Annotated in this window: 58 protein-coding genes and 1 pseudogene (2 of these 59 cut by a window edge); 32 read left to right on the forward strand and 27 right to left on the reverse strand. The window is 61.1% G+C overall.

What is annotated here, in order from left to right; genetic code table 11:
* The 4 genes from phnN to phnF all read right to left on the reverse strand — a co-directional run.
* Positions 1-129, reverse strand: partial view of a phosphonate metabolism protein/1,5-bisphosphokinase (PRPP-forming) PhnN gene (gene phnN / locus A9J21_RS21005; RefSeq protein ID WP_066739096.1) — the 5' portion only. Its footprint begins 438 nt before the window's first position; the window shows 129 of its 567 coding nt (coding positions 1-129); it begins with the start codon at positions 127-129; the stop codon falls past the left edge of the window.
* 1 nt (position 130) lies between these two features.
* Entirely contained in the window at positions 131-880 is a 750-nt protein-coding gene (locus tag A9J21_RS21010) for a DUF1045 domain-containing protein (protein ID WP_066739097.1), read from the reverse strand.
* Entirely contained in the window at positions 877-2,079 is a 1,203-nt protein-coding gene (locus tag A9J21_RS21015; protein ID WP_066739156.1) for an alpha-D-ribose 1-methylphosphonate 5-triphosphate diphosphatase, read from the reverse strand. The genes A9J21_RS21010 and A9J21_RS21015 overlap by 4 nt, the downstream gene beginning before the upstream one ends.
* Positions 2,080-2,207: 128 nt before the next feature.
* Positions 2,208-2,942 (reverse strand): phosphonate metabolism transcriptional regulator PhnF, encoded by a 735-nt coding sequence (gene phnF, locus A9J21_RS21020; RefSeq protein ID WP_066739098.1) that lies wholly within the window; start codon positions 2,940-2,942, stop codon positions 2,208-2,210.
* A gap of 183 nt (positions 2,943-3,125) precedes the next feature.
* Between phnF and phnG the strand changes: the two genes are divergently transcribed.
* The 8 genes from phnG to A9J21_RS21060 all read left to right on the forward strand — a co-directional run bounded on the left by phnG (position 3,126) and on the right by A9J21_RS21060 (position 9,797).
* The gene (gene phnG, locus A9J21_RS21025) at positions 3,126-3,614 is read left to right on the forward strand and encodes a phosphonate C-P lyase system protein PhnG (RefSeq protein ID WP_082926545.1); all 489 of its coding nucleotides are present in this window, start codon (positions 3,126-3,128) and stop codon (positions 3,612-3,614) included.
* Position 3,615: 1 nt separating this feature from the next.
* The gene (phnH, locus tag A9J21_RS21030; protein ID WP_066739099.1) at positions 3,616-4,251 is read left to right on the forward strand and encodes a phosphonate C-P lyase system protein PhnH; all 636 of its coding nucleotides are present in this window, start codon (positions 3,616-3,618) and stop codon (positions 4,249-4,251) included.
* A gap of 1 nt (position 4,252) precedes the next feature.
* On the forward strand, positions 4,253-5,392 hold the full coding sequence (locus A9J21_RS21035) for a carbon-phosphorus lyase complex subunit PhnI (protein ID WP_066739100.1): 1,140 nt from the start codon (positions 4,253-4,255) through the stop codon (positions 5,390-5,392).
* Positions 5,389-6,291: an alpha-D-ribose 1-methylphosphonate 5-phosphate C-P-lyase PhnJ gene (locus tag A9J21_RS21040; protein WP_066739101.1), complete on the forward strand. Its 903-nt coding sequence runs from the start codon at positions 5,389-5,391 to the stop codon at positions 6,289-6,291. Before A9J21_RS21035 ends, A9J21_RS21040 begins: the two co-directional genes overlap by 4 nt.
* Entirely contained in the window at positions 6,288-7,064 is a 777-nt protein-coding gene (gene phnK / locus A9J21_RS21045; protein WP_066739102.1) for a phosphonate C-P lyase system protein PhnK, read from the forward strand. Before A9J21_RS21040 ends, phnK begins: the two co-directional genes overlap by 4 nt.
* A 2-nt stretch (positions 7,065-7,066) precedes the next feature.
* Positions 7,067-7,795, forward strand: a complete 729-nt coding sequence (phnL, locus tag A9J21_RS21050; RefSeq protein ID WP_066739103.1) for a phosphonate C-P lyase system protein PhnL — start codon at positions 7,067-7,069, stop codon at positions 7,793-7,795.
* 61 nt (positions 7,796-7,856) lie between these two features.
* Complete coding sequence (locus A9J21_RS21055; protein WP_066739104.1) at positions 7,857-9,065, forward strand: alpha-D-ribose 1-methylphosphonate 5-triphosphate diphosphatase; 1,209 nt, start codon at positions 7,857-7,859, stop codon at positions 9,063-9,065.
* 213 nt (positions 9,066-9,278) lie between these two features.
* On the forward strand, positions 9,279-9,797 hold the full coding sequence (locus A9J21_RS21060) for a hypothetical protein (RefSeq protein WP_066739158.1): 519 nt from the start codon (positions 9,279-9,281) through the stop codon (positions 9,795-9,797).
* A gap of 29 nt (positions 9,798-9,826) precedes the next feature.
* Here A9J21_RS21060 and A9J21_RS21065 read toward each other — a convergent pair whose 3' ends face one another.
* Positions 9,827-10,432, reverse strand: a complete 606-nt coding sequence (locus A9J21_RS21065) for a peroxidase-related enzyme (protein WP_066739105.1) — start codon at positions 10,430-10,432, stop codon at positions 9,827-9,829.
* A gap of 94 nt (positions 10,433-10,526) precedes the next feature.
* Positions 10,527-12,296 carry a lipid A export permease/ATP-binding protein MsbA gene (gene msbA, locus A9J21_RS21070; RefSeq protein WP_066739106.1) on the reverse strand — a complete coding sequence of 590 codons (1,770 nt, stop codon included), beginning with the start codon at positions 12,294-12,296 and terminating at the stop codon, positions 10,527-10,529.
* Between the two features lie 89 nt (positions 12,297-12,385).
* Here msbA and A9J21_RS21075 point away from each other — a divergent pair, with 89 nt between their 5' ends.
* Entirely contained in the window at positions 12,386-13,156 is a 771-nt protein-coding gene (locus tag A9J21_RS21075; RefSeq protein ID WP_066739107.1) for a glycosyltransferase family 2 protein, read from the forward strand.
* On the opposite strand, the gene A9J21_RS21080 is transcribed toward A9J21_RS21075, so the two are convergent.
* Both A9J21_RS21080 and dnaE read right to left on the reverse strand, forming a co-directional pair.
* A complete protein-coding gene (locus A9J21_RS21080; RefSeq protein WP_066739108.1) occupies positions 13,101-14,327 on the reverse strand; it encodes a glycosyltransferase in 1,227 nt (408 codons plus the stop codon). The genes A9J21_RS21075 and A9J21_RS21080 overlap by 56 nt on opposite strands.
* Positions 14,328-14,343: 16 nt before the next feature.
* Entirely contained in the window at positions 14,344-17,847 is a 3,504-nt protein-coding gene (gene dnaE, locus A9J21_RS21085; protein WP_066739109.1) for a DNA polymerase III subunit alpha, read from the reverse strand.
* 219 nt (positions 17,848-18,066) lie between these two features.
* On the opposite strand from dnaE, the gene A9J21_RS21090 reads away from it, so the two are divergent.
* A complete protein-coding gene (locus A9J21_RS21090; RefSeq protein ID WP_066739110.1) occupies positions 18,067-18,921 on the forward strand; it encodes a sulfurtransferase in 855 nt (284 codons plus the stop codon).
* 12 nt (positions 18,922-18,933) lie between these two features.
* Here the strand turns inward: A9J21_RS21090 and A9J21_RS21095 are convergent, their stop codons facing one another.
* The 5 genes from A9J21_RS21095 to rpsP form a co-directional block, all read right to left on the reverse strand.
* Positions 18,934-19,614, reverse strand: a complete 681-nt coding sequence (locus tag A9J21_RS21095; RefSeq protein ID WP_066739111.1) for a CoA pyrophosphatase — start codon at positions 19,612-19,614, stop codon at positions 18,934-18,936.
* 147 nt (positions 19,615-19,761) lie between these two features.
* Positions 19,762-20,157 (reverse strand): 50S ribosomal protein L19, encoded by a 396-nt coding sequence (gene rplS, locus A9J21_RS21100; RefSeq protein WP_066739159.1) that lies wholly within the window; start codon positions 20,155-20,157, stop codon positions 19,762-19,764.
* Positions 20,158-20,225: 68 nt separating this feature from the next.
* A complete protein-coding gene (gene trmD, locus A9J21_RS21105) occupies positions 20,226-21,008 on the reverse strand; it encodes a tRNA (guanosine(37)-N1)-methyltransferase TrmD (protein ID WP_066739112.1) in 783 nt (260 codons plus the stop codon).
* 31 nt (positions 21,009-21,039) lie between these two features.
* Entirely contained in the window at positions 21,040-21,708 is a 669-nt protein-coding gene (gene rimM, locus A9J21_RS21110) for a ribosome maturation factor RimM (protein WP_066739113.1), read from the reverse strand.
* Between the two features lie 58 nt (positions 21,709-21,766).
* Positions 21,767-22,024, reverse strand: coding sequence for a 30S ribosomal protein S16 (rpsP, locus tag A9J21_RS21115; protein ID WP_066739114.1), 258 nt, complete (start codon positions 22,022-22,024; stop codon positions 21,767-21,769).
* A 174-nt stretch (positions 22,025-22,198) separates the two neighbouring features.
* Here rpsP and A9J21_RS21120 point away from each other — a divergent pair, with 174 nt between their 5' ends.
* From A9J21_RS21120 to A9J21_RS21130, 4 genes are all read left to right on the forward strand, one after another.
* A complete protein-coding gene (locus A9J21_RS21120; protein WP_066739115.1) occupies positions 22,199-23,347 on the forward strand; it encodes a sorbosone dehydrogenase family protein in 1,149 nt (382 codons plus the stop codon).
* A gap of 186 nt (positions 23,348-23,533) precedes the next feature.
* Complete coding sequence (locus A9J21_RS21125) at positions 23,534-23,947, forward strand: hypothetical protein (protein WP_066739116.1); 414 nt, start codon at positions 23,534-23,536, stop codon at positions 23,945-23,947.
* Between the two features lie 233 nt (positions 23,948-24,180).
* Positions 24,181-24,330 carry a hypothetical protein gene (locus A9J21_RS32035; RefSeq protein WP_197497540.1) on the forward strand — a complete coding sequence of 50 codons (150 nt, stop codon included), beginning with the start codon at positions 24,181-24,183 and terminating at the stop codon, positions 24,328-24,330.
* A 67-nt stretch (positions 24,331-24,397) separates the two neighbouring features.
* Complete coding sequence (locus tag A9J21_RS21130) at positions 24,398-24,901, forward strand: TM2 domain-containing protein (RefSeq protein ID WP_066739117.1); 504 nt, start codon at positions 24,398-24,400, stop codon at positions 24,899-24,901.
* Positions 24,902-25,245: 344 nt separating this feature from the next.
* Here A9J21_RS21130 and A9J21_RS21135 read toward each other — a convergent pair.
* Positions 25,246-26,115 (reverse strand): annotated as a pseudogene (locus A9J21_RS21135) (PA0069 family radical SAM protein); the annotation flags it as partial.
* A gap of 192 nt (positions 26,116-26,307) precedes the next feature.
* On the opposite strand from A9J21_RS21135, the gene A9J21_RS21140 reads away from it, so the two are divergent.
* Together A9J21_RS21140 and A9J21_RS21145 are read left to right on the forward strand one after the other, a co-directional pair.
* Positions 26,308-27,393, forward strand: a complete 1,086-nt coding sequence (locus tag A9J21_RS21140) for a PA0069 family radical SAM protein (RefSeq protein ID WP_082926539.1) — start codon at positions 26,308-26,310, stop codon at positions 27,391-27,393.
* 426 nt (positions 27,394-27,819) lie between these two features.
* Entirely contained in the window at positions 27,820-28,191 is a 372-nt protein-coding gene (locus A9J21_RS21145) for a hypothetical protein (RefSeq protein WP_231906995.1), read from the forward strand.
* A 684-nt stretch (positions 28,192-28,875) separates the two neighbouring features.
* On the opposite strand, the gene A9J21_RS21150 is transcribed toward A9J21_RS21145, so the two are convergent.
* Entirely contained in the window at positions 28,876-29,445 is a 570-nt protein-coding gene (locus A9J21_RS21150) for a hypothetical protein (protein ID WP_156546052.1), read from the reverse strand.
* Positions 29,446-30,078: 633 nt separating this feature from the next.
* Here A9J21_RS21150 and A9J21_RS31675 point away from each other — a divergent pair.
* Positions 30,079-30,294, forward strand: a complete 216-nt coding sequence (locus tag A9J21_RS31675; RefSeq protein ID WP_156546054.1) for a hypothetical protein — start codon at positions 30,079-30,081, stop codon at positions 30,292-30,294.
* Between the two features lie 313 nt (positions 30,295-30,607).
* A complete protein-coding gene (locus tag A9J21_RS21155) occupies positions 30,608-30,760 on the forward strand; it encodes a hypothetical protein (protein ID WP_197497543.1) in 153 nt (50 codons plus the stop codon).
* 43 nt (positions 30,761-30,803) lie between these two features.
* Here A9J21_RS21155 and A9J21_RS31680 read toward each other — a convergent pair whose 3' ends face one another.
* The 3 genes from A9J21_RS31680 to A9J21_RS21165 form a co-directional block, all read right to left on the reverse strand.
* Positions 30,804-31,394 carry a DUF6988 family protein gene (locus A9J21_RS31680; RefSeq protein ID WP_404851402.1) on the reverse strand — a complete coding sequence of 197 codons (591 nt, stop codon included), beginning with the start codon at positions 31,392-31,394 and terminating at the stop codon, positions 30,804-30,806.
* Between the two features lie 933 nt (positions 31,395-32,327).
* Positions 32,328-32,855: a hypothetical protein gene (locus A9J21_RS21160; protein WP_231906996.1), complete on the reverse strand. Its 528-nt coding sequence runs from the start codon at positions 32,853-32,855 to the stop codon at positions 32,328-32,330.
* 353 nt (positions 32,856-33,208) lie between these two features.
* Positions 33,209-34,087: a hypothetical protein gene (locus A9J21_RS21165; protein ID WP_231906997.1), complete on the reverse strand. Its 879-nt coding sequence runs from the start codon at positions 34,085-34,087 to the stop codon at positions 33,209-33,211.
* A gap of 376 nt (positions 34,088-34,463) precedes the next feature.
* Between A9J21_RS21165 and A9J21_RS21170 the strand changes: the two genes are divergently transcribed.
* Together A9J21_RS21170 and A9J21_RS21175 are read left to right on the forward strand one after the other, a co-directional pair.
* On the forward strand, positions 34,464-34,766 hold the full coding sequence (locus A9J21_RS21170) for a hypothetical protein (protein WP_066739121.1): 303 nt from the start codon (positions 34,464-34,466) through the stop codon (positions 34,764-34,766).
* A 422-nt stretch (positions 34,767-35,188) separates the two neighbouring features.
* A complete protein-coding gene (locus tag A9J21_RS21175) occupies positions 35,189-36,067 on the forward strand; it encodes a DNA adenine methylase (protein ID WP_231906998.1) in 879 nt (292 codons plus the stop codon).
* 64 nt (positions 36,068-36,131) lie between these two features.
* On the opposite strand, the gene A9J21_RS21180 is transcribed toward A9J21_RS21175, so the two are convergent.
* A complete protein-coding gene (locus A9J21_RS21180) occupies positions 36,132-37,322 on the reverse strand; it encodes a hypothetical protein (RefSeq protein ID WP_066739122.1) in 1,191 nt (396 codons plus the stop codon).
* A gap of 306 nt (positions 37,323-37,628) precedes the next feature.
* Between A9J21_RS21180 and A9J21_RS31690 the strand changes: the two genes are divergently transcribed.
* Complete coding sequence (locus A9J21_RS31690; protein ID WP_156546060.1) at positions 37,629-38,141, forward strand: hypothetical protein; 513 nt, start codon at positions 37,629-37,631, stop codon at positions 38,139-38,141.
* Positions 38,142-38,446: 305 nt separating this feature from the next.
* A complete protein-coding gene (locus tag A9J21_RS32040) occupies positions 38,447-39,307 on the forward strand; it encodes a hypothetical protein (RefSeq protein ID WP_197497541.1) in 861 nt (286 codons plus the stop codon).
* Positions 39,308-39,432: 125 nt separating this feature from the next.
* Here the strand turns inward: A9J21_RS32040 and A9J21_RS21190 are convergent, their stop codons facing one another.
* The 3 genes from A9J21_RS21190 to A9J21_RS21200 all read right to left on the reverse strand — a co-directional run bounded on the left by A9J21_RS21190 (position 39,433) and on the right by A9J21_RS21200 (position 41,292).
* Positions 39,433-39,876 carry an HU family DNA-binding protein gene (locus A9J21_RS21190; protein ID WP_066739123.1) on the reverse strand — a complete coding sequence of 148 codons (444 nt, stop codon included), beginning with the start codon at positions 39,874-39,876 and terminating at the stop codon, positions 39,433-39,435.
* 185 nt (positions 39,877-40,061) lie between these two features.
* The gene (locus A9J21_RS31695; protein WP_156546062.1) at positions 40,062-40,412 is read right to left on the reverse strand and encodes a hypothetical protein; all 351 of its coding nucleotides are present in this window, start codon (positions 40,410-40,412) and stop codon (positions 40,062-40,064) included.
* Between the two features lie 451 nt (positions 40,413-40,863).
* Entirely contained in the window at positions 40,864-41,292 is a 429-nt protein-coding gene (locus A9J21_RS21200) for a hypothetical protein (RefSeq protein ID WP_066739125.1), read from the reverse strand.
* 206 nt (positions 41,293-41,498) lie between these two features.
* Between A9J21_RS21200 and A9J21_RS21205 the strand changes: the two genes are divergently transcribed.
* The gene (locus A9J21_RS21205) at positions 41,499-42,944 is read left to right on the forward strand and encodes a hypothetical protein (RefSeq protein ID WP_156546064.1); all 1,446 of its coding nucleotides are present in this window, start codon (positions 41,499-41,501) and stop codon (positions 42,942-42,944) included.
* Positions 42,945-43,098: 154 nt separating this feature from the next.
* Here A9J21_RS21205 and A9J21_RS32720 read toward each other — a convergent pair whose 3' ends face one another.
* Together A9J21_RS32720 and A9J21_RS21215 are read right to left on the reverse strand one after the other, a co-directional pair.
* On the reverse strand, positions 43,099-43,482 hold the full coding sequence (locus tag A9J21_RS32720) for a DUF4124 domain-containing protein (protein ID WP_082926541.1): 384 nt from the start codon (positions 43,480-43,482) through the stop codon (positions 43,099-43,101).
* Complete coding sequence (locus A9J21_RS21215; protein WP_231906999.1) at positions 43,479-44,036, reverse strand: DUF2726 domain-containing protein; 558 nt, start codon at positions 44,034-44,036, stop codon at positions 43,479-43,481. The genes A9J21_RS32720 and A9J21_RS21215 overlap by 4 nt, the downstream gene beginning before the upstream one ends.
* Before the next feature lie 688 nt (positions 44,037-44,724).
* Between A9J21_RS21215 and A9J21_RS21220 the strand changes: the two genes are divergently transcribed.
* Positions 44,725-45,444: a pentapeptide repeat-containing protein gene (locus A9J21_RS21220; protein ID WP_066739128.1), complete on the forward strand. Its 720-nt coding sequence runs from the start codon at positions 44,725-44,727 to the stop codon at positions 45,442-45,444.
* 573 nt (positions 45,445-46,017) lie between these two features.
* On the opposite strand, the gene A9J21_RS21225 is transcribed toward A9J21_RS21220, so the two are convergent.
* Both A9J21_RS21225 and A9J21_RS21230 read right to left on the reverse strand, forming a co-directional pair.
* The gene (locus A9J21_RS21225) at positions 46,018-46,521 is read right to left on the reverse strand and encodes an HPP family protein (RefSeq protein ID WP_066739129.1); all 504 of its coding nucleotides are present in this window, start codon (positions 46,519-46,521) and stop codon (positions 46,018-46,020) included.
* A gap of 5 nt (positions 46,522-46,526) precedes the next feature.
* Positions 46,527-47,726, reverse strand: a complete 1,200-nt coding sequence (locus tag A9J21_RS21230; protein WP_066739130.1) for an NAD-dependent formate dehydrogenase — start codon at positions 47,724-47,726, stop codon at positions 46,527-46,529.
* Between the two features lie 296 nt (positions 47,727-48,022).
* Here A9J21_RS21230 and A9J21_RS21235 point away from each other — a divergent pair, with 296 nt between their 5' ends.
* The 4 genes from A9J21_RS21235 to A9J21_RS21245 all read left to right on the forward strand — a co-directional run bounded on the left by A9J21_RS21235 (position 48,023) and on the right by A9J21_RS21245 (position 51,356).
* Complete coding sequence (locus A9J21_RS21235; RefSeq protein ID WP_066739131.1) at positions 48,023-49,087, forward strand: aromatic ring-hydroxylating dioxygenase subunit alpha; 1,065 nt, start codon at positions 48,023-48,025, stop codon at positions 49,085-49,087.
* 14 nt (positions 49,088-49,101) lie between these two features.
* Positions 49,102-49,272, forward strand: coding sequence for a rubredoxin (locus A9J21_RS31110; protein WP_082926542.1), 171 nt, complete (start codon positions 49,102-49,104; stop codon positions 49,270-49,272).
* Positions 49,269-50,474, forward strand: a complete 1,206-nt coding sequence (locus A9J21_RS21240; RefSeq protein WP_066739132.1) for an NAD(P)/FAD-dependent oxidoreductase — start codon at positions 49,269-49,271, stop codon at positions 50,472-50,474. The genes A9J21_RS31110 and A9J21_RS21240 overlap by 4 nt, the downstream gene beginning before the upstream one ends.
* 111 nt (positions 50,475-50,585) lie before the next feature.
* Positions 50,586-51,356: a ferredoxin reductase gene (locus A9J21_RS21245; protein ID WP_066739133.1), complete on the forward strand. Its 771-nt coding sequence runs from the start codon at positions 50,586-50,588 to the stop codon at positions 51,354-51,356.
* Between the two features lie 355 nt (positions 51,357-51,711).
* On the opposite strand, the gene A9J21_RS21250 is transcribed toward A9J21_RS21245, so the two are convergent.
* Positions 51,712-52,620: a LysR family transcriptional regulator gene (locus tag A9J21_RS21250; RefSeq protein WP_066739134.1), complete on the reverse strand. Its 909-nt coding sequence runs from the start codon at positions 52,618-52,620 to the stop codon at positions 51,712-51,714.
* A 447-nt stretch (positions 52,621-53,067) separates the two neighbouring features.
* On the opposite strand from A9J21_RS21250, the gene A9J21_RS21255 reads away from it, so the two are divergent.
* From A9J21_RS21255 to A9J21_RS21270, 4 genes are all read left to right on the forward strand, one after another.
* Positions 53,068-54,006, forward strand: coding sequence for a LysR family transcriptional regulator (locus tag A9J21_RS21255; protein ID WP_231907000.1), 939 nt, complete (start codon positions 53,068-53,070; stop codon positions 54,004-54,006).
* 269 nt (positions 54,007-54,275) lie between these two features.
* Entirely contained in the window at positions 54,276-55,070 is a 795-nt protein-coding gene (locus A9J21_RS21260) for a hypothetical protein (protein WP_156546066.1), read from the forward strand.
* The gene (locus A9J21_RS21265; RefSeq protein WP_156546068.1) at positions 55,021-55,563 is read left to right on the forward strand and encodes a hypothetical protein; all 543 of its coding nucleotides are present in this window, start codon (positions 55,021-55,023) and stop codon (positions 55,561-55,563) included. The genes A9J21_RS21260 and A9J21_RS21265 overlap by 50 nt, the downstream gene beginning before the upstream one ends.
* A 171-nt stretch (positions 55,564-55,734) precedes the next feature.
* A protein-coding gene (locus A9J21_RS21270) for a TonB-dependent siderophore receptor (protein ID WP_066739138.1) crosses the window boundary here: on the forward strand, positions 55,735-56,357 show its 5' portion. 1,411 nt of this gene lie beyond the right edge of the window; only the first 623 of its 2,034 coding nucleotides appear in the window; it begins with the start codon at positions 55,735-55,737; the stop codon falls past the right edge of the window.

The raw sequence follows: 56,357 nt of genomic DNA on the forward strand, positions 1-56,357 counted from the left end.
CGCGATCACTACGGGGTCGGCTGGCTTCAGCCGTTCACGCAGCGCGCGCAGCAGCGAATCCTTGCCGCTGCCGGATGGGCCCATCACATAGAACAGGCCGCTGCCGTCGGTTTCAGTTCGGATATTCATGCTAGCCAAGCCAGGCTGCGCCGACACCGTCCACAGTGGTGCCGTCGAAGCAATAGTGACGCGCGGCGATAAAATCGGCGCCCGCCTCCGGTTGCACGTACACGCTCACGCCATCCACGTGCAGCGGTTGCTCCAGCAGCCGGCCGCCAGCAGCCGACAGCATGTCGAAGGCCGCCGCTTCGTCGGCCGCACCGAGCATGCCGGTCAGCGTGATATGGAAGGCGAACGTGTCGAATACATAGGGGTAGCCCCATGTGTCGAGATGCTGCCGTTGCGCCGGACTCAGGCGGGCAGGATCGCGGCGGGCGATCTCGGCCTCGGTCGGTGGCGCGCGGAAACGATCGAAATCGGTGACGCAGGCATCGGCCAGCGCGTGCATCCGGCGGCCACCCGGCCCGTCGGCATCGTCAAGACACCATGCCAGGAAGCCACGCAGCGCACGCAGCGTCAGCGGTGCATCAAACGGCTCGCGCGCTGCCGCGAATGCGCGCATGGCGCCATCGAGCATGGCCGCATCCGTGCCATCGGCCAGCCGGAACGGCGGCTTCAGCGTGGCATGCAGCGCATAGTGCGCGGGTGCCTTGACCCATGCGTCGGGCCGCTGCGCGATGCCTTGCGGCAGCGGCAGGGCAACGCCTGTATCGGCATCGCGGCCCAGCCACTGGCCGCCGAAGCCGCGAAACGGCTCGGCCGGCGCCAGGTAGATCGCGTAGCGATGGGCGGATCGGGTAGGTCGGGTCGCCTGGCTCATGCGGCCAGGCTGCCTTCGTCAGCCAGGTCGATCAGCGGCAGCGCCACGGCGGCGTGACGCAGTTCGCCGTTGACGATCGTGCCGCACACGCGCGGCAGACCCGGCAGGCTGTCGTCGATCAGCACCGCGTCGGCACGCATGCCCGGCATCAGCGCGCCGCGGTCGCGCAGGCCGGCGGCGCGTGCCGGATTGCGCGACACCAGGTGCCAGGCCTCGGGCAGGCTGCAGACGCCCAGCTGCACGAGCTTGAACGCAGCCTGCAGCGGTGCGGGATAGTAATAGTCCGATGCCAGCACGGTACACAGGCCGGCGGCAATCATTTCGGTGGCATTGGGCGCGCCGGTGTGGCTCTGGCCCCGCAGCACATTGGGGGCGCCGAACACGGTTTCGTCGCCAATCTGGCGCGCGTGCTTCGCCACTTCCACCGTCAGCGGGAATTCGGCGATGGCGCAGCCCTGGCGATGGTAGTGCTGGCGCGTCGCCAGATCGGGATCGTCATGCGACGCCACCGGCAGGCCAGCCTCGCGTGCGGCGGCAATCAGGCGCGATACGGCGGCCGGCACGTCCTGCGCGTGGCGGCTGGCAGTGCGCAGGCGGTTGCGGAACGTCTCCATGTCGCATTCGGCACGCTCGGCGTACTGCGCCAGCTTGCGCTCGTCGTTCATGCGGCGCGCCATGGTCGGCAGGTGATCGTTGATGGCCAGCAGGCTCACGCGGCCATCGGCCATCCATTGCAGGGCTGTCTCCACGCCGGCCAGGTGATAGGCCTCGAAGCGCAGATGCACCTTGTGCGAGGCGCCCAGCACCGGCGCCAGCTGCGACAGCGCCTCGAACATGCGCACGGCGTAGGCTTCGCCGCGCAGGCCACCTTCCCAGGACAACGTCACGCCGTGGAATTCGGTGGTGATGCCGTGCGCCAGCAGCTGGCGGTCCACATCGAGCAGCGCCGGGCCATAAGGAAAGCTGACACCGGGACGCGGCATCACCGAGCGCTCGAACGCATCGCCATGGATATCGACGATGCCGGGCAGCACCAGCAGGTCTCCGGCGTCGATGCAGGGGCCGCTGCCGCCTGCCTGTTGTGCAATGTTGCCTTGCTCGAAGCCCAGCGTGGCGGGGGCGATGGTGCCGGCACCCAGCACGCGGCGGCCGGTGATGCCGCGCAGCGGGAGCGAATAGGTTTGGGTTGTCGTTTGCATGATGGGCATTACGGGTTCACCACCAAGTTAGCGCCGGCACATGACATACATATGTCTAGACCAATGCGATTGAATCACCAGGCTGCACCATGAGGCTGACTGTGCCGCCAGGGCACGCAGCCCGTCTGTCAGTCGTTGTCGGACACCGTAAGCTGCACCCAGTCGCCAGCAAACCGCGTCATGCTGTACTGCACGGGCACGCCGTCGATATCGACGTTGAGCGCCTCCACCTGCAGCACGGGGCGCGTCTTGGGCTGGTTCAGCAGCCGCGCCACCGGGGCACTGGGCATGGCCGCCGTGATGCGCGACCACTTTCGCGTGTAGTCGGCAATGCCGAACTTCACCAGCGCGCGCGATATGGATTGCGTGTCGCGCACGGCATCCTCCAGCCCCGGAAAGCGCTTCGGATCGAAATAGTGCTCGGCCACGTCGATGGTGCGCGCTTCCGCCTTGCCCACCATCTGGATATGAAGGATGTCGGCAGTGCGCGCCAGGCCCAGGTGCTTGGCAATCTCGGGCGCGCGCAGCGTCTGGCTGTCCACGATCTCCAGATGCCCGCGCATGCCCTGCGCGGCCAGGTTCTGCGAAAAGCGCGTACGGCGGCCGATCGCGTAATCGATGGCATGTTCCTGCACGAAGGTGCCCCGGCCCTGCTCGATGCGCACCAGGCCGCTCAGCTCCAGTTCGCCCATCGCGCGGCGGATGGTGTGCCGGTTCACGGCAAAGCGCGTTGCCAGTTCCGGCTCCGGCGGCAATTGCTCGCCGGGGCCATAGAGTTTGTTGCGGATGTCCTCCGCCAGCGCCTCGCCAATCTGGCGCCACACCGCCACGCCGGAACCCCGTTCCACTTCCCGATCAGACATCTTTCGCTCTGCCCTGTGTCATCAAGCCTTAATGGTTGCCGTGCGATTGTGCCCTAGTCCCGGCGCGCCGGTGGCGTGTCCGAGCAAGTCCCCCACCCGTCATGAAACGTTCATGTGGCTGTGGTCTAGTATCGCCGTGTTGTGTTAGTTTACATCTAAACGTATAGACGTATAGGGGTGATCATGCAAAATGAAACCGCCAACCAGGCCAATGCGGCACGTGCCGCGTGGCTGAGGGTGCTGGCGCTGGCCCAGCCGGACGCGCTCGATGCGGCCTACACGCGGCTGCAGGAAGCGGCCGCCCTGCCCGGCTACCGCCTGCTGCGCAAGCCGGAATCGGGCATGGCCATGGTGCGTGCCCGGGCAGGCGGCACCGGTGCCCAGTTCAACCTGGGTGAAATGTCGGTCACACGCTGCGCCGTGGTGCTCGACGAAGCGCAAGGCGAAGCGGCCACGGCTGGGGTGTCGTATGTGCAGGGCCGCGGCCAGCGCCACGCCGAACAGGCCGCCGTGCTGGACGCGCTGCTGCAACGCCCGGCCTGGCACCAGCGCGTGCAGGACGTGGTCGTCGCCCCGCTGGCGCAGGCGCTGACCGAGCGCGCCGCCCGTCAGGCCGCCACCGCCGCGCAGACCCGCGTGGAGTTCTTCACGATGGCACGCGGAGAAGATTGAGATGTCGTCCACACAGAATTCGATGCAGGCCTCCACTCCCGGTTCCACCTCGGCCACCTCGCTGCTGCCCGGCTTCGACAATCCGGTCGATGACGCGCAGGCCGTCTTCCGCGCCACGCTCGAAGCGTTCGCGCATCCGGGCCGAATGGAATCGCTACCTGTCACCAGCGGCCAGCCCGAAGGCCTGTCCCCGGCACTGACCGCGCTGCTGCTGACGCTGGCCGATCCCGATACGCCCGTGTGGCTGCCCGCCAATGTGCCGGCCGCCGCCCGCGCCTTCCTGCGCTTTCACTGCGGCTGCCCGCTGGTGGATGCCCCCGGCGATGCCACCTTCGTGTGCGTACCGGCCGGTCATGCCATGCCGGCACTGGCCGACTGCGCGCAGGGCCTGCCCGCCTATCCGGATCGCTCGGCCACGCTGATCGTCGAGGTCGACTCGCTGCAAGACGGTGACGCACTGACGCTGCGCGGCCCCGGCATCGAGACCACGCAGGCGCTGCAAGTGCGCGGCCTGCCCGCCGGCTTCCGCCAGGCCTGGCGCGCCAACAACGCCCGCTTTCCGCTGGGCGTGGACCTGCTGCTGGCCAGCGGCCAACAATTCTGCGCCATGACGCGCACCACGCGCGTGGAGGACTGACATGTACGTAGCCGTCAAGGGTGGCGAGCGCGCCATCCTCAATTCGTACCAGATGCTGGATACCTACCGCCGTGGCGACACGTCGGTGCCCGAACTCACACTGGCGCAGATCCGCGAGCAGATGCCACTGGCCGTGGCCCGCGTGATGGCCGAGGGCTCGCTGTACGACCCGCACCTGGCCGCGCTGGCGCTCAAGCAGGCCGCTGGCGACCAGATCGAGGCCATCTTCCTGCTGCGCGCCTACCGCACCACGCTCGCGCGCTTCGGTTATACGCAGGCGCTGGATACCGGCAGGATGAAGCTGCAGCGCCGCATCTCGTCCACGTTCAAGGACGTGCCGGGTGGCCAGGTTCTGGGCCCGACGTACGACTACACGCAGCGCCTGCTCGACTTCACGCTCGAAGCGGGTCGCGACCCGGCCCCGCTGACGCCGTCGCCCGAGCCGCTGGCCCCGAACATGCCACGCGTGACCGGCCTGCTCGAAGCCGAATCGCGGGTCGAAGCCGACGCCATCCCCGCCGGCGACCCCGTGCCGCCCGACCTCACGCGCGAGCCGCTGACCTTCCCGGCCGAGCGCCCGGCGCGCCTGCAGAACCTGGCCCGCGCCGACGAAGGCTTCCTGCTGGCCATGGGTTACTCGACGCAGCGCGGCTACGGCAATTCGCACCCGTTTGCCGCCGAGATCCGCTACGGCAGCACCGAGGTGGGGATGTTCATCGAGGAACTGGGATTCGCCGTGACCATTGGTGAGGTCGAGCTGACCGAATGCCAGATGGTGAGCCAGTTCGCCGGCAACGCCGACGAGGCGCCGCGCCTGACGCGCGGCTACGGCCTCACCTTCGGCTACAACGAGCGCAAGGCGATGTCGATGGCGCTGGTGGACCGCGCCATGCGCGCCGAAGAGCTGGGCGAGGCTGCCGACAACCCGGCCAACGATATCGAATTCATGCTGTACCACAGCGACAACGTGGAAGCATCGGGCTTCGTGCAGCATCTGAAGCTGCCGCACTACGTGGACTTCCAGGCCAACCTGGAACTGCTGCGCAGGCTGCGCGCCGAGCAGGACGCCCAGGCCGCACCGGACACCGCAAACACCAGCGCGCCGCAACCGTCGCCATCGCAAGAGGAGTCGCTGGCATGACCACCGCCAACGCCAACACCGCCGCCCCCGTCACGCGCGACGACCACTACAACTTCGGCTATCTGGACGAGTCCACCAAGCGCATGCTGCGCCGCGCGCTGCTGAAGGCCGTTGCCATTCCCGGCTACCAGGTGCCGTTCGGCAGCCGGGAGATGCCGCTGCCGTATGGCTGGGGCACCGGCGGCATCCAGGTGACCGCCGCCATCATCGGCCGCCAGGACGTGCTCAAGGTGATCGACCAGGGCTCCGACGACACCACCAACGCCATCAATATCCGCCGTTTCTTCGGCCGCGTGACTGGCGTGCAGACCACCGAGCGCACCGCCGAGGCGACGATCATCCAGACGCGCCACCGCATTCCGGAGACGAAGCTGCACGCGGCCCAGACCATGGTGTACCAGGTACCCATTCCCGAGCCGCTGCGCTGGCTGGAGCCTAGCGAGACCGAGACACGCACGATGCACGCGCTGGCCGAATACGGATCGATGCACGTGAAGCTCTACGAGGACATCGCGCACCACGGCCATATCGCCACCACGTACGACTATCCGGTCATCGTCAACCAGCGCTACATGATGCGCCCGTCGCCGATCCCGAAGTTCGACAATCCCAAGCTTGACCGCAGCCCCGCGCTGATGCTGTTTGGTGCCGGCCGCGAGAAGCGTGTCTACGCCGTGCCGCCGTACACGTCGGTCAAGAGCCTGGACTTTGTCGATCACCCTTTCACCGTCGAGAAGTGGTCGAGCTGCTGCGCGCAGTGCGGCGCCACCGACAGCTACCTGGACGAAATCATTACCGACGACGCCGGCACGCGCATGTTCGTGTGCTCGGACACCGAGTACTGCGCCGATCGCCAGGCCGCGCAAGCCGTCAAGACCGCCGCCGGAGGCCAACCATGAACGCCACGCCACTGCTTTCCGTCCGCCAGCTCACGCACACGTGGGACGGCGTGCACGGCTGCCACGACGTCAACTTCGACCTGTATCCCGGCGAAGTGCTGTGCGTGGTCGGCGAATCGGGCTCGGGCAAGAGCACGCTGCTGCAGGCGCTGTCGATGCAGGTCAAGGCCCAGCGCGGCAGCGTCAGCTACGACATGCGCGAAACGGGCCTGACCGACCTGGCTTCGCTGTCCAGCGCGCGCATGCGCCTGCTGGCCCGCACCGACTGGGGCTTCGTGCGCCAGCACGCCCGCGACGGCCTGCGCATGCAGGTCAGCGCCGGTGCCAATATCGCCGAACGCCTGATGGCCGTGGGCAATCGCCACTACGGCGACCTGCGCGAGATCGCCGGGGCGTGGCTGGAAAAGATGGAAATCGACCTGGGCCGCCTGGACGATGTGCCCAGCACGTTCTCGGGCGGCATGCAACAGCGCCTGCAGATCGCGCGCAACCTGGTCACGCATCCGCGCCTGGTGTTCATGGACGAGCCCACCGCATCGCTGGACGTATCGGTGCAGGCCCGTCTGCTGGACCTGATGCGCCGGCTGGTCACGGACCTGGGCCTGGCCGCCATCCTCGTCACGCACGACCTGGCCGTGGCACGCCTGCTGGCGCACCGTACGCTGGTCATGCAGGGCGGCCGCGTGGTCGAGCAAGGCCTGACCGACCAGATCCTCGACGACCCGCAGCATCCCTACACGCAGCTGCTGGTTTCCTCCATCCTGCAAGGCTGACCATGATGCAAGCAGATACCCAGAAGCTGATCGAGGTTCGCGGCCTCGGCAAGATGTTCACGTTGCACAACCAGGGCGGCATCCGCCTGCCCGTGCTGCAGGCGATCGACTTCGACGCGTCGCGCGGCGAATGCCTGGTGCTGTCGGGCCGCTCGGGCACCGGCAAGAGCACGCTGCTGCGCTGCCTGTACGGCAACTACCTGGCCACCGAAGGCACGATCCGCCTGCGCGATACCAGCGAAGCCGGCGAGCCGTGGGTGGAACTGACCAACGCCCCCGAGCAGCGTGTGCTGAAGCTGCGCCGCGACGTGATCGGTTATGTGTCGCAATTCCTGCGCGCCATCCCGCGCGTCTCGGCGCTGGACGTGGTGGCCGATCCGATGCAGCAGCGCGGCGCCAGCCACGAGGAAGCCCGCGCCCGGGCCGCCGTGCTGCTCGAACGCCTGAACCTGCCGCGCCGCCTGTGGGACCTGCCGCCGGCCACGTTCTCGGGCGGCGAACAGCAGCGCGTGAACATCGCGCGCGGCCTGATCGGCGGTCATCCGATCCTGCTGCTCGACGAGCCGACCGCATCGCTGGATGCCGACAACCGTGCCGTGGTGATCGAGCTGATCCGCGAAGCGCTGGCCGAAGGCCGCGCACTGATCGGCATCTTCCACGACGAAGCCGTACGCGATGCCGTGGCCACGCGCGCCCTGCCGCTGCAGCCGGCCGTGGCGGCCAACGCCTGACACCCGCGCGGCGTCGAAACGCCCCCGACAAACCTGCCCCGAACCTGACACGGAACCGGACATGTCCACCACCTACCTGACGCACGCCACGCTGGTCCTGCCCGACCGCGTGCTGCACGACAGCGCCCTGCTGATTGCCGACGGCCAGATCGCCGCCATCGAACCCGCATCGGCCCCGGCCGACGCCAACGTGATCGACCTGCGCGGCCATACCGTGATGCCTGGCCTGATCGACGTGCATTGCGACGCCATCGAGAAGGAAGCCGAACCACGCGCCAACGTGCTGTTCCCGCTCGACTTTGCCGTGGCACAAGTCGATCGCCGCAATGCCGCCGCCGGTATCACCACCCCGTACCACGCGCTGTCGTTCGCCAGCAACCAGTTTGGCGTGCGCAACAACGACACCGCCGCCACGCTGGTGCGCGCCGTGGCCGAGTATCGCAAGCACAGCCTGGTCGACAACCGCATCCACTGCCGCTACGAAGTCACCGACGCGGCCGCCGTGCCGGTGCTGGAAATGCTGATGGCCGAGGGCGTGGTCGACCTGCTGTCGGTCATGGACCACTCGCCCGGCCAGGGTCAGTTCAAGACGCTCGATGCCTACCTGTCGTACATGATGGGCAACCACGGCATGAGCCGCGACGAAGCTGCCGACGCCGCCGCCAAAAAGACAGCCGAACTGGACGGCGCCACCGAGCGCGTCAACCGCCTGGTCTCGAAGGCGCACGCGCTGGGCGTACCTACTGCCAGCCATGACGACGATTCTCCGCAGCGTATCGCCGCCATGCATGCCCTGGGGGTACGCATGAGCGAGTTTCCGATCAACCTGGAGACGGCGCGGGCGGCCGCCACGCACGCGCTGCCAACCATCCTGGGCGCGCCGAATGTGCTGCGCGGCAAGAGCCAGAGCGGCTCGATGCGCGCCATCGATGCGATCCACGCCGGCGTCGGCAACATCCTCTGCTCGGACTACCAGCCGTCCACACTGATCGCGGCAGCGTTCGCCGCCGCGCGCCTGGCCGGGTTGCCCCTCAACGAGGCGCTGGCTCTGGTCAGTGCCAATCCGGCCGACGCCTGCCTGCTCGACGATCGTGGCCGCCTGCTGCCCGGCAAGCGTGCCGACGTGATCGCCGTAGCCAGCGTGGCGGGCCAGCCGCTGGTCACGCATACGTGGTCAGCCGGCCGCCTGGTGTTTGCCGCCGGCTATCCGGCCGTGCAACATGCGGGGCATCACATCGAACCACGCGCCACGCTGCAGGCCGTGGCGTAACGGCGGCGACCGCGCCGTCAAACGCACGTTCGGCACGCTGAGCAAAAGAAATGGCCGCGCATCGGCTCCGGTGCGCGGCCACATCTTTTGAGCATAGGCGCTATTGCGGCGACCCGCACGCTAGGACTAGTCCCCATCACTGGCGGCTGGCCTTTGCACCGCTATCCCCTACATTGAAGGTGAAGGTGGCGGGAAGGGGTCGACATGACGTCAATGCGAATCACTATGCCAGCGGTGCTGGCTGTTTTTTTATGCGCGGGATGCGCGGACCTGTTGCCGCAGAAGACCGATCGATCGCCGCCCCTGGCGGGCCCGCAGGTCAACGCCGACACAACCTACCCGCCCGCTCCGCAGGCGCGTCCCACGCCGATTCCCGCGCACGAGATCAACATGACGGGCACCTGCAGGCGCACCGAGGAAGACGGCTTCCGTGAGGATGCCGTGGTTCGCGTGGCGCACAATGCCGTGCAGACGCTGACCTGGAAACTGTGGGTGTCGCGCAAGGGCTCGTGCCACTTCGACCTGGAGGAATTCAAGCAGGTACAGCAGACGCCCCACATCGAACTGCATGCCATCGATGGCAGCGGCTGCAAGCTGATGGTGTGGCAGGACCCGCGCCGCATCACGCTGGCCCACGCCAGGTGCGAGAAGCACTGCACGCCGGGGATCTACGAGCAGGCGTGGCCGGTGCTGTTCGATCCACGCAACGGCGACTGCGCGCAGATCCGCTGAACGTCCCGGCCCTGCCCGGCCCGGCCAGCCTACTTTGCCTTCGGCACGCGTCCCATCAGGAAGAACTCGTCGTTCGGGCGCATGCCGATGGTGTTTGCCATACGGTTCGACAAGCCGAAGAACGCCGTGATGGCGGCGATATCCCACGCGTCCTCGTCGTCGAAACCGTGCGCGCGCAGCGCGTCGAAATCGGCCTCGCCGATCATATGCGACGCCTCGCAGACCTTCATCGCGAAATCGAGCATGGCGCGCTGGCGCGGGGCGATATCGGCCTTGCGATAGTTGATCGCCACCTGGTCGGCCACCAGCGGCTTCTTTTCGTAGATGCGCAGGATGGCGCCGTGGGCCACCACGCAGTACAGGCACTGGTTGGCGCCAGACGTCGCCACCACGATCATCTCGCGGTCGCCCTTGGTCAGGTTGCCGGTCTCCTTGAGCATCAGGGCGTCGTGGTACGCAAAGAAGGCCCGGCATTCGTCAGGCCGGTGCGCCAGCGCCAGAAAGACATTGGGCACGAATCCGGCCTTTTCCTGCACTTCCAGTACACGCTGGCGAAGATCGTCAGGCAGCCCGGCAATCTCCGGAACGGGATAGCGGCTGACAGGTGGACGGGTGGACGGTGATGCCTGGGTCATGTCTGTCTCCTCCGGGTATATGTCCCGTGTGTGTACATGCCCGGCCATGGCGGGGCGCCATGGCCGTCAAAGCCATCGCAATCGACTCGGCAGCTTATTCCGCCGCCGTGGCGAACTGGATCCGGTGCAGGCCGGCGTACAGCCCGTTGGCCGCCAGCAGCGCGCCGTGGCTGCCCGATTCCGCCACGCGACCGTGCTCCAGCACCACGATGCGGTCGGCGTTTTCGATCGTGGACAGGCGGTGCGCAATGACCAGCGTGGTACGGCCCACCATCAGTGACTCCAGCGCCGCCTGCACCTGGCGTTCCGATTCGGAGTCGAGCGCCGACGTGGCTTCGTCCAGGATCAGGATCGGGGCGTCCTTGTAGATCGCCCGCGCAATCGCCAGACGCTGGCGCTGGCCGCCCGACAGCTTCATGCCATTGTCGCCAATATTGGTCTCCAGCCCTTCGGGCAGGCCCTTGACCACATCGGTCAGGTACGCGGCCGCCAGCGCGCGCTCGACACGCGCCATGTCGATCTTCTCGCGCGGATGTACGCCATAGGCCACATTGGCGGCCACCGTATCGTTGAACAGCACCACATCCTGGCTCACGAACGCGATCTGGCGGCGCAGGTCGTTCAGGCCGAACTCGCCGATCGGCTTGCCATCGAGCATGATGCGGCCTTCGGTCGGGTCGAAGAAGCGCGGCAGCAGGTTCACCAGCGTGGTCTTGCCACTGCCCGACGGGCCCACCAGCGCCACCACCTCGCCCGGTGCGGCATGGAAGCTCACACGGTTCAGCGCCGGGCGTGCGGCATCGCCATAGCGGAAGCCGACGTTCTCGAACGCCAGTTCGCCCCGTGCGCGATCCAGCGGCAGACCGCCGGTCTGCGGCTCGATCGGCTCGTCGATCAGCCCGAAGATCATTTCGGCGGCGGTCAGGCCACGCTGCAGCGGCTGGTTCAGGTCGGTCAGGTGCTTGAGCGGTGAAATCAGCAGCAGCATCGCCATCACGAAGCCGGTAAATCCGCCAATGGTGGTCTGGTTGCCCTGCGCCTGGATCATCGCGATGGTCAGGATCACCGACAGCGCCAGCGACGCCAGGAACGCCGTCACCGGCTGGTTCAGGCCCCCGGCCACGGCCATGCGCATCGAATAGCCGCGCAGGCGCTCGGCCATCGTGGCAAACCGCGCAGTCTCGTATTCCTCGCCACCATGCAGCTTGACGACCTTGTAGCCACCGGCCGCCTCTTCCACCACGTAGGCCGCGGTGTTGGTCAGCGCCTGGTGCTCGCGGTTCAGGCGGCGCAGGCGGCGATTCACCTTCGACATCACGAAGCCGATGGTCGGCAGCAGCACCGCCACCACCAGCGTCAGGCGCCAGTTGGTGTAGAACAGGTACACCAGCAGCGCCAGCACGGTCAGCGAATCGCGCACCAGCGTGATCAGCACGCCGGTCAGGATCTGCATGACCTGGTTGACCTCGAAAATCACGGCGTTGATCAGCGATGCGGCGGTATTGCGGTGATAGAACAGCGCCGGGGCATGCAGCATGCGTTCGAACATCTGCATGCGCATCTTCAGCAGCACCTTGTTCGAGATCAGCGACAGCAGGTACCCCGACGCGAACTGGGCCACGCCACGCACCAGCGCCACGCCCACCAGCAGCGCCGGCACATGCCAGAGCTTGCCGGCGTAGCTGCCGCCGAAGCCCTTGTCGAGCAGGTCGTTGACAACCTTCGGGATAATGCCCTCGCTGGCCGCCACGAGTGCCATGGCAAGAATCGCCAGCACGAAATTGCGCATCTCGGGCTTCAGGTATCCCCAGACGCGCTTGAGGGTGTCGGATTCCTGGGGCGTTTGCTTTTTGCTGTCTTTCACGTTGGCTCCACTTGCCGATCGGGGCCCGCGCCGACTGCCGCTAGAATGGCGGGCAAATCCGGTCTGCGGGATCCATCGCAAGCATGTCTATGAAAATCTCTGTCGTACTGATTACAAAGAACGAGGCACACAATATCCGGGACTGCCTCGAAAGCGTCTCCTGGTGCGACCGCGCGATTATAGTGGACTCCGGCAGCACGGACGGCACGCTGGAGATTGCCCGCTCCATGGGTGCCGAAGTCCATGAAACGGCAACCTGGCCCGGCTTCGGCCCCCAGAAAAACCTCGCCCTGTCCAAGGTCCAGAGCGAATGGGTGCTGTCGATCGACGCCGACGAGCGCGTCACGCCCGCATTGCGCGACGAAATCCTGGCGGCCATCGACTCCGGCCGTGCCGACGCCTACGACATGCCGCGCCTGTCGCGCTTCTGCGGCCGCTTCATGCGCCACAGCGGCTGGTACCCCGACCGCCTGACCCGCGTGTTCCGCACCGGCCGCGCCCGATTCACCGACGATATCGTCCACGAGAACGTGGTCACCGACGGGCCGATCGGCCATCTGCAAACCCCGCTGCTGCACTACACCTACGACGATTTCTCGCAGGTGCTGCGCAAGATCGACCAGTACTCCACGCTGGGCGCCCGGCAGGCATTCCAGCGCGGCAAGCGCGCCACGGTGTTCAGCGCCTGGACGCATGGCAGCTGGGCGTTCCTGCGCACCTGGCTGCTGCGCCGCGGCTTTCTCGACGGCCCGCAAGGGCTGGCGGTTGCGCTGATGAATGGCCAGGCCAGCTATTACAAGTACATCAAGCTCTGGCTGTTGCAGCAGCAGGCGAAACGTCCGCCTGCGTCAGCCGACTGACCAGCGCGCCGAACGCCTGACCCGTGGGGCCGAAGCCCATCTGTTCGATGTGGCGGGCGGCGTGGGTCAGCAGCGTCTGGCGTAATGCGGCATCCTGCAGGCCACTGCGGATCGCCCCGGCAAGCCCTTCCACATCGCCCACCGGCACCAGCAGTCCCGCGCGGCCATCGTCAAGAATCTCGCGAGGGCCGGTCGGACAGTCGGTGCTCACCACCACCTGCCCCACCGCCAGCCCTTCCAGCAACACGTTGGGCAGCCCTTCCATCTTCGAACTGAACGCCATCAGGCGGGCCTGGCGAATCCACGCATAGGGATTGGACTGGAAACCCGCGAACGTCACGCGATCGGCCAGTCCCAGCGATTTCGCCAGCGCTTCGAGTTTGGGCCTGGACGCGCCATCGCCCACCAGCACCAGCCGCTCGCCAATACCCTGCTCGACCAGCCGCGCATAGGCATGCAGCAGCGACGTAAAGTCCTTCTGGCTTTCCTCCAGCCGCCCCACCGAGACGATGAACGGCTCGGCCGGCACCAGCCCAGGCTCCAGCGGCTGCGCGGCCCGGGCGCGAATACTGTCGAGGTCGATGGCGTTATACAGGCGCACCAGCCGGGACGCTGCATCTGGCATCAGTTCACGGGCGTCGGCCAGCATGCTGTCCGTGAGCATGACCACCGCGTCGTAATCCACCTTGCATTGGTGCCGCAGCTTGCGCAGCTTGCGCCCATGCCCGCGCGCCAGGTGCGCCACGCTGAAATGCTGGTAGCCGATCATCGGCACGGGCAGCGGCCCGGTAATGCGCGACAGCGACATGTCGTAGTCCACGACCATGTCGAACCCGCCTTGCTCCAGGATCTTCATGAAGCGGCGCCTGACCACCGGCTTGCGCACCGGTGGCAGCAGCACTTCCTCGTAGATCTTGCCCAGCACGCCCAGCTTGCGCTGTTTCTTGAGCTGACGGCAATGCGACAGCCAGCGCTCGGGGGCCAGCACATGGACTTCCACGCTGGCCGGCAGCCGGGCACGGAAATGCGACGCCAGTTCCGGCGAGGGGTAGGTGACCGTCAGCGCCAGGTCGAACCGGTCCTGCAGCGACGTCAGCAGCGAGACCAGAGACGTCTCGATGCCGCCGTGCAGGAAATGCGTGACGTGAAACAGGATCCGTTGCCTGCGCATGCCCGTCGCCACTCGCTCAGGCATAAAGCACGCGCACGCTGTCGCCCAGCGCATCGCGCAGGGTCGTCAGTGCTTCCTCGGAAGGCGTGATCTGCCACTGGTCGCCCAACGTCGCCTCACACTGGGCCGACTTGTTGACGTAGCGAATGCGTACCGGCACGCCCGGCACCTGGGCCACATTGGCCAGGAACGGCGTCAGCAGTTCACGCAGGCGTTCGGTGGACGCATTGCCGTTGAAGCCCAGGCACACCGCGTCGGCATAGCGGGCGCGGGCGGTCACCAGATCCATCACCGACTCGGCCGTGAAGCGCACGCCGCCCGTGAACGTGTCGTGCCGCGCGTTGCCCTGGGCGATGATCAGCTCGTCCTCGCGGAACATGTGGCGATTGGCATCGTACAGTTCGTTGAACACCGTCATTTCGATCTGGGCCGTACCATCGTCGATCATGACGATGATCAGCTTGCCTCGCTGGGTCATCTGCGTGCGAACACCCATGATGACCCCGGCAACCACCTTGCCGCGCACGTCGCGGCCGTAGCCGCCACCGTTGCCCTGCACTTCCTTTTCCAGCGCGCCCAGCGTGCCCTTCACGAACTTGCGTACCTCGTCGCGCGAGGCATCGAACAGGTGGCCCGAGAAGTAGTAACCCAGCGCCTGCTTTTCTTCCTGCAGCGTGCGCTTGGCCGTCCAGCGCGGCTCGTCGATCAGCGCCGGACGATGGGCGTCGCCCGCATCGTCCATGAGATCGAACAGCGACACCTGGTTGGCCGACTCGGCCTTCTGTTCGGCCGCTTCCATCGCGATCGACACAGAGGCCAGCAGCTGCGCGCGGTTGTCGTTGAGGCTGTCGAACGCGCCGGCGCGGATCAGCGCCTCGATCGTGCGCCGGTTGACCTGGCGACGATCCACCCGTTCGCAGAAATCGAACAGGTCCGCAAACGGTTTTTCCTCGCGGGCACGCAGGATGTCCTCGATGGCGCCCTGGCCCGACCCCTTGATGCCACCCAGGCCATAGCGGATGGTCCTGGCATCGGTTGGCGCAAAGCGGTATTCGCTGGCATTGACGTCCGGCGGCAGGACCTCGATCTTGTTCAGGCGGCAATCCTCGTAGAGGATCTTCACCTTGTCCGTGTCATCCATGGCGAGCGACATGTTGGCTGCCATGAATTCGGCCGGATGGTGCGCCTTGAGCCATGCCGTGTAGTACGCCAGCAGCGCATAGGCGGCCGCGTGCGACTTGTTGAAGCCGTAGCCCGCGAACTTTTCCATCAGGTCGAAGATGTCATCGGCCTGCTGCGAACTCAGACCGTTCTTGTCGGCACCCTCGCGGAACAGCTCGCGGTGCTTGGCCATTTCCTCGGCCTTCTTCTTGCCCATGGCCCGGCGCAGCAAGTCGGCGCCGCCCAGCGAGTAGCCGCCGATGATCTGCGCCATCTGCATCACCTGCTCCTGGTAGACCATGATGCCGTAGGTCTCCTTGAGCACCGGCTCGACGCGCGGATCCGGATATTCCACCTTCTCGCGGCCGTGCTTGCGGGCACAGAAGCTTGGGATCAGGTCCATCGGGCCCGGACGGTAGAGCGCCACCAGCGCGATGATGTCCTCGAAACGGTCGGGCTTGGCGTCCTTGAGCATGCCCTGCATGCCGCGGCTTTCCAGCTGGAACACCGCCACCGTGTTGGCGCTCTTGAGGATCTCGAACGCGGGGCCGTCGTCCAGCGGGATCTGGCTGCAGTTCCAGTCGGTCTTGCTCGGGTCCAGCCGGCGGATATAGCGCTCGGCCCAGTCCAGGATCGTCAGCGTGGTCAGGCCCAGAAAGTCGAACTTGACCAGGCCGGCCGCTTCCACGTCGTCCTTGTCGTACTGGCTTACCACACCGCTCATGCCGTCGGTGCCCTGGGTGTAGAGCGGGCAGAAATCGGTCAGGCGTCCCGGCGCGATCAGTACGCCGCCGGCGTGCATGCCGACGTTACGCGTCATGCCTTCCACGCGCTGGGCAAGCTCCAGCAACTGGCGCACTTCCTCCTCGTTGCGCTCGCGCTCGGCCAGCGCAGGCTCTTCCTTCTTGGCTTCCTCCAGCGTCACCAGCTTGCCTGGCTTGAACGGAATCAGCTTGGCCACGCTGTCGACAAAGCCATAGCCCAGGTCCAGCACACGGCCCACGTCGCGCACCGCCGCCTTGGCGGCCATCGTGCCGAACGTGGCGATCTGCGAGACGGCCTCCTTGCCGTACTTTTCCTTCACGTACGTGATCACGCGATCGCGGCCGTGCTGGCAGAAGTCGATGTCGAAGTCGGGCATCGAGACCCGCTCCGGATTCAGGAAACGCTCGAACAGCAGCGCGTACTTGAGCGGATCGAGATCGGTAATGCCCAGCGCGTAGGCCACCAGCGAACCGGCGCCCGAACCCCGGCCCGGCCCCACCGGCACGCCGTTGTTCTTGGCCCAGTTGATAAAGTCCGCCACGATCAGGAAGTAGCCCGGGAAGCCCATCTTGATGATGGTGCCGGTCTCGAATTCGAGTCGTGCGTAGTATGCGGCGCGCTTGCCCTCGCGCTCGGCCTCGTCGGGGAACAGCACGACAAGGCGCTTTTCCAGGCCGTCCTTCGCCATGAACACGAGGTAGTCGTCCAGCGACATGCCATCGGGCGTCGGGAACAGCGGCAGGCGTGGCTTGCCCAGTTCCAGCGTCAGGTTGCAGCGCTTGGCGATCTCGACCGAATTCTGCAGCGCCGACGGGATGTCGGCGAACAGCGCGCACATCTCGTCCTGCGTCTTGAAGTACTGGTCGGTCGTGAACTTGCGCGTGCGGCGCGGATTCGCCAGCAGTTCGCCCTCGGCGATGCAGACGCGCGCCTCGTGCGCGGTGAAGTCGTCCGGCGTCATGAACTGCACCGGGTGTGTCGCCACCACCGGCAGTTGCAGCGCGGCAGCCAGCTGCACGGCCTGCTGCACATAGGCGTCGGTGCCCGGATGGCCCGCGCGCTGCAGCTCGATGTAGAACCGCTGCGGAAATACCTTGGCCCAATGGCTCGCGGCGCGGCGCGCCCCGTCGGGATTACCGTTCGCCAGCGCCTGGCCCACGTCGCCGCCCATCGCGCCAGACAGCGCGATCAGGCCCGTCGCCAGCGGCAGGCCTTCCTCGCCCGGTTCATCGAACCAGCCGGATTCCAGCTCCGCGCGGCCCCGGTACTGGTTGCCCAGCCAGGCGCGCGACAGCAGCGTGCAGAGGTTCAGGTAGCCGATGCGGTCCTGCACCAGCAACTGCATGCGTGCCGGCTTGTCGCGGTCATCGGCGTTGGTCAGCCAGACGTCGGCGCCAACCACGGGCTTGACCCCGCCGCCACGGGCTTCCTTGTAGAAGCGGATCAGGCCGAAAGCATTGGCGAGGTCGGTCAGCGCGAGCGCGCCCATGCCATCCTTGGCGGCGGCCTTGACGGCGTCATCGAGACGGACGATGCCGTCCACCACCGAGTATTCGGAGTGGAGGCGCAGGTGTACGAAGCGGGGTGCAGACATAGGGCGCCATTGTACCGGCTCACCCCGCCGCTCACTCTGAGAGTTTTCGCAAAGTAACACCTCGGCATGCACCGGGCGGCACTCGCCCGGGCCTGCGCGCGGCGGGTATCGGCGGAGGCGCCAAGCGGCTATAATTTCGCCTTTCCAATCAGGCAGTTACCGAGCGCGCTGGCGCGACCTGCAGCAACCCTGCGGCGCCCGGCCCGGCGGCATCATTCCATGCAGATCGTCAACATTTCGGCTTACAAGTTCGTCACGCTCGACGATATCGAGACCCTGCGCCCCGCCATGCGCGAGCGCTGCGAGGCCGCTGACCTGAAGGGTACGATCCTGCTGGCGCCGGAAGGCATCAACATGTTCCTGGCCGGCACGCGCGAGCAGATCGACAGTTTCATGACCTGGCTGCACGCCGATGCCCGGTTTGCCGATATCGCCCCCAAGGAAAGCCAGTCGGACAATCAGCCCTTCAAGCGCATGCTGGTGCGCGCCAAGAAGGAAATCATCACCATGAAGATGCCGCTGATCCGCCCGGAATCGGGCCGCGCGCCGTCGGTGCGCCCGGTGGATCTCAAGCGCTGGCTTGACCAGGGCCATGATGACGAAGGCCGTCCGGTGGTAATGCTCGATACCCGCAACGATTTCGAAGTGGCGGTTGGCACCTTTGACGACGCGGTCGAGTACAACATCACGAAATTCAGCGAATTTCCCCCGGCCGTGGCCGAAAACAAGGCGGCGCTCGAAGGCAAGACCGTGGTGTCGTTCTGCACCGGCGGCATCCGTTGCGAAAAGGCGGCGATTCACATGCAGGAAGTGGGCGTCGAGCGCGTGTACCAGCTCGAAGGCGGCATCCTCAAGTATTTCGAGGAGGTTGGCGGCAGCCACTACCACGGCGACTGCTTCGTGTTCGACTACCGGACCGCGCTGAACCCGAACCTGGAGCCCGCCGGCCCGGTGCAGTGCTTTGCCTGCCGCGCGGTGGTGACGCCCGAGGAGCAGCAGCACCCGAAATACGTGGTGGGCCAGAGCTGCCCGCATTGCGCGGACACGGCCACGGCCGCAGCGGCCGCAGCCTGATCGTCCGGCCGCTCAGGCGGCCAGCAGATGGTAGAGGTTGCGTAGCATCCCTGCCGTCGCGCCCCAGATGAAACGATGGCCGCCGCCCTCGCGCGGATACGGCATCGAATAGAACTGCCGCTCGCCGCCTTCCCAGTGCAGTACGCGGCGCTCGTGCCGCGAGGGGTCCATCAGGAACGCCAGCGGCACCTCGAAGATTTCGGCCACCTCGCCCGCATCGGGCTGCAGCGTAAAGCCGGAATGGATCAATCCCACCACCGGGCTCACATGGAACCCGGTGCCGGTGATGTAGTCCGGCAGCGATCCCAATACCTCGATGAAGTCACGCTTGAGGCCGATTTCCTCCTCGGTCTCGCGCAGTGCCGTGGCAATCCGGTCGGCATCAAAGGTTTCCTGGCTACCGCCCGGAAAGCTGATCTGGCCGGCGTGAGCGGTCAGGTTTGCATTGCGCTGGGTCAACAGCACGGTCAGGCCGTCGGTGTGCTCGACCAGCGGCACCAGTACCGACGCCTGCCGCAGCCCGCGTGTGCGGTCGTAGACGCGCGACTCGTCAGTCAGCTCGGGCTCCCATGCCGGGGGCGAGAGCAGTCGGTGCCGGATGAAATCGGGTTGCATGCGCGGCGCACTGAGCGGCGCGCGGCGGCTGTCGGTCTCCACGACCGGCAGCGCCTCGGGATCGAATTTGGGGCGCATAACGCCGTCAAGTATGACAGAACGTCGGAATGTTGCATTGCAACATAAATGGACAACCACGGCGCCAGAAATGCAAAAAGGACACCCGAGGGTGTCCTTCGCAATGCCGGCTTGGCACCGGTTACCCGGTGCCTGGCGCAGAAAAGCTTATTCTGCTGCAGCGACGGCGGCAACCTTGGCCTTCGTCACCAGCTTTTCCTTGATACGTGCCGACTTGCCCGAACGCTCGCGCAGGTAGTACAGCTTCGCGCGACGGACGTCACCGCGACGCTTCACTTCGATGCCGGCGATCAGCGGCGAGTACAGCTGGAACGTACGTTCCACGCCTTCACCCGACGAGATCTTGCGCACGATGAAGGAGCTGTTCAGACCACGGTTACGCTTGGCGATCACCACGCCTTCGTAAGCCTGCACGCGCTTGCGGTTACCTTCCACCACGTTCACGTTGACGATCACGGTGTCGCCAGGTGCGAATGCGGGGATGGTCTTGTTCGCGGTCAGACGCGCGATCTCTTCCTTCTCGATTTGCTCGATGAGGTTCATCGTTTTCTCCTTAACCATCGTACCGGCGTTATATACCCACATTCGGGGCCCCGGCAGAGGATGGGGTTTCACTTGGCGGGAGCGAACTCCTGCCCTGCTTTCGCTGCCAGGGTCGACAGGTACTTCTCGTCGGCCTTGGACAACAACCCTTGCTTGCGCGCCGCCACGATCAGATCGGGACGCTTGCGCGCGGTATTGGCAAGCGCCTGCTGGCGCCGCCATTTTTCAATCTCGGCATGATGGCCCCCGAGCAACACATCGGGCACCCGCACGCCTTCATATTCTTCCGGCCGCGTGTAGTGCGGACAGTCGAGCAGGCCGTTGACGAAGCTGTCCTGTACCGCCGACTGCGCATCGCCCAGCACGCCGGGCAGATGCCGCACCACGGCGTCGATCAGTGCCATCGCGGGCAGTTCGCCACCCGACAGCACGAAATCGCCGAGGCTGATTTCCTCGTCCACGCGACGGTCGATCAAACGCTGATCGATCGCCTCGTACCGTCCGCAAAGCAGCACCAGTCCCGGGCGCTGCGCCAGCTCCATGACCTTGGCATGGCTCAGCGTCGCGCCTTGCGGCGACATCAGCACGACATGCGGTCGCTCGACGCCGGCGTCCGACTGCGCCGCGCTGGCGGCATCGATCGCATCTTCCAGCGGCTTGCCCAGCATCACCATGCCAGGACCACCACCGTAAGGGCGATCGTCGATCGTCCGGTAATTGTCGACCGTGAAGTCGCGGGGATTCCAGGTGCGCAGCGCATAACGCTGCTGCTTCGCCGCCCGGCTGGTAATGCCCCAGTCGGTCAGCGCGCGAAACATCTCGGGAAACAGCGAGATTACATCGAACTGCATCCGCGTCTCCCTTGACGGCAATTCAGGAACTTCAGTAGTCCAGCCCCCAGTCGACCACGATGCGCCGGGCCGAGGTATCGACCGTACGCAGGAATGCGTCGACAAACGGGATCAGCCGCTCTGCGGCCTTGCCGTCCGGCAGCTGGTATGCCACCTGAAGGATCTGGTGGGCGCCATTGTCGATCAGGCCGGTCACCTCGCCGAGCGTTTCGCCCTGCTCGTTGACCACGGCACAACCAATCAGGTCCACCCAGTAGAACTCACCTTCTTCCGGCGCGGGGAAATCCGCACGCCGGATCCAGACGCGGCGGCCCTTGAGCATTTCCGCCACATTGCGATCCGAAACGCCGGCAGCTTGCGCCACCACGGTACCGCTATGTTCCCGCGACTGGGAAATCTTGATGCTGACAGCTTCCGTCGCCTGTGCCGGCGCCGCTACCACGCCGGCAGCCGGCGCACGCAGCAGCCACCAACGGCGGGCATGAAGCAATGCGGAGGCGTCGTCCGCATGCGGCTCGACCTTGATCCAGCCGCGGATGCCGTATGCGGCGCCCACATAGCCAACCTCGACGAGATCGTCGGGCAGGCTGTCCGTGAACAGCAGCGCGGCGGGCAGCTTTGCCTCCCGGCCAGCGGCACCACCCTGGGTGGCGGCAGTCGACAGATTCAGCGGCTTGCGGCCGGTGGTGTTGCCAGTCACGTTGACGGAGCGTCGTTGCGCATCAGTGCGCACCGGTGAAGGCGCGCCTGCATGACTATCAGGCAGCAGCAACCTTGGCGGCGGCTTCCTTGACCAGACGGGCAACGGTCGGCGACAGTTGGGCGCCAACGCCTTGCCAGTAGGCCAGACGGTCTTGCGCAACGCGCAGGCCTTCTTCCTTGTCGGAAGCCAGCGGGTTGTAGAAACCAACGCGCTCGATGAAACGGCCATCGCGACGGTTGCGCGAATCGGTAGCAACGATATTGAAGAACGGGCGCTTCTTGCTGCCGCCGCGAGCCAGACGGATTACGACCATGTTAAGTCCTCGAAAAAACGGGGTGTGCGAACACGAAACGCAAGAGTATAGCCCACTTCCCGAGTCCAAACAAACACTTAGGGCTTTCCAGCACGATGCGGGCCGCATGAAGCGCTGTTGACGCAACACTAGCGGCATAGCATCGTGGCGAAAACCGCGAACCGGAGGGTTGCCATGCGTCCGAATCGACACTTCTTCGACCTGATGGCGACAGCCCGCGCTGTTGCCGCTATCGCCCTGGGCATCATGGCCTGGAACCAGCACGCCGCGGCCGCACCGCCGGTCGATCGCATCAGGCTGCCGCCGGGCTTCCGCATCGAAGTCCTGACCGACAACGTGCCTGGCGCGCGCGGCATGACGTTGTCGCCGCAGGGCACGCTCTACGTGGGATCCCGAGGCGAGGGCAAAGTGTACGCGCTGGCGCGGCCGCTGGGAGCCAACCCGAAACCCCGGGTGGTGGCTACGGGGCTGACCATGCCGGTAGGCGTGGCATTCCGTGACGGCTCGCTTTATGTGTCGTCCACATCGCGCATTGTTCGGCTTGACGATATCGAGGCCCGGCTCCAGTCGTCGACCGACGCCCTGCCCAGGGCCGTGACCGTGAACGACACCTTCCCCACCGAAACGCATCACGGCTGGAAGTTCATCGCATTCGGGCCTGACGGCTACCTCTACGTACCCGTCGGCGCGCCCTGCAACGTCTGCGCACGCGACGAGAACCGCTACGCCAACATCATGAAGATGAAGCCCGACGGCTCGGACCTGCAGGTGGTAGCGAAGGGCGTGCGCAATACGGTTGGATTCGCCTGGCATCCGGCCACACACGAACTCTGGTTCACGGACAACGGCCGCGACTGGCTCGGCGATGACCAGCCTGATGACGAACTGAACCGCCTGACGCAGCCCGGCCAGCATTTTGGATTCCCCTTCTGCCACGCCGGGGACATTGCCGACCCCGAGTTCGGCAAGCAACGCCCTTGCTCGGCATTCACGGCGCCAGTGGCAAAACTGGGCGCGCACGTGGCTGCGCTGGGCATGCGGTTTTATACGGGCAACCAGTTTCCGGCCGAATACCGCCAGAACAATATCTTCATTGCCGAACACGGCAGCTGGAACCGGTCGGAACGCAGCGGCTATCGCATCGTGCGGGTGGTAGTAGACGATAATGGCCGTATCGTGCGCCAGGAAGTATTCGCCGAAGGCTGGCTGCGCAACGGCAGCCCGTGGGGGCGGCCGGTGGACGTCCAGGTCGCACCCGACGGCTCATTGTTGGTCAGCGACGACATGGCCGACGCCATCTATCGCATCCGCTACGCCCCCTGAAACGGGCCTCGGATTGCCGCCAGGCCCCATGCCAGGCGGCATTCCGACGGACGCGCCAAAGGTGGCAAAAATGACGAAACAATCCGTTACACCGGTAACGGGTTTCGCATAGGCCATCACAGCCTCCCTAAGTACCATGAACCCAACGCCTGACTCATCACCTGCTACAGGACTTTGGGATTGCACATGCTTACCCGCCCCCACCTGCGCCATCTGGTGGCTGGTACCGTGGCCGTCATCGGCCTGGTTGGCTCAATTGCCACCAGCCACGCACAAGTTGCCTTCTGGCAGCGCGCCTTCGCCGAGCATCCCGTACGCATGGGCCGTGTAGGCCCCGGCTGGGACATGGCTGCAGTACGCTCGGAGAATCGCGACCACGTACAGGCCCAGATCGATCGCATGGAACAGCGCGCCCGAAACGACGACCGGCTGAGCGGCCGGCCACCCGGCCCTGGCGGCCAGAACGAAGAGCGCGGAGCGCGCCAGCCCGGCGGCGCCGACCGCAACAATGGCGGCGACGGATCGATGCGCGGCACCGAGATGCGCCCCGCCAATGTCGGCCCCGGCTGGCAGGCGCGCGGCCGCGACGGCGGACGCTGACGCACTTGTCCCGCCCCCCACAAAGGCCGGAACTTCCGGCCTTTTTGCATGGTCAGTCTTGAGTGCGCGCCAGAAAACGCCGCACAGGCTGCCGCCCGGCGCTATCCGGGACCGTCCAGCGTGCCGTTGTTGCGCAGACGGCAATCAAACTGACCTGCCTCTGCCCGGCACCCACTGGCCGGGTCCCCGGGGCTGGGCGCGGCCTCCACAAGAACGATCTGTCGAGGTTCATCATGTCTCCCCTTCTTCACGACCTGGCCCGACACGCGGGCCAGTTGTCGTTATCGCTGCTGTTCATGCTGATGCTGACGGTGGTGTTGTACAGCGAAACGCATATCTCCGAGATGGCCGCCGGTGTGCTGGCATCGATCTGGCCATCCTGACGCTATACAATGGGCGCCGATGCCGCCGGCATCGAAGGGATTTTCCGTTCGCCTAGCCTCGCCTACGATGCCTGCCGCCAGCCAAGCCCCCGCCGTTGCCCGTGACCCCGCCAGCCCGCCCAAGACACGTGGCGGAAAATCCAAATTGATCACCGTCGCGCTGGCCTTCCTGCTGGGCAGCCTTGGCGCACATCGTTTTTACCTGAAGGGCCTGCGTGACGTGTTCGGCTGGGTCCATCTGCTTGCCACGGCGGCCGGAGCGATCGGCGTGGCATCGCTGATCGTGGGTGCGGGCAGCCCCGCCCTGAACTGGGTCTTCGCAGTCGCGGGTGGCGTATCGGTCATCAGCGCGTTCCTGACCGCCATCGTGTTCGGCCTGCGGCCCGACGACAAGTGGGATGCCCGCTACAACACCTACGGCACGCCCACGCGCTCGGGCTGGCCCGTGGTCATTCTCGTCATCTTCTCGTTGATGATCGGTACGGGCCTGCTGATGGCCGGACTGGCGATCAGTTTCCAGACGTTCTTCGAATCGCAGGTGGAAGCCGCCAAGGCGCTGTCGCAGGAATAGCCCCTGTCCGGCAGTCCCCAGGCAATGCACAAGGGCGGGCACCAGGTACCGCATGCGCACGGCATTGACCGGTCGCAAGTCCAGTCGCAATAAGCCTTCCTCCAATTCGTAAAACGACCATACTGCTTAAGTCCGGATCACAGGCGGCGCTGCACTACGCGCAGGGCTGCAAAGGAGACGCAGATGGAACATCCCAGCTATGAGGAAGGACGCCTGGCAGCGATTGCCGTGCGGCTGGCCATGTCATCAGGCCTGCCGCCAGCCAGTGCCAGGGCGGCACTGGAACTCGCCTGCCGCATGATCGACGATAGTCTCGATTCACCCGCCACGGCCCGCAAGGAGACTCAGAAGAGCGAACCCTGCTTGTCCTCGCCACCGCGCGGCCGCATCGAGCGTGTCGGCCTGGGTGGTGGACGGAACCGCGACGTATCGAGTTCAAAGCGGTTATAGCGAAACCCGAGACGATCTGCGGCCTTGTAGAACCGCTGGCGGATCAGATCGGCCCAGATTCCCGTGCCGCGCATGCGCGATGCGAAATCGGCGTCGTAGTCCTTGCCGCCGCGCATTTCGCGCACGCGATTCATGACCCGCTCGGCACGGTCGGGAAAATGCGCCTGCAGCCATTCCTGGAACAGCGGGCGCACTTCCCACGGCAAGCGCAACACAATGTAGTTTGCGTAGACCGCCCCCGCCTCATGCGCGGCTTCCAGAATTTTCTCCAGATCGGGCTCGGTGATGAACGGAATCACCGGCGCCACACTCACGCCTACAGGAATTCCGGCATCGGTCAGCTCCCGGATCGTGCGCAGCCGGCGCGATGGCGTGGCCGCCCGGGGCTCCAGCGTGCGCGCCAGGTCGGTATCGAGCGTGGTAATGGTCACGGCTGCCACCGCCAGCCGCTGCGCCGCCATCGGTGCCAGCAGGTCAATGTCGCGTTCGATCAACGACGACTTGGTGATCAGCGCCACCGGATGACCGGTGTCGTGCAACACTTCCAGGACCCCGCGCGTGATGCGCTGCTCGCGCTCGATGGGCTGGTAGGCATCGGTATTCACGCCCAGCGCAATCGTCTCGCAGCGATACGAGGGCCGGGACAACTCATCGCGCAGACGTTCCGCGGCATTGGCCTTGGCGTACAGCTTTGTCTCGAAATCCAGCCCCGGCGACAGATCCAGATACGCGTGCGTGGGGCGGGCGAAGCAATAGATACAGCCACGGCTTATACGTCAAGCTCTTTGTTCACCTCGAAAGCTCCTGTGCCAACACTGGGTTCCGGGCGGTTTCGGAGCTTTTGACCTTTCCGGGCACCTCGTCTCGTCTGTGCGCGTGTTCAGCAAACCGAAGGTTGTTATCTACCGCTCAATACTGTATATATATACAGTAAATTGCAACTAGCAGAGGCGCTCATGACGTCACTTCGCCCAGGGCTCCGCAAGGGCCGAGGTGCACTGACAAACGTGGAATCTAGGTTCGATGATTGGGGTAGATTGCCAGACGACGAGGCCCTTGCAGCCATTTTGGAGCTCGAGGGGGAACGCCCCGGGCCCAAAACAACTGTAGCGCTTGAAGACGCAAAATCAATAATTTCGCGCAACCAGTCCCCTGACGTCCCATTTGACCAATCGATTAATGCATATCGTGGATGTGAACACGGTTGCTCATATTGTTTTGCCCGCCCCACGCATGCGTATTTAGGCCTGTCCCCTGGCCTCGATTTTGAAACCAAACTCATCGCCAAGCCAAATGCGGCCGAGTTACTCGAAAAAGAACTTAGCAAACCGAAATACTCACCCAGCGTAATTGCCCTCGGGACCAACACCGACCCATATCAGCCCATTGAGCGTGAGCATCAACTCACGCGCAAAATCCTTGAGGTCTTGGAGGCGTTCCACCACCCTGTCGCAATCACAACCAAGTCGCATCTCGTGACACGGGACATCGACATACTGTCCCGCATGGCTGAGAAGGGCTTGGCCCGCGTCTACCTATCCATCACCACGCTGGACGCGGAGCTTGCGCGAAAGATGGAGCCCCGTGCGAGCACCCCACCGAAGCGAGTGGAAGCTATTCGGATGCTGGCTGCAGCCGGGATACCCACCGGGGTATTGGCAGCCCCTATGATTCCTGCGCTAAACGATTATGAGATGGAGAATATCCTAACGGCATCGGCAAATGCTGGCGCGACAGCGGCCGCCTACGTATTACTTAGGCTTCCGCTCGAAGTCCACGACATCTTTATCGAATGGCTGGAGCAGCATTATCCAGGGCGCAAAAACCATGTCCTCAGTATTATTGAGAGCATGAGGGATGGCAAACATTACGATGCAGAGTTCGGGCGAAGGATGCGCGGCACCGGGATATTTTCAGAACTGATGACAAAGCGGTTTGAGCTGGCGTGCAAGAGGCTTGGCCTAAACCAAGAACGCAGAAAACTGCGCACTGACCTGTTCCGTGTACCGGTAAAACCCTCTCCACAAAGAAGTTTGTTTTAGAGGGATCTGCCTAGGGACTTTCTATCTGCTCCCCTGCGCCTCATTCTGAGGCATCCACTCGCTTGGACATGCAACTCGCAATCGAAATGTCAGCACGCGATAACCTGTGGATAACCTGTGCACAACCTGTTGATACCCTGTGAATAGGGAAGATTAATCTCGCTGCGTACCGCAGCAATAGTCGCACCTTCCTTGACGGCCACACTCCAGTCATAGTCATCGGGCTGCAGTGCGGCCGCTTCCCAATCGAATTCCGCCCCACACCTCCACCAATTTCATTGAACTGGACACTTAATTTCAGGCATTGACACCGAATTCTAGGCACAGCATAATGCCACCTGCCCGTCAACGGGCCCTTTCGCAGCAAAAACCTCTTCGTTCCGCACCCACATAGTGCGCTCACGATACCCATCGCAAGGATCTATCATGACGAATCGTCGCAGTGCGAGTCAAACCGCACTTTTAATCGCCATCAACGCAAAGCTCTATGAAGCTGAGCGTGGCCGTCAAGTGACTCGATATCGGTTCTCCCACGCCACCCTGAGGAGACTGTCGGGTCGCAAGGCATTGCGAGGAAGCTTCCTCGAAGAACTCGGAGCAGAACTGGAGGAGTTGGATTGGCTGTTTTTTCGGCTCGCGGGAGAATTCGCAGTCATTGCGCTGGACAAATCGGAGTCTTGGGTCAAGCTAGGCTCAAAGCGCCTTACTGACCATCTAGCTATGACCGACGGCGAGATCGAAACCGCCTACGATGAGCTTCATCCGATGGATGATGATTCTGAGGGCGTTGAAGACTAAAGGTCGAATGGCGGGGCCGGCATCGCCGGCTCCGCCATTAAGAGCTGCCGAACCTCAATGCTGGTAGCTGCAATGCTATCGCCTTGGCGCGCGCTGGCCTCAGCTCCACTAAGGCGCGTGACTCAACCATCGCACGCGGCTTACTCTGACGCGCTGAAGGTAAATTGACACTCGACACACTGCAAGTTGTCGAGTACGTGGTCGTCGATGGCTTTTCCCGCTGTCGCTCCAGCTAGTGCGCCGGCCGCACCCGCCGCGAGCGCTCCGAGGATTCCACCTGCGGCAGCGCCAACAGCTGCGCCAACTGGCCCACCCAAGAATCCAACCGCGGCACCAACTTCGGCCCCGCCGGCAGCGCCTGCCCCAACCCCAGCTGCGCCCGCAGCGAATCCAAGCGCGCCGCCAGTCTTCTGTCCCAGGTTCTTCTTAATAGTATTGCCTCCACACTTCGGACATTTCTCGGCCATGACGTTTCCCCTAGATTTGATTGAGTGACACCAACCGACGTTGTATCGGACCAATACGTGAGTTCTGAACCCTCACTTCTGGGGGCACGTCCCTGTGCACGCAGACCTCAGTCTGGGCGGCCTTCCACGCGGCAGCTCACCAGCGAGCAAATACTGCGGTCCAACGACAAAAGGGCAAAGAGCGACCCGAGGGCGCTCTTTCAAATTGGCTCGTCCCTTACGGATGCACGCGGTCGGGATGCGCGCCCAGCATTGGCTCAATGATGAATACACCCATGCCAGTTTTCTCGTCTTCAGTCATCCAGGGAGGCGGAAAGTAGACTAGCCCGTCCTCTTTGACCAAGCTGAAGCACTCCCGGAGCTTACAGAAATACTCGTAGAACTCGTTGTCTCCCGCAAACCATAGCTCTGCATCCCACTCGTCAAAGTCCGCGCTCAGCTTCGCGCAAGCAGCCGGGCCGAAGCACATCCCTCTGACACCGTACCGCAGCAGCTCCCAGAACGGCCCTCGTCCATCGGTTTCCGGATACTTGTCCTTGTCCATCACCAAGTCGGAAACGTCGTTGCAAAATTCGATGACGCGCCGAGGTCCACCTCCCAGCTTTACTTCCGCGGTCAACTCAACGAGCTTCGCGCACCAGTCGAAGAAGTAGTCGTCGGACGAGTAATCGAACAGACAGTAGTGGCTCAAGTTGTTCCACTCGTACTGATAGATGGCTCCAATTTCCAGACCCTCCGTCAACTGCGGATAGTCGGGCGGCGCCACAGCAAGTACAACGTTCTCCATCGACTTACCTGTCACTGGGTCCTCATCCCACCGCAGCCGATTCTGCGGCTGCCCCAGGTTCTTTAGGCCTTCGCATACAAGCATGTAGTGCTGGGTAGGCATCGTTCTTTCTCACTCCATCAAATATTGGCAATGCCGAACTCAGCCCTTGGGTGTCACGCAGACGAACCCATGCGCGCGTAGCGCAGCGACTGTAGCCTCGGCTCTCGCACGCCACGCGAAGTGACATGCGGTGAGGTATATCTCTACGGAGCGTTGATGACGGAGCGGCGTCGCGCGATTTGCGGGGCGCTCATCAGCGTGAATGTGGAAATCAGCCCGCATATCGCGGAATTTTCGAGGCAAAAAACTATTTTGTAACAGAGGCGAATCTGCCGTGCCTGAGCGTTGATGCTTGGCGACCGCAGCTTCCAATCACGCTCCAAGGCAGGTCGCTGAGAGCTGCTTTGTGCGAGGCATGCATGACGGCTTCACCGAGCAAGCGGCATCATTCTTCCCCTTGCGCTGACTCCTGGCGATATGCGGCAAATTCCTGCCGCTTACAGCAGCGAGCTCCGACATGAAGCCCTGCAGCCGTAGACGACATGGCGCTACACTCGAGCGATGATTCCTCGAGGGAGCCCGCAGACAACCATGAGCATTACAACCTTCCACGAAGGCGACAAGAGCCGGGCCATCTGCTCCCGTTGCGGCAACTTGGTCAGTACGACATTCGTCCGCCGAGATCTGCAGTTCAGCGACAGGAAGGGTTCCGCCAACAACATCCTAGTTGCGGTCTGCGATAACTGCGGCGGCGTCGTTGCAACGCCCGCGCAATCCACACCCTCAATTCGCGCGGCGCGCTCATAGATTCGAACTCTCTTCAGGCCATCTCCACGCAAACGGGCCAAGTCGCCCCACGAGCGATCGCATACGCTTCTGCAAAGACAAAAGTCGCGCTCCCAGTTGCTGCACCTACAGCCCGCCGTGACCGCTACGATGTTCGGAAGCCTGACCAGGAAACGGCGTGTGCCCGCGCGGACCCGCGGCTGGCGTGGCAATGAAGTCCAACTCCCTGGCTGCCCTTCCTCATCCATGGAATTCCGCTGCACCCAATGCTGAAATCTCCCAACGACAAGGAGACCTTATGGAACTCACCAGAATCGTTGTGTGCGCGTGCGGAGTGCCAGCACGAGTCCGGGAGATTCCCTACGACTTGGGCGGTACGCCCCTGCGCGACTGGGCGCCGTGCCCATGGTGCTACCGGAAGCTGTACGAGATGCAGGACGAAGGTGTAGTGCTCGTCGAGATGGTGACCGCGGACGAATGGGAGTGAGCTTAGTCAAACTGTGTCTTGCCAGGTCTTATCTACGCCGCTATTAACGTGGGCTGGGTTCGCGCGTCAATAAATCCGGACAGCAATCTCGAAAACGAAGCTGAAACGATCGCACCAACTCAATTCGCTTCGAATCGCCGGTGGAAAGCGCTGCTACCATTCCGTTTCCTATCGCCAAGCCATTCGAGAGACGCAGTATGGAAGTGGCTAGGGAGGGTGGAAACTCCCCCGTCACTGCGGTGAGTGGATGGATACCGGCGTGAACGTATGAGTTCAGCACGCCCCAGTTTGGCACTTTGAACGAGAGAAGCATTTCGTGCGCTGATTTGGCACCAGCTCCGTCAGTCTTCCCCAGTTGGGTAATCATCTTAGCAAGCGTTGGAACGCCAGCCGCCGCATCCGCCGAATCCTGTGACAACGGTGCAGACATCAATGCGAGCTCGCTATCGGAGGCAGTGTAACCAAGCCATGCTGCGCGAGTGAACGCTTCATACTGCGTTCGCAGCAAACCAATCGCCGGTACGAGCAACTGGTGCTCGAGCATCAATCGAAGACCGGTTGCATGGTCCCACGACACGGCACATGCGCGCTGTGCAATAGACCATCGGAAGTCGAAGGCTTGGGCGCCGCTCACAGCGTCCGCCAAACAACTATGTAGTTCGACGGACCGCTCCAACAGATCCTCTAATTTCAAATCTCCTCCGTCCCATCCCTACGATCGTTTAAAGAACTTACCTGTCGAACTGCGACTCTGAGCGCCCTTAGCGCTCAGAGTCGATGTTAAACCATGGCCGGAGGTGTCCCACCAGCCTATCCTCAGCATAGAACCGTTCCGCAATCGCGTTCTCTGAAAATCCGTCATAGTAGGAGAAGCCCACGGCGCGCCCTATCAGACCTAACGGATTTGCCTCGGCCGGAAACACATGCTCGATGCCAAATCGCAACTGGCATGACGTAGTCTTTGGCTTCGCCTTCGCGTTCCCTGGTTGCGATTGGTGAGCGCGCCCTCCGGTTTTTCGCAGAAGATGTTGGCCAAATCGACGCTTCAAATTGGTGGCCTTGCCGACATACAAGCAAGGGAACGGAGCCTCGCTCGGCCACCAATTGTGGTACCGCACATCGACCGGTTTGCGCCCCGGTCCTTTAAGCACGATATGTCGATTGGCCGCCATCAAATCGACTTTTTCGCCTACCCACCAAAACGCGTAGACGCCAGCCGTGTCGGGTATGTCGATAGTATTACGACTAGTGATAATCCTACTCACAGGTCGTGACAGTACTCGAATCGAGCATTTCGGCGACCAGCGATTGCCAAGCTAGGGCAACATCGCTGCTTCGGTTTCTATCGTTCATTTTTCAGATTGACTCAACGAAGTCCAACCTACCACGGAGATTTTTGCAATGCGTTTCTTGCAGTCGACAGTAGGCGGAGTGCGCGACGGCGTTGACCTAAGCCAGGCGAGAAAAACGCATCAACATCAGCAGAGCGACTGACCAAGAGGGGCAAGACGCAACCTAAGCCAATGGGACTGATTGGCGAAACCGCCCCTGAACCAGAGAGCCGGCCCTAGGCAGCCAGCCCTTCAAGTATCTCCGCCGCAGCCTCGGGCGACGGCGCCGGCATGATAACCATATTCTTCTTTTCGCTCATCAGAGTAAGTCGCTGCAACAGGCTTTCGGCATAGCCTCGAGCTTCAGCATCCAAGTCGCTGTTGAGAGGCGCTGTATTGACCAACAGCGCTGGACGCGCCCGTGCGCTAGCTTGACGAATGATGTCAGCGGCAATGTCCAACTCGAACAGCTTGCTCTCCGCCTCTTTCTGCAACGTTACCGAATGGTGTGCGGAAATCGGAAGACTGGTCACTTGCACGAGATGCTGGTGATGAGCATAGTCAATGGTCATCTCGGAAGTGCTATCCAATGCAAAGGTCTTGTTGAACCTGGTCTTGCGGCTCTCGTCTCTCTGGGAGAACTGTCTTTGCAGCGATTTGAGAAATGCGCGTGTCGGGAGCGAGTTCCGTCCCTCGAGCTCCGCGACCTCTTCGTAGTAGTTCCGCGTCCCAAATGCGGACAGCGTACGAATCGCCGTGTCCATGACTTGCGTGGTCGAGTACCCCCGAACGCGGACCGACTCTCCCACAGAGAACCCTTCGAACGGCGGAATTACCTCTGTAAGCGGAACGCCTGTCAGTAACTGTTGATGACAGAACGATGAGGCATGCTCGAGGATGCCCGACGCCGACCTGGCCCTCTCCTTCCCTACAAGCGCTCGAAGCTGGGTGTCGCTGAACGCAATGTAAGAAAGAGGGGCAACCAGCTCTGGTTTTTCGAAGTGAACCAAAATGATGGCGACCAGGCGCTCTCCAAACCGTGCACCGTTCGGCTCCCAAAAAACGGGGGCAGCCCTCGCGGTATGCGAAGGCGGTGCAAGACTAGTAGTAGCAGAACTCATGACCATAGTGATTCGGCGTCCGGACGCTCAAGCCGTTGAGCGATATACAGTGACAGTGGCTCCAGCCGTAACGCGATCAAGTCCACAATAAGAGCCGCCATCTGAAAAATTTGGGAAATTCTGTCACCTTCAACTCGCCAGCTCCGCATGCCGGTTGCCAACAGCTTCAACTTGCGCGCTTGCTTGAGAAAGGTCTCGGCTTCAATGTCGACCGAAGCAGTTTCAAGATGCCTGTCGCGCAGTTGCTCCAGCAACTGGTTTGCCCGTGCCACATGCGATACGACCTGTGCCTGAGCATTCGAGCCCACGACCTCAGCGTATAGCGTAGCGACGGGCTGGAGTGCCTGATTATGGTCGAAGAGCCACCACTTAATTCCATCGAACAGGAAGTTGTCGATGTGTCGGTCCGGATTCGCAACAAGCTCGTCCCAGGCAGCGCCCTTCGGAGCTGTGTCGCTGCTGCAAACTCGATTCCAAAGGTAGTCGTCTCCGTGCGCCTGCAGCTCACGTTTCCGACGCTCAAGGAACTGGTCGGGAGCCTGAAAGACGCTACCGAATAGTACGACCTCCGAACCATAGTCACGTGGAGGCAAGCCAGGCAAATCCTCCGGGTCCGCCAGGACCACGCCAGGCATAGGCACTGGCAACTTCAGAACCTGCGATGCGAGCCCGCAAGCCAGTTCGATATCAATCTGAGCCTGGCTCGGGAGAAGCTTCACGAATACGGGCAGGCCGGGCTCGTCATAGCCGGTGCCAACCAAACCTTTCCATACGTGATTAAGGTGACGACCTTCGACGCGATCCGCAACGTTCAGCAGCCGGTAGACAGGTGGCCTATCAAGCAGACTTTGAAGATCCTTGGGGAGCGCCGCCATTGGAGTTCGCCTTTAATAGGGAGTCGCTGCGATGGCGCCAAGAGCACTTGTGCCGCCGGAACCCGGGCGTAATTTACCACGTGCCTTCGCTCTCCCCCTCCCCACTACTTAAGTGGGGCAGACGTCACCTGCAGCCGTGCCAGACAATGTTTCCGTCGTAGGCTTCCTACGATAAGCATTCCGAACCCCGCATGCCTCTGGCTGCGGGCTTTTTTTCGCCCCGGCTTTGTTATACTGTATGAATATACAGTATCCGTCAGTGAGCCGCTCGCGACCCGCAACTGTACGAACTAGCAAGGCACGCGTGTCGAACTTGGCGGCCTTTGAAATTCGGGAGCCCACGCCACCCGACGCGCGCAGGGAAAGGAATGAGTCTATGGGAAACAGCCGCCTGGCAGCGAACTGCCAACTACCCGGGCAAGCCACTGGCAAACCAGTTCTCGCTGGTGCAAATGGCATTCTTGGCCGCATCCAAGGCCAATACGTGGCGGCTGCGACGAATCTGCTTCCGCCGGCGGCCACAGCTACCGACGCACGCATGGAGGTAGACCTCGACGCCGGTCCGGATGGACGAGTGCGCTTTTTTGCAGAGAAGAAGCAGGTCAAGCACCATCGGCACTCACATTACTTCTGGGCGGTGTACCGTGCGGAGCCGATACGCAGCGACGATCCGATTTGAGCCTGGCGCACTCGAAAGCGAGTATTCGGGAAACTTGACCCCAATCAACGATACGCAAAGTCAGTTTTGCATACACCTACTTGCAGATAAAGCCGCTGCCAGGTATGCCGATAGTAAGGACTTACGCTAGGCGAACCCCGCTACAGCGTTTTCTATAGGCGAGCAGCGTCAGTCTGCTGCTCGCCTCTTTCCCTGCCAAAAAAGAAGCCCATCACATGGCGATGACGGGCTTTGCTCAACCTACGGAATTGAAGAAAGACACGCTCCTGAGTAAGCGCGCCGATCTCAATGTTAGTCCGCGTCTCACGACTGGATGTCGGTGTTTCGCTGATTCCGAGCCGCTGCCTACCTGGCTGCCCTACCTGATGCCAGAGCACTGATTACGCACCCATTCATCCAGACTCGGCACACCTATACTGAGGATGCAAAAACATCCTCAGCTCCAAGCCGAACAAGCCGGCAATCCTTCTCTCTTCAATATTCCCGCTTCGGCTGGGCCGATTTTGAAATGGCCAGGTGGCAAGACCCGGCTCCTGCCAACGCTGCGTGAGTTGTTGCCTGCGGGAAATCGTCTCGTAGAACCGTTCCTCGGCGGCGCCAGCGTCTTCCTGGGCACCGATTTTCCAAGCTACCTGCTACTTGACGCGCACGTGGACCTCATCGGGATGTACAAGCAGATGGTCCAACGTCCCGAGCGCATCATCGAACTGGCACGACCGTTGTTTTCGCAGTATGCGGCAAACGAGAAAATCTACCTCTATATCCGCGAAGCATTCAATCAAGCCACGCCTCCCGATGTCCGCGCCGCCTACTTCCTCTACCTGAATAAGTTTGGCTTCAACGGGCTGTCGCGGTACTCGGCGAAGGGCAACTTCAACGTGCCGTGGAATCGGGCTGCCCAAGCCCCGGCGCTGCCAGAAGAGAGCATCCGAGCGTTCAGCGAGCGGGCGCGAAGCAATGCGGTCATTGTGCAAGGCGACTTCACGGACGCATTTAAGCTCGCGGTGCCTGGCGATGTCATCTACTGTGACCCTCCGTATGTCGACCTCGAGGATTCCCCGTCCTTTACGAAGTACACCTCGGAAGGCTTCCCCCGAGAACGCCAACAGGAATTGGCCGATTTGGCTCGCGCGACGGCGGCACGAGGCATCCCTGTCGTCATCTCAAATCACCTGACTGCGGAAACGCGTGAACTGTATTGCGGCGCTGAGTGTCACGAGGTCGAAGTGCGACGAAGTGTCGCGGCCCTGGCGCACAGCAGACGAACGGTTGCCGAAGGCATATTCGTCTTTACGCCGTGAGTAGGTACTAGCGCCCCAAAGACCGGCGAGTGACCTTTTTCGGCCTCAGCGACCGCTCGGTGCTTCACTTTTGCTCGCGGTGTTCCAAAGCGCGCACGTCATCGAAGAACACCCGGGGAGTCCAGCCCTTTGTGATTCCCTCAAGCAAGAACTGATCAACAATATCCAAGCCAAAATCGGATCCAACGGCGGCGACTCCCGCAAGTCCGCCCAAAAGAGCAGCGGCGGTGGGCGATTCGGCCGCCAGGCCTATGCCTGCTCCAATGGCTGTCATGGCAATTGATTTTGCGAGTTTCCCCCCTTTTGACTGAAAGGGGCCAAGCGGCTTCATAAGTGCGTCCAAGTAGTGCTTGGAGAGATCTTCGGGCGCAACAGCGTCGTAGGGCGCGTGCGCCAGCCATCCTCGAAACTTGCGAGAGGATCGCCTCTTCCGCAGAGCGATCATCTTGACAAACGGCTCATCAATTTGTGCGTAGACGGATTTCAAGTCGGGGATGTTCTCAAGACGTGCTAACGTAGAGAATCCTGAAAGTCGACCTTCGACGGATGCGAGCCGCCCGCAAGATTGACTCAAAAACTCATAGAAGTCGCGATTTGAATACGATGTCATGTTGTTTGACAACGCGAACTTGTATTCAAGCAAACTTCCAGCACACTTCGACAATATCTCTCGCTTCTTCAAAGGTACATCGCGATACGTACTTTCATTTGGGTCAAGGCCATAACATTTAAGCCGACCACTTTCATACGCGGACTTGGAAATTTTCACCACCTCGCCAGCCAATTTCTTGTCAGGAATGGTGTATGTGTCTCGGAGCTTTCGAACGAGCGCGCGCCGGTTGGAGGTATGTAGCTCTTTTGTGTAGCGCGACAGTCCCAATGCAAGAGATTCCTCAGGGTCAGTGTGCGCAGGGGAAGTGAGATTGCCAAAAGTTAGCGGATCGATGCCCGGAATGTCATCGACCAGGTGCGCGACCATGGGCGTCCACAGCACAAATCTGAGCGAACCACTCTCTGCTAGGTCGAGTATCGCTTTGTCCCCCATTAGGGATAGAAGGACTGCCAACGGCAGATTTTCGCCGTGGACCTTCAGGGAGACTGCGTCAAACAGTAGGAAGCTCTCGAAAAGAGTCCCAGCGACCTCCCCCCGTTGTCGCAAAAACTGCGCCGGATCGGTAGACTCAGTTGGCGAGCCGATCACCAAGAATTTTCTGCAGAAATCGTCCAAGCCTTCGTAAAACACGTTCAGCGACATGATCCTTTATCCTTGGCGGCGGAGCATCCATTATATCTTCGTCATAGGTACGGCATGCCGGCGCTCGCCGTATTAGTGCCCGGAATTACTCGACTAGTTGGCCTCGCTGATCCAAACAATCAAGAGTACTGTGCTGATATGCCCCTAACTTCTAAGCTTTCTATTGACGTGACCTTGGGTGGAAGTATTGACACTCGCCATTACACGTTGGATGAGCATCGTCACCGTTTCGCGGTGTGGGCTGCCGGACGAGCATACTCCCGAGGAGGAAGCGGTGGAGGTTATACCGTTCAGGTGGCGAGGACGATGCTGGAAGCAGCCGGCATGCGAAACATCTGCAGCGTTAAAGATTTACCTGCCGTTGAGAAAATCGACCTATTTATCGATGTTCTCATCCAAAAAGTGATGGCAGCCGCGCCGCCTACCTACATCACGTCGAAAAAAGGTGATGACGGGGTTAAGAAGAGTGCTGAGCTCCCATTTATTTGTACGTATGGACGCGCACAGAAACTGGTCAACATCTATCTCAAATCTAAGCTGATATGTGCGAGTGCAGACCACGACGACCCGCGACTAGCAAAGCTCCATCCGCCTCTTGATAGCGAGCTATTAAAAGAACTAAACCGCTTGGCACGAAAGGCCGACGCCTCCCAAGACCAATGCTCATTCAAGGCGCTCTGGAAAAAAGCTCGTGCCAGAGGTACATCATGGACTGCCTTCGACAAGGCTGCCTATGACGCATACATCGCTGCTATCAAGGCCCGGCAAGGCTGGCAACCACTTTGGGCTGTCGAAGAGCATTGGAAGGACGAGAGCTAGCCCACAACTTCGGGATTGTTCTGCTCTGCCCACCGTCCGGCCGCAACAGAATGCGGTGGCCTATCACCCGCGCCGTCAAACGACAGGATGATGGTGGATGGTGTATCGGCGCGATCCAGAGTCATGTACCTGGTTGTCCTCCCGGTCGGCCTCTGTGGTTTTGGTTCGACAATGGCGAATGACATGTTCGCCATTCCCCACGGGCGCTTAGCAGATGCAACCCGAGAAAATGGCATAGGCACGCGACCGCACGGCTGGCGTCCCGCGATACAATTGCGCTTTCCCGCCAGCATGCCTTTCCCGCAATGGTCAAGAAAAAGAAGGAAGAAGAGCTTTTTGCTTTCGTTGTCATGCCCTTCGACAAGAAGTTTAAGGACCTTTACCTCTATGGCATCAAAGGTACTGCGGAGTCCCTGAACCTTCGTGCGGAACGGCTTGACGAGCAGATCTACCAAGAGGGGATGCTTGAACGCATCTACAGGCAGATCGACGTTGCGGACATTGTCATCGCTGACATGAGCGACAAGAATCCGAACGTTTTCTACGAAGTTGGGTATGCCCATGCCAAGGGTAAGCTGTGTATCTTGCTGACCTCGCAGGCGGAGGATATTCCGTTCGACCTTAAACATAAACGCCACATTGTCCACAACGGCGAGGCGTCGACACTCTCTGAGTTGCTGAAGACGGAACTACTTTGGGCGAAGGACGAGATCAAGAAAGCTAGAGACAGCCGTATCTCCGTGGACTTCAAGACACCCACCGGCGTTACCAAGGTGGGACGTTACCATGTGGATGCCGAACTCAATTTCGTGATTGAACTGCGCAACAACTCCGACCGGCCATCTCCCGAGATCGACCATGCCTATTTCCTTTGCTCAGACCGCTGGGAAGTGAGCCAAAACGGAAAAGTATGCCCGTCTGCCCGTGCCGAGGATGGCCGGACAATGCAGCATTTCGTTGAGTTCCCCGTGAAGCGGCTTCAAAAAGGTGGCTGGGCGCGGCTCTCTCTAGACGCTACACGTGTTATGGCGGACGGGGCTGAAGGTGACGAGCTTGAAACCGAATACCGACTGAAGGGCGCCCTCGGCTTGTTACTCGTCACCTCTGAAGGCTCTTTCACCTACAGCGAATTCATGGATATTGAAATTGACGACCTGCCCTTCTAGCGCAAAGACATCGCACCCTTGATGCACTGAGCTTTTATGATGTGCAGGGAGGTCTAGCTCGAGCTCTCCCAAAGACGAAAGGGGAGCAATCGCTCCCCTCCTTCACTTCTCACCAGCTATCGGCCTTAGATAGCAGCGTCCTTCAGCTTCTTCAACGGACGAACCTTGACCTTCACGGATGCCGGCTTAGCAGCAAACCACTGGTCCTGGCCGGTGAACGGGTTCTTGCCGAAGCGCTTCTTCGTCGCCGGAACCTGGATAGCCGACACCTTGAACAGGCCTGGCAACGTGAATTCGCCAGCGCCCTTCTTGTGGATCGAGCTCACGATGGTGTTCTCGAGGTGCGACAGCACCGTTTGCACCGTCTTCTTATCCAGTTCAGTCTGAGCAACCAGGTGAGCCAGCAGGCTCGACTTGTTGAACGTATCCTTCAGCGGCTTCGCAACTGGCGCCGCTGCAACCTTCTTGGCTGCCGGTGCTACCTTCTTCGCTACGGGTGCAGCCTTCTTTGCCGGCGCTGCCGCTTTCTTTGCCGCAGCTTTCGGGGCGGCCGTCTTCTTCGTTGCCATGTGGCTCCTGTCGCAAACTACCGGCACGATTGCCGGAATCCGCAAAGCATAGCGAAGGTAAGAGCTGACGCGCAATGGGGATGGGCCCAAAAGTCTTTACGAACCGAGACGCCCCAACAATACTGAAGTTGCAGCATTCGAATGCGTCCATGACCATTTTCGCGTGCGGGGCGTCAAACCAGTTGCTATTCCCTGTTCGCGTTCAAAACCGCCGTCGCCCAAATCCGCGCTTCTTGATGAATCAGCTTGACGTCCCCCGCGCTCCGCAAGACGCGGTATGAATTCAGTATCACGAGCCTCCCCTTGATCCTGCAATAGCTGGCGACATGGATGACAGGTACGCTGCCGCGCCCCGTCTTCAAGGCCGTTGAATACATAAACCATTCAGGCGTATCCTCGTTCACGCCCATCAACTTGACCTCGTCGATGCCGACGCTCTTAAGAACGCCCGGATGCTGGCTCTCGACCTGCTGCTGGATGTCCATGCTCTTTGTTACCGCCTTGAGCCTTTCAAATCGCTCTTGAGTGAGTTCCACGGCGCGCGCTCCCCGTGGGGTCTGAACTTGCATCCAACTCGTTGGATCCCAGTGGGTTGCGTTAACGTCCTTCGGCGCGTCCTTTAGAGGCAAGAAGTGGTCAAGCAACAAGACTCGCTGAGGCGTTAGTTCTTCGGCGGTCCGATACAGGTTCGGGTATCGCGACGTAGAAAGGAAGCCCGGCGGGCTAGGCACGTCAATGTTCACGCCTTCGAAATCATACGGCCGTGCATGAGCCACCGCGGTCCCACCCATAGCTGCCACGATAAGCAAGGTTCTTAGTATTCTCTGCATGACGCTTTCTTGTCGTGTTAGTGCTGCCAACAATTCTACTGACAGAGGCGACGGCATAGAGCTTTGTTAGCCCAGCCACCCGAGTATCGCAGTGCGCCCAGGACCGCCTTCCCATTCGGGAATACGACTTCCGCAACGTACAGACGGGGGAATATCGCTAGTCCTTATACACGCCTTCAAATTCGAACCAGCTTTTCCGACTCGTCACCTTCGCCCATAGATAGCGAGTCTCGCACCAACGCATCATGTCACGCCGTTTCAACGTAGTCCGCCTGCGATCGTAGTATTCGTCGTCTTTAATTCGCTCCTCCAAACGCTCTGCGGTGTCGAAACTGATCCCGACATGATTTCCCTTTCGCTCGTTGCCGCCAGGTCCGTAGCTATAGGCAACTTCCGTGGCTTTCTTGAAATGCTCCCCCGGGGTTTTTTTAGCAGATACAAGTACCGTCGTCTTGCCAAAGAGCGACGCTACTGCTATGAGCCGAGCGCCCTCTTCCGACTCATCGCATAGTTCGATCTCACCGCTTATGACTGCTCGTTTGCGGAAGGTGTCTTGGGTGACCAGCGAGAATAGTTTCTTGAACATTGTTTCGCCTCCAATCAGGCAGCCACATTGAACCGATGGCATCACGGCTGGCAGTCGCTCACCTCGAGCTTCGGCTACTCCGCGTCGAGCTCTGGGCCCAGCCGCCGTACGCTGCGGACTGGGTGCCGACCACCGCAGCAACCGACTGCGTCGCGTTTAGCAGATTAGATGTTAGAGTAAATTCGGCACCATTTCGGGAGTGCGAGATGTCGTTCGATGACAGCCAGGACAAGAAGAGCGCGACATGGTCAATTGGCCTGCAACCTAATCCGGTTGAAAGGCGCCTTGCGGAAACAGCCCTCTTAATGGCATGGGCACGCGATCGCAAGACTGGCGTGCCGCGATACATCCTCGAACTTGACGAGCATCACCGCGGTGCCGACTGCGACTGTAATTGCGTCAGTTGCGGTGCCGAGCTGATCGCGGTCAACGCGGCTCGGAAAACCTTCGTACGCCGACCTCATTTCCGACATGCCACGGGCACCGATAAGCATTCTTGTGTGGTCCAGGCAGCACGTCTAGCCGTTCTGGCTACGCTGGAGAGTACAGGCTACTTGGATTTGCCTAGCCGTCGACGGACGGCGCAAATCATGGGCCTCTCTGGCGCTTTTTATGATGCCTGGGCCGAAGCCCCTGCCGAACGCGTACGCATCGCATCCTGCTCATTTTCGGATATCGCATCGGCGGTTGTCACTCTCGACGATGGCCGGGAACTGCGCGTCGTTTTCATCGGCAGCCAGGTGAGCAACGCTGAAGGGGCCTCGCATGCCGTTATTGAAGTGCTAGTCGATGACCCTGCGCTGGCCGCCATGAGCTCGGAGGAGTTGCGAGATCGCGCGCGTCTACTCATATGCAACGCTCATTGGTGCGAACACTGGCAAGACGATGCCCTCATCGAGTCCGCGATGGAGCAAGCGCGCGAACTGGCAGCCGATGGCCTCGACCTCCTGGACGAAGACGAAGATGCAGACCTGCTTGGCAGCACAACGCCCCAGGACATGCGCGAAACTCTGCTGCACAGGAAAGCCAAGGAGCTCCTCGAGCGCGAGAAGCGAATCATGGTCCCTCAGATGGCGGTCACGGAGCCCTCTCCGGAATGGCCGCTGGAGCCCATCGCCCGCAAGCTCCGTGAAGCGCAGATGCTTGAACTGGAGTCCGTGGTTCTCGAACAGCGCACAGGTCGGATAATTCCGGACGTCACCGCCACAACGGCCCCGGCGCCTGGATGCCAAGTCGAGACGCTCCTCATCGAAATCACGGTGACAAACGGGATAAACGAGGAGCGTCGCGCGCGAATCCTTGAGACGAACCTGCCGACTCTGGAAATCGACCTATCACGCCTTGGTGGCAGAGTCACTGAGGCTGAGTTCACACGGTTAATCGTCGAGGAACTCGCCGGCAAAAGATGGCTTCACCATCCAGAAATTGAGGTGGAACGTAGCCGAATTCATTCCGAATGGACTGCCATACGGACGGAAAGGGACGCACAGACGTCGCAACGGGAAGGGAGCCGGAGCAGCACAATTGGAGGACATCGCGTGCCGCCGCGTGTCTACCCTGAACCGGACCTCTGGCTGAAGGGAAAAGCACTTGAGCAATGGAAACGAGAGCATCCTGAGGAGGCGGCGGCCTGGTACTCGCAAAAGGAATGAGGTGGGAGCCCTGCTCGCTTCCCGAGGTGCCTTATGAGGCCTCTTTCAATCATTTGTCACTTGCCCAATGGAGTACGAGGCCGGACTGAATACGCAATGCAACCATCCACCCTCCGTGCCGCTCCCCGATACTCCCTGGCTGCACGACGAAGTCTTACTCGCATCGGTATTTCGACATCTGACCGCCGGCGCGCTGCACAGCTTCCGATGCTTGCTGGACCTGCGCGGAGCTCTGACTAAGCAACGCTCGTTCCGAATTGGCCACAGCAACCTGGTAAGACTGACGAAGCGAGGGACAGACGATACTCGACGTGAGCCGCGCTTGCCCTTGGGGATCGAAGAACGAGGACGGTTCTGCGCGATATTCGGTGTTCTTCTGCCCGATGGACTTCCTTACCACCTCAGTCTTTGAATCGTTCTGGCACGGGCCGTCCTGCAACGTGACATGCCCACTCGCACTCCGACATTGAAAGATGTTCTGGCCCGCAGCATTCGTGGTCAGGACCAACATCGCAACGACAAGATATCGACGCATCATGCAACTGGTACCCGCACAGCCCGCGGCACGGACCCGTCAGTTGATCCCGACGAACCACTTCCTGTTGCAGGCTCGCCGGGTACAACACTCTTGTAATCGCCGACGATGGTCTGCAAATCAACGTTCTTAGACGTGTAGCGCATGATCGGGATGCCAGCTGACGCTAGGACTTCGTTCTTCTGCTTATCTCGCTTCTGTGCTTTAGCGCTGCTGTGCGAAGCACCATCAAGCTCGATAACGTAGAGCGGTCGCATCGTCTTCCTCTCGCACACAAGGTAGTCGACATACTTCTGCGCAAACAAATTCCTGGCAGCCTGAGCCTTCCCCTTATGTTGCACGAACGAGGACATGGCGACCTGCGGGAAGATGTGCGCATCGCGTAGAGCGACCGTCAGCCGTTCGTAGAGCGCGATCTCATCCTGGCGTAAGAATGGGTCTTTGCGGGCGAAACGGAAGTTCCTCGAAGAGCCTCCGCTCCCACTTCTCGCCTTAAGCACCGACAGAATGCAGATGGCAATGACGAAAAGAAGGGCAAGACCTAGCATCGATTTCATTTGAGACCCTTTCGTATTTATTGTTTTCTCGCGCGATAGTAAGGGCTAACCCGACGCCGTTGCATCCCCCAATGGTGGGACCCAGCTAGGGTTGTGTCGGCGCGCAGAATCTACGGTCACTTTCAGCTCGCCACTGCCAACCCGAAGCCGGCTGCGCGAACTGATCCGCGACCTGTTCGTACGATTGTGATGGAACGCTAACTAGGGTGAAGCCAGAGTGAAGTCGTTCGCGTCTCAAGGCCTTCATCCTCGCCAAGCAACGGGCTGGTCGTTAGTTCAAATGGTCTTGTAGCCAAAAAGTCACATGTTCCAATCATCAAATCAAGTAGTGGTATCAGGAACCGGAAAACGCAACTCGACACCTGAGAAGAAGCACTGACATCACTCAACTCGTCGCGTTGGCGATTGGCTACGTCCCGATATGCACAAGTCTTTTTCGAGCGATCGCGAGCGCATGTGGTCCGTCGTTTGTCAAGAAAAGCCTTGCCAAACCAACGCAGACGGGCGCAACGACTCGGGTTGCCTGACGCCCAGCTAGCAGGGTAAACTGTCGGTAGCCGAAAATAGAGTTGCGGGTTGGTATCTCCTGCGACCCATACGGGTTCTTAGTTCCACGGCGTCCCTAAGTTATTCGGGGGCGCGGCGTCGTCCAGAGCTTCGCGTGCCTCCCCCTAGCGAGGTTTTGAGCATGCCCTTCCCCACGGTTGGCCTGGCTTCCATGGCTCAGGCAATGACTATCCGTGACGTGTCCCTGACCCGGCAAGACGTAGTGTCCCTGCTGAGCGGACATCGTGGTGAAATTACGTTTGAGAACTGCGCGTTCGATGGCGAAGACCTCGAGAACATCGATTTCCAAAGCGCCAAGTTCTCCCACTGCACATTTCTATCGGCCAGCTTCGACCTTGCCAGATTGGAGCAGACGCGCTGGCTTGCCTGCAAAGCAAGCGGCGCACGGTTTCAGTATGCTGATTTGACTGACGCGCGCGTTTACCGGAGCGACTTCAGCAATACCCAATGGTCTGGCGCTAAATTGGCTTCGACAACCTTTGCCGAATCCTTGCTGACTGCGTCGCGGTTCACCGACGTGCATTCACCCGGCATTGACTTCCATGAATCGTTACTGGTGGCCGCCGACCTTAACGGTATGTCGTTCTACAAACAGAGAATTGAGTCGTTGAATTTCTCCGAAGCAGATCTGTCAGGCTGCGACTTTCGGGATGCCGTCTTCGAGGGCGGAAGCATTCGGAATGCGGTACTTCGAAACGCTCGATTTGAAGGTGCCGATCTTCGCGGTACCGACATTGGTGGTTTGCGACTCGCGGAGCTGAAGCAGAGTTTCAAGGGAGCAATCTTCTCCAGCGACCAAGCGGCCGAGCTAGTCGGCGAGTATGGAGTTCGGGTTGCCTAGTGGGCGGGAGCAGCGCCGATGCCCCGGCGCCCTCTCCCCGTTCCTGATCACGTCACTAGGTATGCGCAGCCATACACCGCCTCCGTCTATCCTTTTCGGCCTCAGCTGCCGAGCTAGCAACTGAAAGCGTTTTCGGATTCGCCTATCCCGCTCTTCGTCGGCACGAACCAACTCACGACCATAAGGCAGTGCCCCTACTGCCTACTGATGCCTCGCTCCCCGCTCAAGCCAAAAAAAAGCGTTCCGGAGCCACGGAGCCCACCGGAACGCTGCAAGGAGCAGCGAGACACACGCTGCGAGGATCAGGATGTTTGCCCCGGAGAGGAGACGCCTCCAGTCCGGCTCGATTTCGAAATGCCGGAGAGACGTAGCCCAAGGCTCTCGCCAGCCGGGACGGCAATATTTTCGGAACTCTAGCTTCTCTATTTGGTATACCAGCTTACCATATCTGAAATTCCAAAACATGCCCGCGAGATTGGTATTTGCCCGAAGTGCGGAACTGAGCGATCGCTGCGCAATAGGTCGCGTCACACACCAGCACCCCCACCACGAAGTCACTCGCTGTGGACTAACTCATTGGCTGCGGTCTCGAACAAGCTGCGTGGCCCTACGGTAGAGTCGCTCCGTGAGCACCAACACGATAATTCCCGCCAGTGTTGGAAAAATAAGGAAACTCCAACCGGGATGAGCAAGAAAGATGATGATCGGGTTGCTGCCAGCGGGAGGATGCACCGTATCGGTCGCCATCATGGTCACCAAGGAAACGGACACTGCTGCAGCCATAGCTGGCCATTCCCCGCCTAGCCAATGAAAGAAGCACAGACCGATTGCAGATGAAATCAGATGGCCACCGATGACGTTCCTGAGTCGCGAGAATCGAACATCGGGGAAGCCAAAGAGAAGAACGCAGGACGCACCGAAGGAACCCAGGATCCAAGTTTGGGATGTGTATCTGGCCAGAATGCCAACCAAGCTCAACGCAACGAACGCGCCCAGGCCGGCCAGCAACGTGCTGGCGACCTGGGTTCGACGCGCGATACGCTCTTCGTTTGACTGAATTGCGGATGGCGTCGTCATGTTCCTCAGCTCTTGAACTTCGCCGCTTCTTCCGAGCCCTTGGTGGCATTACCCGCGCTGTAGGAGTGCGCGCCAACTCCAGCGAGCTTGCCGCCTTGTACGATCAAGTACTCGTCGCGAATTGGACGGTTCTCGAAGTAGCATTCGAGAATCTCACGCGTTCCGGCTGCATAGCGCGTTTGAGCCGACAGGCTCGTCCCTGAGATATGAGGTGTCATCCCGTGATGGGGCATGCTGCGCCACGGATGATCCTTCGGTGCGGGCTGAGGGAACCAAACGTCCCCAGCATAGCCGGCCAGTTGACCGCTTTCGAGCGCCGCGACGATTGCATCGCGGTCGCACAACTTACCACGGGCGGTATTTACAAGATACGCTCCACGCTTGAACTTCTTCAGGCTCTCAGCGTTGATCATGTGTTCGGTTTCGGGATGCAGCGGGCAGTTCAACGTCACGACGTCGCAGACTCGCGTGAGACTTTCCAGGGTCGTGTGATGGGTCAGGTTCAGCTCCCGCTCCACGGCTTCAGGCAGGCGGTGCCGATCGAGGTAATGGAGTTTGACGTCGAACGGCTTCAGCAGACGCAACACTCGCAAGCCAATGCGGCCGGCAGCGACCGTACCAACGTTCATCCCCTCAACGTCATATGAGCGCGTGACACAGTCTGCGATATTCCAGCCGCCCTTGAGAACCCAGTTGTACGATGGAATGTAGTTGCGCACCAGGCCAAGCACCATCATTGCCACATGTTCTGCCACGCTGTTGCTATTGCAGTACGTAACTTCTGCGACAGTAATCCCTCGCTCCATCGCGGCCTGGAGGTCTGTGTGGTCGGACCCAATTCCAGCGGTAACGATCATCTTGAGCTTAGGCGCCTTGTCCATCCGCTCCGCCGTCATATACGCCGGCCAGAACGGCTGGGAGATGACGATTTCCGCATCGTGCAGCTCCCGATCCAGGACGCTGTTTTCGCCATCTTTGCTCGAGGTCACGACGAGCTCGTGGCCATTCGACTCGAGATACTTGCGCAAACCAAGCTCACCCGAAACGCTCCCCAGCAGCGAACCAGGTTGAAAGTCGATTGCGCGCGGTGTCGGCAACGTCTGGCCGTCGGGGTAGCGATCGAGCTTCGGGAGGTCGTCCCGCGGGTAGCTCTTGGGGTAACCGGTTACGGGATCATCGTAGAGAACGCAGACGATCTTTGCCATTGGAATGTCTCCTTGATATTGGCGAAATTGATAGCAGCGGCACGGGGAGGCTGCCCTGCAGAGCGGGTAACGTTGCCTACCCGACGCCAATGATCAAGGGGCGTCGCCACCTTACGCCAATCGTTTGATCTGATGTCGTGATTTCAAATTCTTATCAAGGAACTCAAGAGGCCGGTTATAGTTAGAAGCGCATACGTCTAATGCGAATAACAACATTGGTTGCCGCCAACGAACCACCTAGTCTGTGGGCTACATGCAGATTCTCGACATGTCCCCCCCACATTCAGGAGGCTTCAATGAGCGTTCCCTCACTGTCGGCAATTAGCGCCGTCACGTTCCAAAAGAATCCCCAGTTGCCGCGCAACTGCACCTTCGACCCTCGTGATTGGGAGATCCTCAGTAAGTACTGGCATCCAGTCGCAGCGGCAACTGAGTTGGGCAACGCACCTCTCTCCGCAACGCTTCTGGACGAATCGCTCGTAATTTTTCGAAGCGAGGGTCAAATTGTGGCCGCGCGTGACGTGTGCCCCCATCGCGGGGCGCCATTGAGTCGCGGTTGGGTTGAGAACGGAAATCTAGTGTGCCCCTATCACGGCCTGTCCTACAGTGCTGGCGGTCAGTGTCAGCATATTCCCTCGCAACCCAACGGCCCCATCCCGGACCGACTCAAGCTGAACATTTATCCGGCACAGGAGGCTTACGGTCTTATTTGGGTGTCGTTGGGTGGCGGCCATGAGCCACTTCCCAGCTTTGAAGCTTGGGATGCTGCCGGCTTCCAGCAGATTGTCTGCCCGTCCATCGACATCAAGGCATCGGCCGGGCGTCAAACGGAGGGGTTCATCGACGTCGCCCATTTTGCTTGGATTCACAATGAGAGCTTTGCTGACCGGGGCAATGCGGTGGTACCGCAGTACTCCGTCGAGCGCCAAGGGACTGGCCTTCGTGCCGAGTACGTGAGCAACGTCAACAACTTTCCAAAGGCCTTCTCACACAGGGCACCGCAAGGATTCCTATGGCGGCGAACCTTCGAAGTTGACGTGCCGTTCTTCGCCCGCTTAACCGTGCAATTTCCAGAGGGCGGGCGTCTCTCGATCTTGAATGCGGCGAGCCCCGTATCCTCTCGTCTCACCCGTCTCTTCGTCCCGATTGCGCGCAATTTTGATCACCACATTCCAGTTCAGGATGTCTACGACTTCAATCGGCAAATCTTTGAAGAGGACCGGGCAATCGTGGAACAGCAATGCCCAGAGGACCTTCCGATTGACCGCACTGCGGAAGTTCCGATCCTTGCCGACCGGTCTTCAGGAGCATATCGTCGCGCCCTTGCGGAGATCGGGCTCGGCCAGGCCTATTCAAGCTGAGCGGGGAGACCATCATGCATGTTTGGGAATGCGTCATCTGTGGCATGCGCTACAACGAGGCGGTCGGTATTCCGGACGCTGGGATACCAGCTGGAACGCGTTGGGAGGATGTACCCGAAGACTGGATCTGCCCTGATTGCGGGACAGGAAAAATGGACTTTGAAATGCAGCGAGTGGCCGCATGACGAAAGACGAAGCCGTGAAGGGCGACCCTTCAGATCACAGACTGCCCCTGGTCATTGTAGGCACCGGGCTTGCTGGCTACACGGTAGCTCGCGAAGTAAGGCGACAGGACAAGGAAAGACCCATCCTTATGATCACCCAAGATGGAGGTGAGTCGTACTCGAAGCCTATGCTTTCGAATGCCCTAGCACAGCGGAAGGGTCCTGCCTCCCTCGCAAATTTCGACGCAAAGGAGATGGCGGCTCAACTCGAGCTGACAATTTTGTCGCAGTGCGTAGTAGGCCGAATTCATACTTCTTCGAAGGAACTTGAGGTTCAGGGAAAGAGGATTTCGTACAGCCAACTTGTACTCGCCGTCGGCGCCGACCCGAAGCGACCGAAAATCGATGGCCCGGCAGGCGGAGAACTGCTATGCATCAACGATCTTGATGACTATGCGCGCTATCGTCAGAAGCTTGAATCCTGTCGCTCCGTAGTAATTCTGGGAGCAGGTCTGATCGGCGTGGAGTTCGCGAACGACCTGGTAGCGGCAAAGTTCGAAGTATCGTTAGTCGACCCCGCCCCAGTGCCGTTGTCACGTCTCTTGCATCCAGATGCTGGAAGCGAGTTCGCGAATGCGCTCTCGGCGGAGGGAATCAACTTGCAACTTGGTCGCTCGGTGCGCCACGTAGATTACTCGAAGCTAGGATATTCACTGACCCTTGACGATGGAGTTACGCTGTACGCTGACTTGATTGTGTCGGCGATTGGCCTAGCTCCGCGCGCTAGTCTTGCCAAGGCAGCAGGGCTGGACACCCGCGAGGGAATTGTCACGGACGCCTATTGCAGAACCAGCGCGCCGGACATCTTCGCTGTGGGTGATTGCGCAGAGATTCATGGCAAGGTGCAACCCTACGTTTTACCACTCATGCATTCAGCCCGCGCTTTGGCAGCAACGCTGTGTGGTCGCCCTACACCTGTCGAGTACCCGGTCATGCCGGTGGTTGTTAAAACGCCAGCCATTCCCACCATTATCGCGGGAACGGCTGACGCGAGTGGTCGGTGGTCTATCGAGGCAATCGACACCCCAAATGGGAAAGGTTTGAAGGCACTGTGCACCGACCTTACCAATGGCCAACTTAAACACTTCTCTCTTCTAGGAGGAGCGATCTCCGAGAAAACTGCGCTTCTTGGCACAATGAGCGCGCAACACGTCAGGACGTAGCATCCGGGGGAGCCGCAAGCGCGTGGCTCTCCGTCGATTCGCGTGCCTTGGAACCGGCGGGCCCTCGATGACGACGCCGTTGGATGCTCCCTTTGGAGAGGTGACCTAGAGATGACGGAACCCTTGGAAATGTCTTGCCTTGTACAGGCTCGCCTCGTCGAAACTCAGGATGTGACTTCGTTCCAGCTTCTTCCGATCGGTGTGGACGTGCCAGCGCTCTCCCCTGGCGCGCATCTCCGCTTGATGACCCCAGCAGGCATTGAGCGCGCATACTCGATCTTAAATTCTCCTCAGGAAACCGACTCGCTCTGGGTCTCTGTCAAAAGAGAACCACGCTCACGAGGTGGCTCGGCATCAATGCACGACCTTGCCGTTGAGGGGACCGTATTGTCCGTCACGGACGTAGCAAATAACTTCCCTTCTCTTAGATCCGAGAGGAAAGCGGTCCTTATCGCCGGCGGGATAGGCGCAGCGCCGATTCTCGCCATCGCTCAGGCCCTGAGTTCACAGGCTATCTCAGCCTTCGAAATGCATTATTTCGCCCGGTCGCAAGCTCATAGCCCTTTCTCCAAGCGGCTGAGGACAGTCGATGCCTACCTATGCCATCACCTTGGTCTCAACATCAAGCAATCTAAGGACAGACTCAAGGAGATCATATCGTCGACGGCGCCCAACGAGACGGACATCTATGTGTGCGGGCCTGGTGCGATGATAGCTACAGTCGCGAGGGCGGCGCTGCTTCACGGCATCTCGGACGAGGCAATCCGGTTCGAATACTTCGACGATGGAGACCTGGTCAACCGCTGGTCCGACGCCGCGCAGCACTCCTCCGGTCACCAAACTCTCGCAATGAGAAGGCATGCGAAGACATCGAAAGATTAATCTGACCGAGCACATCTTTTTCGTCGCCTTCGCGACCTGCCTCCTGCTTTCAGTACGGGTAACCCACGTGAGCGAGGACTCGTTGCTTCCGGAATGCCTCCAGGGAACATTGCACCGCCCGATACAACGCCATCAAGTATTAGCGGCTACGTCCTTGGCGCAAGGTGACCTGCGATCTTGCACTTTCGAGGAGCATCCCGATAGCTGGGGGAGCCCTAATCGGGAAGGATGTGAGCGAGTGGTACTGCGCGTCGGCGAAACCTGTGTGGACGGGACAGAGGCTACAGATGATTCGCGCTACAAATAGAGCAATGCTCTTACGTAGCGAACTGCCCCGAAACACCCGCTTCGAATATCAAGGGCGCCGCTCAAGTGGTGTCGATCCTGATATCGATTCGGACATTGCGTTCAACGCCACCTGTAGCAGGGGCGACTGATGTCGCTGCTTCACGAGGACTAGACCGATATCCCTGTGGTTCTCTGGCAGCATTGGCAAGAATCGAAACTGACCAATTGCGTGCTCCATCGACGCTACGCTGTTCGGCAGCACACTGTAGAGACCCGCGCTGGCAACCAGAGCCAGGATTGCGGTAATCGAATCTGCTTCAACTACTGGCTTCGGCGAAGCACCTGCAGCCGCGAACGCTCGATCGATACCGGTCCGGCATTGCATGTTGTCGGTGAAGAGGACCAGAGGAAGTTCAGCCGCGTGCCGCCACGAGACGCTCTGCTTACCTTCCATTGATTCGTGCGGTCCACAGACCAACACATAGGTCTCTCGACAGAGACTTCTCTTCTCGAACGCCTCGAGGCTCTCGGCATCCAGGTATGTAATGCCGACGTCAAGCTCAAAGTTGACTAGCTTTCGCAGGATTTCGGTGGCGGACAGGGTATGTAGTCGATGGGTGATTCCCGGATAGTGCTTCAGGCAATATTGAAGAAAAGGCGTTACCAGTGGAACAACTGCTGGAATCACGCCAATCCTAAGCACTCCCGACGGTCCTCCACTGGCTGCACTGGCCTCTTGCCTCAGGGCGTCACAGTCTTCCAGCACGCGCCGAGCCCACGCGAGCACCCGTTCCCCATCCGAGGTGAACCCTTGAAATCGTCGTCCCCGTTGGACGATAACCATTCCCAGCTCGTTTTCAATGCTGCGGATTGCACCAGAAAGCCCTGGCTGAGATACGTGGCACTTGGAAGCAGCCCGTCCAAAGTGTTTTTCTTGGTCCAATGCAACGAGGTACTTCAATTGACGAATGAACATGCGAACGATCCAACGAAGCACGAAGCCGGTTATACGCAAGGACGCTCGCTCAAGCTGTAACTTGATGCGGTATGCCCTGCATACGTACCAGAAGCATTTTTGCGTACGGTGACTGCATCGGCAAGCAAGCAAGTAGCCCAATGCAGCGAAGTGCCACCATAACTTCTATGGGTTTTCCGCTATAGCCATTGGAAACCGATTATGCGCAATGCAAGAGACGGCGCCCATGGCATACCTCCATCGCGAACTGGCAACGCAGGCCGGTCTATGCATCGCTCGAACCGACGGCACTTTGGCCTGATCTCTAACCTCGCGCGCCGTATGCACGCCCTCACATGAAGATCATGTCGGTCCGCATATAGCTGATCTTCAACTCGATATGTAAGAATGTATATAACGGGTGTCACCTTCGTCTGGTTCGACCCGGGATTTTGGTCTGGAGCTACCGTGGACTCGAACTTGATACGTGTATTGCACGTATTGCTGACCGAACGAAGTGTTTCCCGTGCAGCGTTGAAGCTCGGACAAACGCAACCGGCCGTAAGCGTGGCGTTGCGGAGATTGCGGGCGCTAACCGGCGATCCTCTCCTGGTGCGCAGCGGAAACGGCATGGTTCCGACCGAGCATGGGCTAACGCTGGTTGCTGCTGCAGAGCAGGCACTACTCGGGATCGGAAAGATTCTCGAGCCCGCCACGAACTTCGATCCAGTGCAGTCCAACCGGGTATTTCGCATTGGCTCGCCAGATTACCTGGACGTGTTCTTTGTTCCATCGGTAATCGAGCGGTTTCACGCGGAAGCGCCAAATGCGACCTTGGAGATCTGTCACCTCATGAGCGAGGAGAGTTACGAGCAGAAGCTCGCCGTGGGCCAACTGGATCAAGTCATCGGGAATTGGCGAACTCCGCCGTACCAGTTACACCTGCAGCCACTTTGCGAAGACGAACTAGTCTGTCTTCTCCGCGATGGACATCCGATCCGAGCAGGTGCAATGACCGCTCAAGCGTATTCATCGGCTCTCCATCTCGGCGTCTCTCCTAGGAATGTAGCAGGACCAGACACCATCGACGCGGAGCTGTCTCGCACCGGTTTTTCTCGCAGGGTGACAACGCACATTCCTTACTTTTGTATGGCGCCTTACGTGCTTGTGCGCAGCGATCTTGTCTTTACGACCACTCGAGCGTTTGCCACGCATTATTCGAAGATCCTGCCGTTGCGAATTGAGCCGTTTCCGGTCCCAGCGCGCGCACTAACTTACTACCAACTTTGGCACGAGCGAAGCCATAAGGACCAAGGCTCCCGCTGGCTCCGCGCGCTTGTGTCAAAGGCCGCGAGTTCAATCTTCCCTCACGGGGAGGCCAGATCTCCCATGGCGATCTCTAGCTGAGTACTTTCGCTTCGGAACGCTTAGGCTGCGAGTCCTGCTCCCCATGTAGAGGCGCCGCTAACAAAGGGCGGTACGTCTTTTCCAGCAATCTACGAGCTGCCAGATGCTGGTCAGCGAGTGCCAGTCATTAGGTCTACTCAAAGAAATGAACCTAGGCCCACATTTACAGGCCGCAGCGATACCGTTATATTCTATTGTTTATAACGCTCGACGAAGCTATGGGACCATAGCCGCTGTATCAGCGTTGCTCAATCGTGTGGAGGACACGAGTGATCCACGACACCTCAGCTGTCGCGCGCGGGACGGTCGATATGACTGGCGGTGAACAGGTTTACTTGGTCGGCATCGACGACACCGACAATCTCCATAGTCCCGGAACCGGCTTCCACGCCCGGCAACTGGGAGGACGACTGGTATCCGGAAGGGCCGCGCGCCTGCTCGACATTTCCCGCCACCAATTGCTGTTCGACCGGCGCATCCCGTACACCTCACACAACAGCTCACTGTGCCTGCGTATCGCCGTGGCGCCCGGCGGCATGGACCGCGTGATGTCGATCTGCCGTGAATACCTGCTGGCCGAGAGCGCACCCGGTTCGGATGCCGGCCTTTGCATCGCACCATGGACATCGGTCAATCACGCGATCCAGTCCTTCGGGGCGCTGGCGAAGCGCGAGATTCTGACGCTCGACCAGGCCGTCGCCACCGCGCGTGACCACGCCATCCACCTGGAGGGCCTGACCGGTGACCACGGCGGCATGATCGGCGCGCTGTCCGCAGTCGGCCTGCGCCGCACTGGCCAGGACGGCCGCGTGGCCTGGCGGCCCGGCGTGCGTGAAACCTCGGGCGTGGTGACGGCCGGATACCTGCGCCAGCACACGGGCATCGACGTCATTCGGGAATACCAGGGCGATGCGCCGATTGCCGACAGCGATCGGATCGATGTCGGCCGCTGGCCGCGCCCTGTACTGCAAAACGGACAAGCTGTTCTGCTTATCGAAAAAGGAAATCCTGACCATGGCATCGACTGGAAGCTCGTACCCAAGCAAATCCTCAGTCAGTTCTGACCGTCCCCACACACGCTGGGGGACGGTAGCCATCTGCATCGGCATCGGCATTGCGCTGGTGCTGGCCGACAGATGGATACGGGCTCCCTTGCACGTGCCCGGCTGGCGCGGGCTGATTGCCATGGCCCTGCTTGTTGCCGCGCGTCGCTGGAGCCTGGCCCAGTTCGCCTGCACCGGGGCAGCGGTCACCGCGCTGGCACTCAACGCCGGCATGGGGGGCGCGCCGCTGTCGGGTGTGTTCAGCTACCTGATCCCCGCGATCGTGCTCGACCTGTGCTTCCTGACCCGCTCGCAACCGAACGTGTGGCTGGCGGCAATTGCCGGTGGCCTGGCCAATGCCACGCGGCTGCTGCCCGCACTGGCCGGTGGCAGGGTGCCGGGTGTCACGGACGGCGCGCTCTGGTATCCGATCACCACGCACTTCCTGTTCGGCGCCTGCGGCAGCCTGATCGCATTCGCCGTTTTCACAGCCTTGCGCAGCAGGCAGCGCTGACCGTCATTGGCGATGGCACGCGGATTGGCGGGCATGCCTGTGCCCGCCCTGTGCGGACGTCGCTCCCTGCCATGCCCCCGCAATAGGCGCCTGCCTGACCGGCCCGCTCGCCGAACGTTTGCCCCGCACCTGAAAGCAGGACGCCGAAGCACCCCTCACCCTCCCATTTCCGTGAAACCCAATTCTGCCAACCTGTTCGCTGGCGCGTACGCACTCGCCGCTTCCTCCCTCGTCCACGCCGCCGTCGGTGACGACACGACCACCGCGCCGTACACCCTCGGCGCCGTGATCGTGAATGCCACGGCCGCGCAGCGCGCCGGCGAGCACGTCGAATCGGTCAGCGCCGAACAGATTGACGAACTCGGCGCTCGCACACTGGACGAGGCGCTACGCGCCACACCGGGCATTACCGTCAACCCCGGACCACAGGGCGTTCCGCGGATCATGATGCGTGGCCTGCCGCCACGCGAAACGCTGCTGTTCCTGAACGGTGTGCCCCTGAACGCTGCGGCCGATGGCCAGTTTGATCCCTCGCTGATCTCCACCGAGTCGATCTCGCAGGTTCGCGTAACCGAAGGTGCGACGTCGGTGCTCTACGGGCCCGGAGCCAACGCCGGCGTTATCGATGTGATCACGCGGCGCGGCACAAACGGGCTGCACGGCGGCGCCGGCATGGAGTTCGGCACGGGTAATGCGCGCCGGTTCATGGGCAATGTCTCCGGTGGCAATGACACGATCGACTACTTCGTGAGCGCAAGCCATACCAGTAGTGATGGCTATCCGGTGCCGGACGC

This window comes from Cupriavidus sp. D384, assembly GCF_001652915.1.
In the GTDB taxonomy this organism is placed as follows: domain Bacteria; phylum Pseudomonadota; class Gammaproteobacteria; order Burkholderiales; family Burkholderiaceae; genus Cupriavidus.

Coding starts and splice junctions, on each gene's coding strand:
- A9J21_RS21220 (WP_066739128.1), top strand. CDS start 44,725: ATGCCCTTCCCCACGGTTGGCCTGGCTTCCATGGCTCAGGCAATGACT.
- A9J21_RS21055 (WP_066739104.1), top strand. CDS start 7,857: ATGTCCACCACCTACCTGACGCACGCCACGCTGGTCCTGCCCGACCGC.
- A9J21_RS21175 (WP_231906998.1), top strand. CDS start 35,189: ATGCAAAAACATCCTCAGCTCCAAGCCGAACAAGCCGGCAATCCTTCT.
- A9J21_RS21170 (WP_066739121.1), top strand. CDS start 34,464: ATGGGAAACAGCCGCCTGGCAGCGAACTGCCAACTACCCGGGCAAGCC.
- rplS (WP_066739159.1), bottom strand. CDS start 20,157: ATGAACCTCATCGAGCAAATCGAGAAGGAAGAGATCGCGCGTCTGACC.
- A9J21_RS32720 (WP_082926541.1), bottom strand. CDS start 43,482: ATGATGCGTCGATATCTTGTCGTTGCGATGTTGGTCCTGACCACGAAT.
- A9J21_RS21040 (WP_066739101.1), top strand. CDS start 5,389: ATGACCACCGCCAACGCCAACACCGCCGCCCCCGTCACGCGCGACGAC.
- phnF (WP_066739098.1), bottom strand. CDS start 2,942: ATGTCTGATCGGGAAGTGGAACGGGGTTCCGGCGTGGCGGTGTGGCGC.
- dnaE (WP_066739109.1), bottom strand. CDS start 17,847: ATGTCTGCACCCCGCTTCGTACACCTGCGCCTCCACTCCGAATACTCG.
- A9J21_RS32040 (WP_197497541.1), top strand. CDS start 38,447: ATGGTCAAGAAAAAGAAGGAAGAAGAGCTTTTTGCTTTCGTTGTCATG.
- A9J21_RS21205 (WP_156546064.1), top strand. CDS start 41,499: ATGTCGTTCGATGACAGCCAGGACAAGAAGAGCGCGACATGGTCAATT.
- A9J21_RS21060 (WP_066739158.1), top strand. CDS start 9,279: ATGCGAATCACTATGCCAGCGGTGCTGGCTGTTTTTTTATGCGCGGGA.
- A9J21_RS21180 (WP_066739122.1), bottom strand. CDS start 37,322: ATGTCGCTGAACGTGTTTTACGAAGGCTTGGACGATTTCTGCAGAAAA.
- A9J21_RS21080 (WP_066739108.1), bottom strand. CDS start 14,327: ATGCGCAGGCAACGGATCCTGTTTCACGTCACGCATTTCCTGCACGGC.
- A9J21_RS21140 (WP_082926539.1), top strand. CDS start 26,308: ATGACGTCACTTCGCCCAGGGCTCCGCAAGGGCCGAGGTGCACTGACA.
- A9J21_RS32035 (WP_197497540.1), top strand. CDS start 24,181: ATGTCTCCCCTTCTTCACGACCTGGCCCGACACGCGGGCCAGTTGTCG.
- A9J21_RS21145 (WP_231906995.1), top strand. CDS start 27,820: ATGACGAATCGTCGCAGTGCGAGTCAAACCGCACTTTTAATCGCCATC.
- A9J21_RS21245 (WP_066739133.1), top strand. CDS start 50,586: ATGACGGAACCCTTGGAAATGTCTTGCCTTGTACAGGCTCGCCTCGTC.
- A9J21_RS21130 (WP_066739117.1), top strand. CDS start 24,398: ATGCCTGCCGCCAGCCAAGCCCCCGCCGTTGCCCGTGACCCCGCCAGC.
- A9J21_RS21165 (WP_231906997.1), bottom strand. CDS start 34,087: ATGGCGGCGCTCCCCAAGGATCTTCAAAGTCTGCTTGATAGGCCACCT.
- A9J21_RS31110 (WP_082926542.1), top strand. CDS start 49,102: ATGCATGTTTGGGAATGCGTCATCTGTGGCATGCGCTACAACGAGGCG.
- A9J21_RS21095 (WP_066739111.1), bottom strand. CDS start 19,614: ATGCGCCCCAAATTCGATCCCGAGGCGCTGCCGGTCGTGGAGACCGAC.
- A9J21_RS21160 (WP_231906996.1), bottom strand. CDS start 32,855: ATGGACACGGCGATTCGTACGCTGTCCGCATTTGGGACGCGGAACTAC.
- A9J21_RS21190 (WP_066739123.1), bottom strand. CDS start 39,876: ATGGCAACGAAGAAGACGGCCGCCCCGAAAGCTGCGGCAAAGAAAGCG.
- A9J21_RS21075 (WP_066739107.1), top strand. CDS start 12,386: ATGAAAATCTCTGTCGTACTGATTACAAAGAACGAGGCACACAATATC.
- rpsP (WP_066739114.1), bottom strand. CDS start 22,024: ATGGTCGTAATCCGTCTGGCTCGCGGCGGCAGCAAGAAGCGCCCGTTC.
- A9J21_RS21090 (WP_066739110.1), top strand. CDS start 18,067: ATGCAGATCGTCAACATTTCGGCTTACAAGTTCGTCACGCTCGACGAT.
- phnG (WP_082926545.1), top strand. CDS start 3,126: ATGCAAAATGAAACCGCCAACCAGGCCAATGCGGCACGTGCCGCGTGG.
- phnL (WP_066739103.1), top strand. CDS start 7,067: ATGATGCAAGCAGATACCCAGAAGCTGATCGAGGTTCGCGGCCTCGGC.
- A9J21_RS21225 (WP_066739129.1), bottom strand. CDS start 46,521: ATGACGACGCCATCCGCAATTCAGTCAAACGAAGAGCGTATCGCGCGT.
- A9J21_RS21250 (WP_066739134.1), bottom strand. CDS start 52,620: ATGTTCATTCGTCAATTGAAGTACCTCGTTGCATTGGACCAAGAAAAA.
- A9J21_RS21200 (WP_066739125.1), bottom strand. CDS start 41,292: ATGTTCAAGAAACTATTCTCGCTGGTCACCCAAGACACCTTCCGCAAA.
- A9J21_RS21265 (WP_156546068.1), top strand. CDS start 55,021: ATGGCATCGACTGGAAGCTCGTACCCAAGCAAATCCTCAGTCAGTTCT.
- A9J21_RS21035 (WP_066739100.1), top strand. CDS start 4,253: ATGTACGTAGCCGTCAAGGGTGGCGAGCGCGCCATCCTCAATTCGTAC.
- A9J21_RS21125 (WP_066739116.1), top strand. CDS start 23,534: ATGCTTACCCGCCCCCACCTGCGCCATCTGGTGGCTGGTACCGTGGCC.
- A9J21_RS31675 (WP_156546054.1), top strand. CDS start 30,079: ATGAGCATTACAACCTTCCACGAAGGCGACAAGAGCCGGGCCATCTGC.
- A9J21_RS21015 (WP_066739156.1), bottom strand. CDS start 2,079: ATGCAAACGACAACCCAAACCTATTCGCTCCCGCTGCGCGGCATCACC.
- A9J21_RS21235 (WP_066739131.1), top strand. CDS start 48,023: ATGAGCGTTCCCTCACTGTCGGCAATTAGCGCCGTCACGTTCCAAAAG.
- phnH (WP_066739099.1), top strand. CDS start 3,616: ATGTCGTCCACACAGAATTCGATGCAGGCCTCCACTCCCGGTTCCACC.
- A9J21_RS21065 (WP_066739105.1), bottom strand. CDS start 10,432: ATGACCCAGGCATCACCGTCCACCCGTCCACCTGTCAGCCGCTATCCC.
- phnK (WP_066739102.1), top strand. CDS start 6,288: ATGAACGCCACGCCACTGCTTTCCGTCCGCCAGCTCACGCACACGTGG.
- A9J21_RS21215 (WP_231906999.1), bottom strand. CDS start 44,036: ATGAAATCGATGCTAGGTCTTGCCCTTCTTTTCGTCATTGCCATCTGC.
- A9J21_RS21150 (WP_156546052.1), bottom strand. CDS start 29,445: ATGGAGAACGTTGTACTTGCTGTGGCGCCGCCCGACTATCCGCAGTTG.
- A9J21_RS21010 (WP_066739097.1), bottom strand. CDS start 880: ATGAGCCAGGCGACCCGACCTACCCGATCCGCCCATCGCTACGCGATC.
- A9J21_RS21120 (WP_066739115.1), top strand. CDS start 22,199: ATGCGTCCGAATCGACACTTCTTCGACCTGATGGCGACAGCCCGCGCT.
- A9J21_RS21240 (WP_066739132.1), top strand. CDS start 49,269: ATGACGAAAGACGAAGCCGTGAAGGGCGACCCTTCAGATCACAGACTG.
- A9J21_RS31690 (WP_156546060.1), top strand. CDS start 37,629: ATGCTGGAAGCAGCCGGCATGCGAAACATCTGCAGCGTTAAAGATTTA.
- A9J21_RS21230 (WP_066739130.1), bottom strand. CDS start 47,726: ATGGCAAAGATCGTCTGCGTTCTCTACGATGATCCCGTAACCGGTTAC.
- trmD (WP_066739112.1), bottom strand. CDS start 21,008: ATGCAGTTCGATGTAATCTCGCTGTTTCCCGAGATGTTTCGCGCGCTG.